This window comes from Bacillus cereus (assembly GCF_007678085.1).
Taxonomy (GTDB): Bacteria; Bacillota; Bacilli; order Bacillales; family Bacillaceae_G; genus Bacillus_A; species Bacillus_A cereus_BE.
Genome location: NZ_VEDW01000001.1, coordinates 1,253,508 through 1,311,178, shown reverse-complemented (window position 1 = coordinate 1,311,178; position 57,671 = coordinate 1,253,508). Strand labels below are relative to the sequence as shown.

Sequence of the window (57,671 nt, the reverse complement as noted above, 5' to 3'; positions counted from 1 at the left end):
AAGTTTATCTTTTCTATTATGGATAGTTATTACTATTACAATGATCGTAACGATGCCTAATATGGATAAATTAGTGAAAGAAAAAGGGCACATTACGATCCCTAATACTGAACAAAGTAGTATTGCTGACAAAATGATAAGAGAGATGGATAAAGACGGGATAGAAAAGTATGAAATTATAGCTGTTTTTAATAGTGGAAGTAAAGAAGCTTTAACATCTGAGCAAAAAGATGAAATAATAAAAACAATCAACGCTTTACAAAATGAAAAAGAGCAATTAGGAATTAAGGAAGTTGTTTCACATTTAGATAATAAAGATTTGGAAAAACAGTTGATATCTAAAGACAATACGACCATTTTAACGCAAATCTCAGTAAATAAAAAAAATGGTGAAATATCAAAAGTTGCAAATGATCTTCATAAAAAAGTGCAAACGAAGGGTGTTAAAACGTACTTAACAGGAAGTGATTTAATAGCGGGTGATTTCCTTACATCCTCTCAAGAGGGAGTGAAAAAGACAGAAGTTATTTCTATCATTTTCATTTTAGTAGTATTAATCATTGTATTTCGTTCACCAATTGTTCCAATTGTTTCTCTACTTACAGTTGGTGTATCCTATTTAGTTTCAATGGGGATTATTGCCCACCTTGTAGATCAATTTAATTTTCCGTTTTCCAACTTTACACAAGTGTTTGTAGTTGTTGTTCTATTTGGGGTTGGAACAGACTATAACATTTTATTATATACAAGGTTTAAGGAAGAATTAAGTAAACAAGAAAATGCATTTTTAGCTACAAAAGAAACGTTTAAATCGGCAGGGAAAACCGTTTTATATAGCGGGATAGCAGTACTGATTGGTTTTGCATCCCTTGCTTTAGCTAGTTTTAAATTGTATCAATCTACTTCAGCTGTAGCAATTGGTGTCGCAGTATTACTACTCGTATTAACTACATTAAATCCATTTTTTATGGTGCTTTTAGGAAAAGGAATGTTTTATCCAGTAAAAACATTTAAAGGTCATGAGGATAGTCGCTTATGGGGATTTCTTGCGAAAAACTCAGTAGCAAGACCATTTATCGCTTTAATCATTGTATTTGTGATATCGATTCCTTTCGTAATGAAATACTCTAACACACTAAATTACAATGATTTATTTGAAGTAGATAATAAATATGAATCAAAGATGGGGATTAACGTAATAGAAGATCATTTCCCACCTGGTTTTTCTTCGCCAAGTACGTTAGTTATTCAATCGGATAACAAATTAGATGAGTCGAGTACGCTGCAAACTTTAGATGAACTAACTGATAAGATTTTGAAAGTGAAAGGTGTTTCAGAAGTATATTCACCGACACGACCAACTGGTGAAAGGATAAAAGAACTATATATAAATAAACAAGCTGGAGAACTAAATACAGGTTTAGGAGATGCTAATGGTGGTATTAAGGAAATTAATGATGGATTAACTACTGCGAAAGATAAAATGGGTAGTAAAGACTCAAATAGTCTTGCAAACGTTCAAAAGTTAATTGATGGAACAAGCGAAGCGAAAAACGGTGTAACAGCATTAGGAACCGCTTTACATCAACTATCAAGTGGTATAAATGACGGAGCACAAGGTGCTCAGCAAATTGAGAGTGGATTAACTTCAGTAAATGAAAATATAAATGTTTTATCTAATGCAACGTCACAACTTCATGCTGGTTATTCGCAGTTAGAAAAAGGTTTAAGTTCTTACGATCAATACTTTGGAAGTATTTCTCAAGCGATTGATGGAGCGAAGAAAGGGTATGAACAAATTGAAATGTTAATGACCAATTTTATTCAAACGAAACCCGAATTGGCAAATGATCCGAACATACTACAAACGATAGGAATTGCTAAAGAGGCTCAAAAGCAATTAAGTGTGCTTACAAATGAATTAAATCAATTAGCAACGCAGCATAAAGCCGCGATGGGCTCATTTAAAGAAGCAAATCAATCGTTATTGAAAGTGGATAACGGCTTAAACGAAATGAACAATGGAGTTACTAAATTACAAAAAGGAGCAGCTGATCTTAAAAATGGATTAGATGAAGGTGCTTCAGGTTCAAAACAAATTGCAAACAAGTCATCTGAGTTACAAACCGGATTAACAAAAATAAATGATGGGCAAGGCCAGTTATTAACCGGGCTGAAAGACTTGCAAGAACAGATGGGGCAATTACAATCAGGATTATCTAAAAGCACAGAAGGGCTCGAAAAGGTAAGTAACGGACTAGGAGATGCACAGAAATATTTAGGAGAACTGAATGAATCAAAAAGTTCTGAGAAATTTTATATTCCAAAAGAAGTTTTAGAGGGAGAAGATTTCCAAAAAGCATTGAATACGTACATGTCACATGATAGAAAGACTGCTAAAATGACGATCATTTTAGACGTAAATCCGTATTCAAAAGAAGCGATGCCAATCATTGAAGAAATTAATAAAACGATAGACGGTACGTTAAGTGGTACAGAATTAAATTCGGCGAAAAAAGCAATCGGAGGTACGACTGCTAGAAACGTTGATTTAAAAGAAGTAACAGGTCAAGACTTCTTACGTACAGCTACGATTATGTTAATTGGAATTGCGATTGTATTACTCGTTATTACACGGTCATTTTTAAATACAATATTTATTATTGGATCATTAATATTAGCTTATTTTGCATCACTTGGTATAAGTGAACAAATTAGTACACACTTACTAAACGTAGAGTCATTAAGCTGGAATGTACCATTCTTTAGTTTTATTATGATTGTCGCTTTAGGTGTGGATTATAGCATTTTCGTAATGATGCGATACAATGAGCTAGAGGGAGACCCAGCAACGAAAATTGTAAATGCCTCTCGTCACATAGGAGGAGTCGTATTATCAGCTGCGCTTATTTTAGGTGGTACATTTGCTGCATTAATCCCTTCAGGTGTATTGACGCTTATACAAGTAGCCTCTGTTGTTGGTGTTGCACTGTTACTATTAGCTATCATTGTGATGCCAATATTGATACCGGCTTTAATAGGGTTAACGAATAAAATGAAGAATTATACGAAGAAATTAAGTAAAAGAAAATAAGAAGAATCCCCTTTTAAAAGGGGATTCTTCTTATTTGATAAATTTGTCCTTCACATCTTTATATTTTGCAAATTCTTCATCTTTCATATCGCCATTCATTTGTAAAAGAAAATTGCCTTTTGCGTATGTATGAGAGAATAACATAGGAGCCGAATTTCCTAATTCATCGTAATATTTTTTAACTTTTTCTAGGTCTTCTTTCTTTGTAATTTCGAATAAACGACCACCTTTATCTTCACCAAGAGCAGGTACGATAATACGTTTTCCTTCTTTTCGAAGATTGCCGAATTCTTTTTGAGGAAGATCGGTAGGATTTTCTGCTTGAAGACCAGCATTTTTAAATTCAGAGATAATTGAATCGACAGTTACTTTCGTTTCTTTTTTCTCTTATTTTGATTCAGAAGGTGTTTTTGCATTGTTATTACTACATGCGGTTAAGGAAGTAAGAGGTAAACATAATGCTCCAATGATAAATATTTTCTCTTTACATTATGAAATTTGCTTTTATATAATATTGTTTCGTTAAAAATATACATTTTATTTAAGGTAGGAAAGGGATGAATAGTAATCAACCGTTGCTATTCATCCCTTTTCTACTATATAATAGCTATAGTCTACAATAATTGAGTCGTAATATGCGATTTTTTAAGACAATCGGTGAGAAAACGCTGAAATAAGCGGTATTAGTAGGAGGACACAAATGATTACAGTAAGTAACGTTAGTTTGCGTTTCGCGGATCGCAAATTGTTTGAAGATGTTAACATAAAATTCACGCCAGGTAACTGCTACGGTTTAATCGGAGCAAACGGTGCTGGTAAATCGACATTTCTAAAGATTTTATCTGGAGAAATTGAACCATCAACAGGTGACATACATATTACGCCAGGTGAGCGTCTAGCAGTATTAAAACAGAACCACTTCGAATATGAAGAGTTCGCAGTATTAGAAACAGTAATTATGGGTCACACGCAACTTTACAAAGTAATGCAAGAGAAAAATGCCATTTACATGAAAGAAGACTTTAGTGATGAAGATGGTATGCGTGCTGCTGAACTTGAAGGTGAATTCGCTGAACTTAACGGTTGGGAAGCAGAATCAGAAGCTGCAATCCTTCTTAAAGGGTTAGGTATTGGTGAAGATCTTCATGATAAGAAATTATCAGAATTAACTGGGGCAGAGAAAGTAAAAGTATTACTTGCTCAAGCTTTATTCGGTAAACCAGACATTCTATTACTAGATGAGCCTACCAACCACTTGGATTTAAAAGCGATCCAATGGTTAGAAAACTTCTTAATGAACTTTGAAAATACAGTAATCGTTGTATCCCATGACCGTCACTTCTTAAATAAAGTTTGTACACACATGGCTGATCTTGATTTCGGTAAAATTCAACTTTATGTTGGTAACTATGACTTCTGGTATGAGTCAAGCCAATTAGCTTTAAAATTAACACAAGATGCTAATAAGAAAAAAGAAGAGAAAGTAAAAGAGTTACAAAACTTTATTGCACGCTTTAGCTCAAACGCATCTAAAGCGAAACAAGCAACTTCTCGTAAAAAATTATTAGATAAAATTACATTAGATGATATTAGACCATCATCACGTCGTTACCCATTCGTTGGCTTCACACCTGAGCGTGAAGTAGGAAATGACTTATTAACTGTTGAAGGTCTTTCTAAAACAATTGATGGTGAAAAAGTGTTAGATAATGTGTACTTCACTTTAAATAAAGGTGATAAAGTTGCATTTATCGGTCGTAACGATATTGCAATGACAACATTATTTAAAATTCTTATGGGTGAAATGGAGCCAGATAGCGGTTCATTCAAATGGGGCGTTACAACATCTCAATCTTACTTCCCAAGAGATAACTCTAAATACTTTGAGAACAGTGACTCTAACTTAGTTGATTGGTTACGTCAATTCTCTCCACAAGATGAGTCAGAAAGCTTCTTACGTGGTTTCTTAGGCCGTATGTTATTCTCAGGTGAAGAAGTTAAGAAGAACGTTTCTGTATTATCTGGAGGAGAAAAAGTTCGTTGTATGTTATCTAAAATGATGTTAAGTGGTGCAAACGTAATCACACTTGACGATCCAACGAACCACTTAGACCTTGAGTCTATCACTGCATTAAACAACGGTTTAATCGCATTCAAAGGTACAATGTTATTCACATCTCATGACCATCAGTTCGTACAAACAATTGCAAACCGCATTATCGAAGTAACGCCAAACGGTGTAATCGATAAAGAGGCTACTTACGATGAGTTCTTAGAAAATGAAGAACTTCAAAAACAAGTAGATGCAATGTACAAAGGTCAATAATAAATGATGAAAAACCTCGCTCTCGTAATGAGAGTGAGGTTTTTTATAATCATTGATTTTATGAGCTATGAATAATTATACAAAAATAACTTTAGAGGTTGAAAGGTGTTTTGATGTCGCATATAGAGAAATGGCTGCAGCATGAATAAACTTGAATTACATAAAAGGATGTAAGAGTCACCGAAAAAACTAATGCTATCTATTGTGAAATTCATTATATTACATTAATGTTCCAGAACTGGAGACATATTTATTTGCGAAGCAGTGAATAAAGGTTTATAGTATGTGGTGTCATAATTAGTGGATGAATCTTGGGAGAAAACCGAAAATGTTACAAAATTATTTTGTTAAATAGAAACCAAGGTCAAAATATTTAAAAAGAAATAGTTGAATAAATAAAAGCTTCAAATTATAATTACTAATATTCTTCATATAGTTAAACAGATAAAATCTATTTGAAGATGAAAAATTGAATAGATAGACAGACTTATATCAAAATAAGCCTTGGATGATTAAAAGAGGTGGAGAGATGAAACAGTTCTTATTAAAGAGCAAAAGTGTGTTAAGCAATCACTTTGGATTTTTCGTGTTTGCCGTTGTTTTATTCTGGTTAAAAACATATGCAGCTTATGTGACAGAATTTAACTTAGGGATATCTAACACAATCCAAAAGTTTTTACTGTTTTTCAACCCGTTAAGCTCAGCAGTTCTATTTTTAGGGCTTGCATTATTCGCAAAGGGGAAACGTGCTTACATTTGGTTAATTGTTATTAATTTGTTAATGTCTATACTTTTATACGCAAACGTAGTATATTATCGCTTTTTCAGCGACTTCATTACGTTCCCGACACTAACACAAACGAATAACTTTGGAGATTTAGGTGGTAGTATTTTTGCATTGCTACACGTATATGATCCACTATATTTCTTAGATACAATCATTTTAATTGTTTTAGTCGCAACAAAATTTGCAAGTCCAAAACCTATCCGTGTTGCGAAACATAAATTATCACTAATATTTGTAGCAGGTATTTTATTATTCAGCATTAACCTAGGTCTTGCAGAATCTGATCGTCCTGAATTATTAACAAGAACATTTGATCGTAATTATATTGTGAAATATTTAGGGGCATACAACTATACGATTTATGATGGTATTCAAAGTGCGAAAGCATCAACAGAACGAGCATTAGCCGATGGAGATAATATGACAGAAGTTAGAAATTATCTTGCATCAACATATGCAAGTCCAAATCCAGATTACTTTGGTAAAGGAAAAGGAATGAACGTAATTTATATTCATTTAGAATCATTCCAAAACTTTTTAATTGATTATAAATTAAATGGGCAAGAAGTTACACCGTTCTTAAATTCATTTACAAAAGATGCGAATACGTTATACTTTGATAACTTCTTCCATCAAACAGGACAAGGTAAAACATCTGATGCGGAGTTCATGCTAGAAAACTCAATGTATGGATTACCACAAGGATCTGTTTTTACGAATAAAGCTCATAACACGTATCAATCAGCACCAGCTATTTTAGGGCAACAAGGATACACATCAGCTGTATTCCATGGTAACTACAAAACGTTCTGGAACCGTGATGATATTTATAAATCGTTTGGTTTCAATAAATTTTTTGATGCGTCTTACTACGATATGAATGAAAAAGATGTAGTAAACTATGGATTAAAAGATAAACCGTTCTTTAATGAATCAATTCCGTTATTACAAACATTGAAACAACCGTTCTATACGAAGTTCATTACGCTTTCGAACCATTTCCCTTATCCGATTGATAAAGCGGAAGCGACGATTGAACCAGCTAAAACAGGTGACTCATCAGTAGATACGTATTTTCAAACAGCACGTTATTTAGATGAGTCTGTAAAAGGATTTATGGATTACTTGAAACAATCTGGTTTATACGATAACTCAATTATCGTTATGTACGGTGACCATTACGGTATTTCAGATAATCATGGCGCAGCAATGTCTCAAATAATGGGTAAAGAAATGAACTCATTCGAAAATGCACAGCTGCAACGAGTACCATTAATCATTCGTGTTCCAGGAATGAAGGGCGGCGTACAACATCAATATGGCGGAGAAATTGATGTTCTTCCGACGCTATTACACTTACTAGGTACAGATACGAAAAATTATGTCCAGTTCGGATCTGATTTACTATCACCAGAGCATAAACAAGTTGTTCCATTCCGTAACGGAAACTTCGTAAGTCCAACAATTACTGCATTGAATGGAAAATACTATGATACAGCTACTGGTAACTCTGTAGAATTAACAGACGAAATAAAACAAAATGAACAAATGGTTCAAAAATCATTAAAATACTCTGACCAAGTCGTAAATGGTGACTTATTACGATTCTACACACCGGAAGGATTTACACCGGTCGATCGTTCGAAGTACAACTATAACCATCGTGATAAAAATAAAACGAAGGTAAAGACGACTGAAGATGGGGAAACGAAATAAATAGTAAAAAGCGCTACTCATATGAGTAGCGCTTTTGTTTGTACAAATAACGTAGTCATTATAAAGAGTTATCCTTGGTTTTTTGTTTCATCTTTCCAAAGAATACTACACCAGCAATGATAATAATGATAAATGCCCATTTAATGAAAGGGTTACTTTCGAAAAATCCAGCGAACCATTTCTCGTCTACAATCATTTTCGCAGCGGTATAAGCTAAAACTGCTGCTCCAATCGTAATAATGATAGGGAACCGGTCAACCCATTTTAAAATTAATGTACTGCCCCATACTACTACTGGAATAGATACTAATAGTCCGATGATGACTAAAGAAAAATTGCCATGCGCAGCTCCTGCGACAGCGAGAACATTATCTATACCCATTAACGCATCAGCAATAATAATGGTTTTAATAGCAGACCAAAATCCTTCTTCGGCCTTAATATCATGATCTTTGCCTTCAGCAATTAATTTGTAAGCGATCCATATAAGGAGTACACCACCAATTAGAAGTAGCCCTGGTATTTTTAATAACCAAACGACAACTAAGGTAGCTAGAGCTCTAATGGCGATCGCCCCGATAGTTCCCCATATAATAACTTTCTTTTGCTGATCTTTCGGTAATCGCCTTGCTGCTAACCCAATTACAATGGCATTATCACCGGCTAATACTAAATCAATTACAATGATGGCAAGTAAGGCAGACAAATATTCGGCTGAAAGAAAATCCATATACACATCACTCCTTAAGAGTAATATGTGCTAAAGTGTTGATAATATAAAAATAGGATTAAATTTGTATATTCAATCCCTAAATTTTTTATGTATTTTGATATATGTTTTACTTTTGTACTAGTCGTTCTTGTAGTCTTTTTTGCTTATCGTTTCTCTTTCTTAATTTCCGATGCATCTTTTTAATACGATTTTCTTTTCTATTGTGCCAGTTATCACTTTTGTTTCTATTGATACAAAGGAAGGAGGGGGGATGGAAATTACGAGAAGTACTGCACAATACGATAAAAAAAGACTCAATAACCTACTAGAGGAAATCAAGTCTTTTTTATTACATACGATTATCGTGCCAGAAGTTTAATGGGAAGTGTTCGTTCTCACTATAAGCTTCTAATTCATATCCTTTTTCTTTCAGTCCTTTAATAATACCAGGTACTGCTTTAACGGATTGTGGATGAATATCGTGCATTAGAATTACTTCTGTTGGCTTGTTAGCTCCATTTAGTACGTTTTCTACAATTTTAGCTGATGCAGCATCAACTGGCATTTTGTTATATTTCCAGTCTAAAGAATCAATTGTCCAATCCCAAACTTTCAAGCCATTTTCGACAACTTTGTTGCGAAGAGCTTCGTTTAATCCTGGCATTGAACCGTAAGATGGACGAGTTAATACTGGTGATTTACCTAGAACACCAGCAATTAAGCCTTGATCTTCTTTCATTTCATCTACATAATGACCTTCTGTGTAAAGTTTCTTGTAGTTATGAGTCATACTGTGCATCCCAACGTAGTGGCCTTCAGCATCTTCACGTTTTACAAGATCAGGGAATGCTTTTACGTTTGAACCAATTAGGAAGAATGTTGCTTTTGCATTTTCTTTCTTTAACATATCTAAAAGCTCAGCTGTGTATTTTCCAGGACCGTCATCAAATGTTAAGTAAGCTACTTTTCTAACTTGCCCATTGTATTGTTTTGGAGCTTCTTTCGGTGCAAGAGACGATTGAATTTCACTTACAAGTTGAACAGATTTTGCTTCATCCTCTGTACTTGCTAGAGCAGTATGTGCTGATCCTAAAGCCGCTTCGTATGTAAATAATACCCCCGCGCAAATCAACATAGCCCTTTTCACTAAAGTTGTCATTCGAATTCCATTGTGCATAATTTTCCTTCTCTCTATAAAAGTTCTACTCTACTATATTAGCAATTATAAGTAGGTAATTGCAAAAAAACTTTTTTACAAGCGCAAAAAAGTTTGTCCAAAGGTATGCAAGATTTGAAAGGAATGACATTTTTAAAAGTATGGAATAAATAAAGGATAGTTTTAATCATTAATTGGAACACTACAACGGATATTAATTTTAGGAGGTGTTTTAATTGAATTATAAAAAAATGTTTTCAATATGTATGACAAGCATATTTACAGTAGGTTTATTAATTGGCTGTAATCCAGCTCCAAAAGACGAAAAAGAGCCAGATCCAACGGAGGAACCTTCTGAACAAAGACAGGAGGAAAAGAATGAAAAACAAGATCCTTCTATGGAAAAAAATAATGAATTAAACAAAAAAGATGAACAAGAGCCAGATCCAACCGAAGAGCCTTCTGAGGAACAAAAGAAGAAAAAAGAAAATGAGTAGTTGTAGTTTAATGAAATATGTAGCGTGATTTTGTAACGAAAATTTTCCGAAAATATACAAACCACTTTTCTTATATAGAAAAGTGGTTTGTATAAAATTGTGTATGAATTTAAGTATTTCATATATATAATTTTTGTTTTAAAGCAACTTTCTAATTAATGTCTTTTAACATATCTATTGATCTTAAAATGAAGATTGGCCACATATTAATCCTTCTTTACAAACTCTTCAAGTATTAAATTTAATTAAATTCTTCTATTAATAATACAGGCTCTTAATTGATTGAACCTATATTAAAGCGAGTCTGTAGGTCGTATTCTAGCATGAGATGAACTGCTTTGTTTTTTCATCTCTGAATACGAAAGAGTCATATCAATACCGACAGAGCCAACAGCTACTGTTATGATTTTGACATGACAAATAACTCCCTTTAAGGAAGAAATGGTTATCTTATCTCTATATTTTTATAATTAATTCTATATGAATTTAATACTAAAGTCCTACTATTTATAAACTAATAGGTCTTTCAACTTAGGCAGTTCTCACACTAATGAGGGATGTTAAAGGAAATATATGTAACCTATAATAATTACTATAAAGCTTTGGAAAATGAAAAGGAGGAGATTTGCATGAAGAATTGGGTTCAATTTAGAATTGCAAGACCAACAGATAAATTTGAAGAAGTTATAAGCTTTTATGAGACGGGGTTAGGGTTAAAGCGTATAGGGGAATTTCACAATCATGAAGGATATGATGGAGTTATGTTTGGATTACCGGATGCCGAGTATCATTTGGAGTTTACAACGCATGTTAATGGAAGTCCATGTCCGGCACCGACAAAAGATAATTTACTAGTTTTTTATATACCTAATAAAGATGAAATTGAAAAAACAGTGAATCGAATAAGTAATATGGGCTATCATGAGGTGGAACCAGAAAATCCGTATTGGATAGAGAAAGGGACCACAATAGAGGATCCAGATGGTTGGAGAATTGTGCTTATGAATGCATTTGAATAAAGAAGCTCTTTTCGTATGTAATGGAGTGTAACAAAATGATTTAGACATAAATCCCTACAGCATTGTAGGGATTTTTATATAAGAAGATTTAGTTAAGAGAGTAATGAAAATCTAAAAAGTATTTTGGCTAAAAAATATAATAAATATGATTTATGAAGGAGATATAGAAGTATGACATTAAAGCATTTTGATGAGTTTGCTAAAAATGTTGGGAATACACCTCTCATTAAATTAGAATGCGAAGAAACGAAGGATCTATCTATCTATGCTAAATGCGAATGGCACAACCCTACAGGATCGATTAAGGATAGAGCAGCACTTGGAATGATTCGAAAATATTTCCAAGAAGCGGACAAAAAACAATCTATTTTAGAATATAGTGGTGGAAGCTTAGCGAGATCAATTGGGCGTATTTGTTATTATTTAGGAATTCAATGTACGTTAGTTTTAAGTTCTGGAACTGGTAAATCACTACTAAATGAACTTGAGCATTATAGAGCTAACGTGATTTTAGTTGATAAATGTATGGGATTTTACGCAGTAATTGAAAAGGCAATTGAGATTAGCAAACAAAAACCCGAGTTATACTTTTTATTCCAACATTATAATAATGCAAATCTATCAAGTCATATAGAAGGTACAGGCAAAGAAATTATTGCGCAAATGAACGGAAAACCAATACACGCATGGGTAGCATCTGCTGGTACTGGTGGAACTCTAATGGGGGTCTATAAAGCAGTAAAGAATTATACAAAAAATGTTGAGCTACATTTAGTAATGCCTGCTGAATTGCCTTATGGTTCCGAACAACCACCAAATGATTTAAAGAAATATGCTGGATCAGGTGGGTTCGGCTTAAGGAGGAAACAACATTTCATAGAACAGGAAGAGAATTTGATAGAAAAACAATGGACTTATTCATATGAAGAAACCTTGTATGAAATGGCACGTTTTTATAATGAAACTGGTATGAAAATAGGAACGTCTGCGGCAGCGAATTTATTAGCCGCTAAAAAAATTGGAAAAGAAAAAGGTACGAATTTTAATGTAGTTACAGTTTTTCCGGACGCAGGGTCTATAGAAGAGTGGTCAGATGTAAAGAGCTCACAAAAAATAAAGAGAGAATTAAACAAATAAAAGTTCTTTCAAATTCTATTTCTTACACTATGGGAAATTGATGAAAGGAAAACCTGTATATGTAAAAAGTACAGGTTTTCCTTGTTTGTTCTAGTTGTTTGTCATAACTGTAAAATTTCACATACCGTATTTAAAAAATAAATATAGGAAAACCAAAAAGTAATGTAGAATATATCGTACATACATAAATGTAGTCAACATAAAAGATAAAGAGGTGGGCATATGTTACTTGAAGAAGTAATGCAGCAACTAAAGGAATATGGAACAGAACAAAATCGTAAAACGTATAAAAACCACGGAGCGAAAGAGCCACTATTCGGAGTTAGTTTTGCCAATTTAAAACTATTAAAAAAGAAAATTAAAAAAGATCATGATTTAGCAACTTTATTATGGGAAACAAAAAATATGGATGCAATGACTTTAGCGACGATGATTGTAGATCCGAAAAAAGTTACGACAGAACAGCTAAATAAATGGGTACAGGAAGTTGATTATTATTGTTTAATGGACGTTTTGATGACGGCTATTTGTACGTCGCCAATCGCGATAGAAAGAATGGAAGAATGGACAAAGTCTGATGATGAATGGATTGGAAGAGCAGGCTGGTCTTTATTAGCAAATATAGCGATTAAAAATAAAACGTTACATGATGATTTCTTCTCTCCTTATCTAGAAGAGATTAAAGCAAATATACATAATGAAAAAAATAGAAAAAAAGAAGCAATGAATAGTGCTTTAATTGCGATAGGAATTCGTAATGAAGAATTAGAGAGAAAAGCGATTGAAATGGCACGTGAAATTGGAAAAGTGCAGGTTGATCACGGGGCAACATCGTGCAAAACACCAGACGCAGAGCCGTATATAAAAAAAGCGAGAGAAAGAGCTGAAAAAAAGAAAGTGAAATAAGAAAAGGGGAACGGCTATGAAACCAATGGAAGCGGCACAAAGAATCATTACATCACGATTTCCGAATTGTGATGTAGCTTTACTGGGAGGAAGCGTTGCGCGAGGAGAGGCGACAAAAACATCTGACCTAGATATTGTAATAATAGCTCGTAGTTTGTCATCTTGTTATAGAGAATCTTTCTTTAGTAATGGATGGCCCGTTGAGGTGTTTGTACATAATTTTGAAACGTATAAAACCTTTTTTAAAATGGATTGTGATCGCGGAAGACCTTCGTTACCACAATTAGTTTCAGAGGGAATTGTATTAAAAGGGGAAAATGAAAGTGTTGAGAAATTAAAAAGAGAAGCAAATGATTTACTCAATAAAGGACCAGCTAAATGGACTGAAGAAATGATGAAGCAGAAGCGGTATTTTATCACGGATACTTTGGATGATTTTATTGGTGCATCAAAAAGAGAAGAGGAATTGTTTATCGCGAATTTATTAGCTGATTTATTACATGAATATGTATTAAGAGTAAATGAGAAATGGCTTGGAAATTCAAAATGGTTTATAAGGGTACTTAGAAGATATGATGAACGATACGCAGATCAATTTGTAGCAGCGTTCGATCATTTTTATAAAACGGGAGAGAAAAGAAACTTAATTGCTTTTGTAGAAAGAACGTTAGAACAGTATGGAGGGAGAATGTTAGAAGGGTTTTCTATAGGAAAATAAAAAGGGGATAACGCAATGAATGTACCATTTGTTCAATTAAGAGAATTGACATTAGATGATGCAGAAGATCGATATCAATGGTCATTAGATACAAAAGTAACAAAACACTTAGTTGTACCAGATCAATATCCACCGTTCACTCGTGAAGATACGAAAAAGTGGATTGAAGCATGTATAAATCGAAAAAATGGTTATGAACAAAGAGCTATCACTGCAGAGAACGGCATACACATTGGATGGGTAGATCTTAAAAACTTTGATAAAACAAATAAAAATGCAGAACTGGGAATCGCGATTGGTAATAAAGTGTATTGGGGTAAAGGGTATGGAATCGCGGCCCTATATAGTATGTTACATGTAGGATTCTTTGAATTTGAATTAGAGAAAGTTTGGCTACGTGTAGATGAAGATAATTTTCAAGCTAGAAAGAGTTATGAAAAGGCTGGTTTTGTTTGTGAAGGACTAATGAGAAATGATCGATTACGTCAAGGAAAGTTCATTCATCGTTATCGTTATAGTATATTAAGAGAAGAATATGAATCTTTAAATGGTAGTTTATAAAAATATTATGTTAACTTAAAGGGGCTGAAGAAATATGATCCGATTACTTATGAAAGAAGATGCGGAAAAATATTGGGACTTACGTTTACAAGCATTACAAGTAAATCCAGAGGCATTTATAACAACCTATGAAGAGGCAATTCGTCAGGAAAATCCTATTAAGCGAGTGGAAAGTAATTTAACAGCTACTACTAGTTGTACTTTTGGTGCTTTTAATGAGGATCATCAATTAGTTGGAGTTGTTACGTTACTAACAGAAGAAAAAGAGGCGTATAAACATAAAGGTCATATCGTTGCGATGTATGTAGATGCAAGTAATCGAAGAAGTGGCCTTGCACGTGAGTTAATACGTAAAGCAATTGAAAGAGCAAGAGAAATGAATTTGGAACAATTAACATTAGGTGTTGTATCCACAAACGAGCCGGCAAAAAAATTGTATGAATCAATGGGCTTTAAAACGTATGGAATTGAAAAAAGAGCTATAAAAATAAACGGTGTATATAGTGACGATGAATATATGGTGTTGTTCTTTTAAGAAAGGGAGTTTAGTATGAAAGATCTCCATTTAGAAAAAAATATGAACCCGCAAGTGGCGATTTTGTATGCGATGGTTACGGATACATTTAAACGATTGCAAAAGTTAGTAGAAGGTACTGATGAGAAAGAACTGTCTTTTAAAGGGTCAGAAAATAAAGAAAATAGCATCGGACAACTACTTCAACATTTAGCAGTTGTGGATTTATACTGGGTGTACCGTTTAAAAGGAGAGGCAGTTCCCCGGACACTTAATAATATATATGGACCAATGTTAAATGAAGCAGGAGAACTACCGAGTTTAAGAAAACAGGCGTTGCAACAATTAATGCAAGATTATGAAGCTGTGCAACATATGTTTTATGAGGAATGTATGAAACTAACAGAAGCTGATTTAACACGAGAGGTTTTTTATGAAAAGGGAGAAAATGCGACTATAAGGTGGGGGATATGGCATATAGCTGATCATAATCGGTACCATCAAGCTCATATTAGCCAGTTGAGAAAACTATATAGAGCTAGAATACATGCGAGATAAAGATTTCAAATTTTAATTATATTTAATTTGTTGTATAGTATAAGAACAAACTAAATAAGGGGTTTTATAATGAAAGCTATTGCAATAGGGATATTGGCATCATTTTTCTTTGCCTTTACCTTCGTTTTAAACCGGGCGATGGACTTAGAGGGTGGAAGCTGGATTTGGAGTGCATCATTACGGTACTACTTTATGGTTCCAATGCTTTTACTCATTGTCATGTATAGAGGTAACTTAAAACAACTCTTTCAATATATGAAAAATAATCCGAAAGAATGGTTAGTGTGGAGTATCGTTGGATTTGGTCTCTTTTATGCACCACTTAGTTTTGCTGGAGCTTTTGGACCTGGTTGGCTTGTTGCATCAACATGGCAAATTACGATTGTCGCAGGAATTTTGTTAACACCATTTTTTGCAGTAGATCCATTACATAAAAAACTTCCAATGAAGGAATTAGTTATGTCTGGGGTTATTTTATGCGGTGTTGTACTCATGCAAGTAGAACATGCTTCTTCATTAGGAATTCGAGAAACCGTTTTATGTGTAGTTCCTGTACTTATTGCAGCGTTTGCATATCCTCTTGGAAATCGAAAAATGATGCAAGTTTGTAAAGGCGAATTAGATGTATTTCAGCGAGTTCTTGGTATGACATTAGCAAGTTTACCATTTTGGTTTTTATTATCTGGTTATGAAGTATCAACAGGCGGGCTACCGTCAAGTAGCCAAGTTTTCCAATGTTTTATTGTAGCAGTTAGTTCTGGTTTAATCGCGACAGTACTATTCTTCTTTGCGACAGATCTTGTAAAAGATGATCCACAAAAACTAGCAACAGTGGAAGCAACACAGTCCGGTGAAGTTTTATTTGCGCTAGTAGGAGAGCTCATCTTGCTATCTGCGCCAATTCCATCATCTTTATCTTGGATTGGTATGAGCCTCGTTATTATCGGAATGATACTACATAGTTATGTAGCGGTCGTTGTGAAAAAAGAAGAAAAAATAACGGCGTAATGGGATTAGCTCTTTGAATGAAGAGCTAATCTTTTTTCATAGAAAGGGATGGAAGTATGAATTTACAACACGTTGAACAAATTGAGAACGATCCTATCTTAAAAGTACTACAGTATGCAATTGGTCCAAGTGAAGCTAGCTTAAAGAAAGCAGTTTTATTTTATGAAAGGAATAAAGGGACTTTTTACAAATATGAAGAAAAAGCTTGTATTGGTATTGAAATAATCGGAGCATATAAAGCGAGAATTTGCCATATAGCAGTTGCTCCACAATATCGTCATACAGGAATTGCGTTGCAAATGATAAAGGAAGTATTAAGAATACATCAGTTGACTTATGTAGAAGCAGAGACAGACAAAGAGGCAGTAGAATTTTATAAGAAAATTGGTTTTCAGGTTAAAAGTTTAGGAGAAAAATATCCAGGGATAGAAAGGTTTCATTGTTACTTGGAAAGCTAGTATAAAAATATACAAATGTACATATAGGGTTTAGTTTGAAAAAATTAACATATACATTATATAATAAAGTTATCTGGAAAAATATAGATAAAAGAAATTAGGTGTATAACACATGAGAATGGATAAAAGTAAATTTATAAAAGTCGCTACTTCAATAGGAGTATCATCATTTTTATTAACAGGCTGTGGTGATTATGAAGAAGAAACTGTACAGAAAGAAAGTACCGCTGTTAAAACAGATGGTGCAAAGCAAGGGAATGAACAAGAAGCTTTAAATTGTGATGATAAAACTCCTACTAATGAAAATGTAGAAAATGATGAGTTATGCAAGGAAATGAATCCATCGTTTTCATCGTATAATGAAAACTCACATTTACCGATACTGCCATTCGTCGCAGGATATTTATTAGCAAGCAGAACTTCAAATATGAATTATACAACAAAACCAAATATAATGAAGAAACCGTATGCAAATAATATTATTCCATATCGTGAAAAAGACCAAAGTAGAACTGGTGGCAGCGGTGGAGGCTACTACGGCGGTACTAATAGTAACAATAATTCTTCCAATAAAGTAGATTTAAATAAACAACCACCGAGTACATCAAATAAAGTGACGCCAGATACAAATACGCCGAAATCATCTACGACTCAAACCCCGAAAGTGAATTCTGGTTCCAGTGGAATTGGGAATGCAAAAGCGCCGGCCGGATCATAACACGAAAGGATAATAGGATTATGTATACAGAACAAGAGCAGAAAGAGTATATGAGTGTATGGTTTTCACTTGCAGAAGAGGCTGGTAGGAATGGGTTTACATGGCCGAGTCTTTTAGAAAACGAAGAATGGAATCAATATATGGCAACAGGTATGTATCGTATGCCAGTAAAAACTTATACTGCTATTTCAAAAGCGACTGAGGAAATTATGTATGTGTTATATAAAACGTATCAATATATTGTCAATACGACAGAAAATTTTCAAACACTAGGATTTCCAGCTGAAACGTGGGAAATTGCTAGAATGAAACATATTGGTTTGTTTTCATATTTTACAAGGTTTGATTTTATCGTAAATGGTGAAGATATTAAATTAATAGAAGTAAATTGTGATACACCAACAGGTTATTTAGAGCCGTCTGTCGCAAATGAAGTGTTGTGCCGTTATCACGATGTGAACCATCCGAATCATATAGAAGAGCATATTGTGCAGGCGTGGGAACAAATTAAACATGACTATAATATAGGTCCTGAAGAGAAGATATATTTTACTAGTTATGATTGGCACGATGAAGATCATCAAACAGTTCAATTTTTAAGAAGCTATTGCTTAGATCAATCAACGGACTATATAGGTATACAAGATATCGTCGTTGCAGATGATGGTATATATACGCCAAATGGTGAACGAATCTATTATTTATATAGATTATATCCAATTGAATATTTGGTTTCAGATACCGATAAAAACGGGAAAAGAATTGGACTTCAGTTTTTAGACCATATAGCGCAAGGAAGAGTGAAAATCATAAATCCACCGGCTGCCTTTCTTATGCAAAATAAAAGTGTACTCGCATTAATTTGGCAACTTTACGAAGAGGGAATCTACTTTGAGGAAGAAGAGCGAGGAATCATCCAGAAATACTTCCTACCAACCTATTTTACAAATAAACCGTTTATAGAAAAAAATGAATCATATGTTTCTAAACCTTTATACGGTCGTGAAGGTGGAGGGATATCTATATACGAAAATGATGAGCTATTAGCAGAAGATAAAACAGCCTATTACTTTGAACAGCGGAAAATATATCAGCAATACATAGAAATGCCTGATTATACAATTGATACATGGGATGGTCCATATACTGGTAAACTATTAATTGGTTCACACTGCATTAGCGGGAGAGCCGCAGGGTTATTTTTACGAGTAGGTGAGAAAATAACGGGCAACTTATCGATGTTTACAGGGGTTACAATTGAAGGATAAACGAAAGAGCCCATCATTTCCGATGGGTTTTTTCGTTTATATTATTGTTTTTATTGTTTGATGTAACGCCTTTATCTTTCTTCTGTTGTTATATAAAATTAATATAATACCATTTTTGTGCAGGTAAAAATGATTAAGTTAAAAATTAAGAAAAATATGATAATATATGTATGTAGTAGTTTAAAACAAATGGGGGAACAATCGTGAAAATGAATGACATAGTGGCAAGTACACCATTGCCAAATACAATTAAAACAATTTCAAATGATTTAAGAAAATTAGGGTTAGAAAAAGGAATGACGGTTATTGTACATTCTTCGCTAAGTTCTATTGGCTGGGTATCTGGCGGAGCAGTTGCGGTAGTAGAGGCGTTAATGAAAGTTATTACGGAAGAGGGAACAATTATTATGCCAACACAATCTTCTGATTTATCTGATCCGAAACATTGGTCAAGACCACCTGTACCTGAAGAATGGTGGCAAATTATTCGAGATAACGTACCAGCATTTGAGCCACATATTACACCAACAAGAGCAATGGGGAAGGTAGTTGAATGTTTTCGTACATATCCGAATGTGGTACGTAGTAACCATCCATTAGGAAGTTTTGCTGCATGGGGAAAACATGCCGAAGAAATAACGATGAATCAGTCCCTATCAATGAGTTTAGGAGAGGAATCTCCATTAAGAAAAATATACGATTTAGACGGATACATATTATTAATTGGAGTTGGGTATGATTCCAATACGTCTGTACATTTATCTGAAGTACGTACTGGTGCATGTGAGTTAATAAAAGTAGGGGCACCAATTATAGAGAATGGTGAAAGAGTATGGAAAGAGTTTGTTGATATGGATTACGATTCTGATAAGTTTGTAGAAATCGGTGTAGAGTTTGAGCGAAAAGGAACTGTAACAAATGGAAAAATAGGAAATGCAACGTGCCGTCTTATGAAGCAACGAGATATCGTTGACTTTGGAACGGAATGGTTTCGTAAGAAAAATCAGTAAGGGATGGTTACAATGAAGGGGAAAAAGGTATTAATTACGAGTGGTGGTTGTTTAGAAAAATGGGACCAAGTACGTGGGCATACGAATATGGCGAAAGGCACAATTGGGAGAATAATCGCCGAAGAGCTTATTAATAAAGGGGCAGATGTTATATATTTACACGGTTATTTCGCTGAAAAACCGAACGATATAAATAATCAATTGGAATTACATCCATTTGAAGGAATTGTTGATTTACAAGATAAAATGAAAAGTATAATTACGCATGAAAAAGTAGATGCGGTTATTATGGCAGCCGCTGGATCAGATTGGATTGTAGACAAAATTTGTGATCAAGATGGTAAGGTACTTGATATGAATGGGAAAATTTCAAGTGATATAGCACCAATTATTCATTTTCAAAAGGCTCCAAAAGTATTAAAACAAATAAAAGAGTGGGATCCAGAAACGGTACTCGTTGGCTTTAAACTTGAAAGCGATATAAATGAAGAAGAACTGTTTGAAAGAGCGCTGAAAAGAATGGAAGAAGCGAAGGCAAGTGTAATGATTGCGAATTCACCACATTCTTTATATTCGCGCGGAGCAGTACACCACGTAATTGGACAAGACGGTAAAGGGAAGTTATGTAACGGAAAAGATGAAACAGCGAAAGAAATTGTCAAAAGGTTAGAAGTACTATGTAATCGCATTACTGTTTTATAATTTTAAGTATTTGGATAAGAATCAATCCGCATAATATATATAGGTAAGCGAAACTTTAATTAATGGGAATTTTACTTTTACACGCACATTAACCATTCAAGATGGGTACATAGAATAATTGGTGAGGGGTGGATTCTATGGAACATTTATTAAAGCAAGCTATAAAACTAAGAAATGAGAAGAAATATGCGCAGTCCAAAGAGATACTTATTGGGTTAACAAACTTTACGCGGGATGCTGAAGTGCTTTTTCAATGCGCCTGGATACATGATGTAATGGGACTTGAAATAGAGGCTGTGCCGTATTATGAACAAGCAATTGCAAATGGTCTTGATGGTGAGTCACTTTGCGGTGCATATATCGGTCTTGGCAGTACATATCGTTGTATAGGTGAATATGACAAAGCAATTACAGTTTTAGAAACAGGTTTGCAGCAGTTTCCGGATAATGATGTGATAAAAGTATTTTTGTCATTAGCAAAATATAACGTAAACGATCATGAATCCGCGATGAAATTATTACTTGAAACGGTTATAAAAGTAGACGAAGTTAAAGAATTTGAACGTGCCATTATATTTTATAAAGACCATTTAAACGAGGTTTTTAAATAGAGGGGTGAACATATGAATGTCTCACTATCGCGAAGGCGAAAAGGTATTTGGATTGGACTCGTATCTTTCATCTTGTTATCAAACTATTTATTGTATGCTCTTCCGATTGTGCCAGCTGCTCCGAATGAAGTAGTTTTTGGTTCTTTGTTAGATTGTATGTTTGTAATTCCGGTCATCACGTATTTCTTTATTATTCGAAAAAGATACTCGTTAACGTATGTATTTCCGGTTGTAATAGCTGGTTATATTTTTGCGAGATTTATTATTCCAAATAACTATTTACAAGCTTTTTCAAACGTTTCTTATATAATAGTTGTGGGAGAAATTGCTTTTGTAGGTCTAGAATTATTCCTTCTTTATAAAATAGTTAAAGTGCTTCCTGAAACATTCAAACGATTTAAAGAATATAGAAGAGAATATTCTTCATTTTCTTATGCCATTGATGCAGCGTTTGATGCTACTATGAAAAGAAATAAATTAGTAGATATCATTGTAACAGAATGTAAGTTAATCTATTATGCATTTTTATCGTGGCGTACAACAGTACCAGAAGGTGAATCCGTGTACTCATATCACAAAAAGACTGGAGCAATAGGTGTATATATCATGATTATCCATGCGACCTTAATAGAAAGTATCGGTTTTCATTATTTGCTTCATCAATGGAATCCAGTAATAGCATGGATTTTACTTATTTTAAACGTATATGCAATGTTTTATTTTATAGCTGAAATACAAGCGATGCGAAAAAATCCAATTATTGTTGCGGATGAAAAAATAATCATTCAAATTGGATTAGGTAAGAAAATTGTTATACCATTTAAACAAATTGATGAAATTTCGTTTTATAAAGGAGTACTTTTAAAGAAAGAGAAAGAAGTTCTTGATGCAACAGTGATGGAATTTATAAAGGAACCTCCAACATTTGAAATAACACTAAAAGAGCCAGTGAAGGCGCGATTGTTATATGGATTTTCTAAAACTGTAAGTCGTGTTCACTTAAATGTTGATGAGGAACGGAAATTTTATGATATGGTTACGGAGAAATTGAAACATGAATAATGCTACTAATTTTCATCGTGCGTTTGGTGTGTACGGAATTTGTATCGAAAACAAGAATTTATTAGTAATTGATAAAATTAAAGGTCCATATAGAAATCGGTATGATTTACCTGGTGGTAGTTTAGAAGATGGGGAATCATTATTAGGTGGACTTCATAGAGAGATTAAAGAAGAGACGGGGCTAAATGTAACGGTAGTAAAACAAGTAGGTACAATTGATTTTCAATTTCCATCAAAATTCAAGGAGTACACACATGTACATCATATCGCAGTTTTTTACTTTGTAGAAAGGTGCGAAGGTGAATTCAAAGTACCGGAACAATTTGAAGAGCAAGATTCATTAGGAGCTAGGTGGATTCCAATAGAAAGTATTACTGAAGGTAATTCATCTCCTCTTGTATGTAGTGCTGTGGAGTGGTTAAAAGAATTTAAGTTTCGTTTAGAAGTGAAGGCTTACAAATCATGGGTTATAAAATAATAATACAAATAGAGTTCCTTCTAACTTAGAAGGGGCTTTTTTGTGAAGTAGAAAATGCGATCATATAAATTTTAACTTAAAAACAATGAATGAATTGACTAAACGCTTTCTTAGTGGAAATATAAAGGGATATAATGAAAGAACTAAGATTAAAGGGGAAATTTTAAAAATGAGTTGCTTACGTCCGTCAGGGATTGAAATTATTGAAAGAAAAATCCGATATGATGCTACAACTGTAGATCATGCTTGTTTATTAATAGAAACGCAGCCAGATAAGATTGTTTTATACCATGAAGTACAGTACTCTTTTACAATGGAAGCGAACGATAAGAAGTTAACGATCCCGAAAGGAAGTTGTACAATTGCATATTACTGGAGGAATCGTCCATATAATTTATACGTTTGGAGAGATCATGATGGAGGTTATCTAGGTTCTTATTTTAATATCGTAAAGAATACTTGTATAACGGATGAAGTGATATCTTTTGAAGATTTAATCCTTGATATTATGGTACTTCCAAGTGGAGAGTTTTATATATTGGATGAGGATGAATTACCTGAGCAGTTAGAACAATTTGAAGACGGATATGTAGAAAAAGCTCTTCATACAGTCAAAAATGCAATTCAAGAATCGCTTCCAAACATCATTTCAGAAACTGCTAGTATTTTTAAAAATAAATAACGTTCATTAAAACCTAGTTGACTTATCGGAAATATTTGTATAATATGTAGTTAATTCTATAACGTATAGCTGATTGGAGAAACCAAAGGCATTTCATTACAAAATGAAATGCCTTTGGTTTTTTTATTATATAAATACTGAATCTGTTCATTTAGATGATGCATTTCAAGGAGGGGAAGAAGTGACTGTTTCAATTGATGGGGTATCAAAATATTTTTCGAAACTAACTGGTACGGTTCAAGTATTAGAAGATATTAATTTTCAATTAGAGAAAGGGGATTTTGTCACTATAATTGGACCGAGTGGTTGTGGGAAAAGTACGCTTTTGAAAATTGTTGCGGGATTAGATAACGAATTTGAAGGTGAAGTTATCATCGATAGGGAGAAAATCGTAAAACCGAGTAAGAAACAAGGTTTTATTTTTCAAGAACATCGCTTATTTCCGTGGTTAACAGTTGAAGAAAATATTGCTGCAGATCTGTCGTTAAAAGATAAGTATGTAAAAAATAAGGTAAAGGAATGGGTTGAAATCGTTCGATTAGACGGTTTTGAAACATCTTATCCGAAAGAAATTTCAGGCGGGATGTCGCAACGTGTTGCGATTGCGAGAGCTTTATTAAGAGATCCAAATGTATTATTACTTGATGAGCCATTCGGGGCACTTGATGCTTTTACTAGAAGTCATTTGCAAGAAGTACTGCTAAATATTTGGGAGCAGAAGAAAACGACAATGATATTTGTTACACATGATATAGACGAAGCGATATATCTTTCAAACCGAATTATCATCATGAGTGCAAAGCCTGGAAAAATACATAAAGTGATTGAAAATAATTTACCTTATCCACGTAGTAAAACTTCGGAATTATTCCAAGAAATTCGTACGAAAGTATTGCAGCAGTTTGAACACGGGGGACTGATTCAAACGAGTATATAGGAAAGGGTGGATTATATATGAATAAAAAAGGCAAAGTTCTTTCTTTTGCATTAGCTATATCTTTCTTTTTATTAGGATGTGAAAAAAACACAGCGAGTAGCAAGAAAGAAGATGTAACAATACAAATTGGTATACAGCAAGGGTTAAGTCCGCTCTTACTGGCACAGAAAAAAGGATGGTTTGAAGAGGAGTTTAAAAAAGAAGGAGTTAAAGTGAAATGGACAGAGTTTCAAAGTGGACCTCCCTATTTTGAAGCGATTGCATCAAATCGATTAGACTTTGGTGAAGTGGGAAATTCCCCAGTTATTTCCGCGCAAGCAGCAGGTATTGAATTTACCGAAATTGCTAATACAAGTTATGCGAGGAAAGGAACAGGAATTCTTGTACAAAAAGATAGCAAGATTACGAGTGTAAAAGATTTAAAAGGTAAAAAAATCGCAGTAGCAAAAGGAAGTAGCGCATTTAATTTATTGTATCGAGCCTTAGAAAAAGAAGGTATCCATGCGAAAGATGTAAATGTCATTCAACTGCAACCAGATGAAGCGCAGCCCGCATTTGAATCAGAATCAGTAGATGCATGGGCCATTTGGGATCCGTTCATTTCACTACATACGCTTAATAAAGGGGCAAAGGTTATTGCAGATGGTGAACGATTAAATGTTCCTTCACCAGAATTTTTAATTGCGAGAACAAAATTTGCGAAGGAGCATCCCGAATTAGTTGAGAAATTCCTTAAAGTTTATGAAAAATCACGTGTATGGCAAGAGTCCAACTTAGATGAAGCAATAAAAATATATACTTCTGCCAAGAAAATTGATGCTGACATTGTAAAAGAAGTGTTTAATCACGACAAACCAATTTTAGTTCCAGTAACGAAAGAAATAATAGCGGAACAGCAAAAGACAGCGAATTTTCAATATAAACTCGGTTCTATAAAGAAAGAAATCAAGACAGATAAAGTTGTAGATAATTCTTTCGTAGTAAAAGCATTAAAGGCGAAATGAAAAGAGGTTTTGTAAATTGGAGAATACGAAAGCTGTTATGAAACCAGCGGGTATACCGATTGGCAAAAAGAATGTAAAGAAAGTGCGAAAGACGAATGTAAAAGTGCTAGTAAGAGCGATTACTATACCGATTATCGTATTAATTATTTGGCAGTTAGCCGGCGTATTCAATTTAGTTTCTAAAACAGTTTTACCGACACCATTAGATATATTTCTAGCTTTTCAAGAACTTATAAAAACAGGAGAGTTATTCGGTCATTTAAGTATTAGTGTATTCAGAGCTGCGGCTGGTTTCTTTATCGGCGGGAGTTTAGGAATTATTTTAGGAACGATTGTTGGATTTTCAACGAGAAGCGAGCAATATTTAGATCCGTCTGTACAAATGCTAAGAACTGTACCTCATTTAGCTGTTGCACCGCTTTTCGTATTATGGTTCGGTTTTGGAGAAACATCGAAAGTGTTATTAATTGCGGACGGTGCATTTTTTCCTTTATACGTAAATGCGTTTTTAGGAATACGAGGTGTGGATTCAAAGCTATTTGATGTTGCGAGAGTATTAGAGTTTAGTAAAAGAAAATTAATTACGAAACTCATTTTACCTGCTGCATTGCCGAATCTATTACTTGGAGCAAGATTGTCTTTAGGAGTTGCATGGGTGAGTTTAGTAGTAGCAGAACTTATGGGATCTACTGAAGGTATTGGCTATATGATTATGGATGCAAGGCAATTTTCAAATACAGATATCGTATTTGTCGGTATTATTATTTTTGCATTCGTTGGGAAGTTTTCAGATTCACTTGTTCGATTACTAGAAGTGAAGTTTTTAAGATGGCGAGATAATTTTAAAGGTGAGACAGGTAATTAACATATAAATTATTAGGGGTAATTTATATAGAGTATATTAGTATACGTTTCAAAATAAATAAGGGGTGGTAAAGATATGGAATTATTATGGTTTATTCCTGCTTATGGAGATGGTCGATATTTAGGAACGACAAAACGAGGAAGAGCAGCTGAGTATGGTTATTATAAACAAGTTGCACAGGCAGCTGATTATTTAGGATATACGGGTGTGTTACTTCCAACTGGTCAAGGGTGTGAAGACCCATGGGTGTTGGCATCAGCTCTTGCGGCTGAAACAGAGAAGTTGAAATTTTTAGTAGCAGTTAGACCGGGACTTATGTCACCAACAGTTGCAGCAAGGATGGCATCGACATTTGATAGAATCTCAGACGGAAGATTACTTATTAATGTAGTAGCTGGAGGAGATCCTGTTGAGTTGCAAGGTGATGGATTGTATCTTGAACATGATGAAAGATATGAAGCAGCGGATGAATTTTTAAAAGTTTGGAAATCAACTTTGAAAGGTGAAACAATCTCTTTAGAAGGAAAACATATTAAAGTTACGGATAGTAAAGTTGTATTTCCTCCAGTTCAAACACCGCATCCACCAATTTATTTTGGCGGATCTTCCGCTGCAGGTAAAGAAGTTGCTGCGGAACATAGTAATGTATATTTAACGTGGGGGGAGCCACCAGAGCAAGTGAAAGAGAAAATAGATGAAGTAAGAAAACTTGCAGAAGAGAAGGGGCGTGCAGTACGATTTGGCATCAGATTACATGTAATTGTAAGAGAAACAGAGGAAGAAGCATGGGAAGAGGCTGAAAAGTTAATTCAATATGTAGATAATGAAACGATTGAGCTTGCTCAAAAAACATTTGCCAGATATGATTCAGTCGGACAAAAACGAATGACACATTTAAATAAAGGTACAAGAGAGTCGTTAGAGATAAGTCCTAATTTATGGGCGGGCATCGGACTTGTACGAGGAGGTGCAGGTACTGCGCTTGTAGGGGATCCACATACAGTAGCAAATAGAATAAAAGAATATGAAGCTTTAGGAATTGATACGTTCGTTTTATCGGGATATCCGCATTTAGAAGAAGCGTATGAAGTAGCAGAATTATTATTTCCATTATTGAAAGACGAGAAGAAACAAGAAAATAAAATTGTTGGTGAAATGATTGCGGATGCATATGCATTAAAAAAATAGTGAGGATTAAAGTTTCACCTATGTTTTGCTTCATTTTGTTTACTGCCTGTCAATACAGGATAAAAAACCCGCAAGTATTTCACTTGCGGGTTTTCATCGTAAACTATTAGAAAATATGGTAAAATTAAATAGTAACTTAAGGTACGGTTGGTTGTTCAATTATCACTTCTCCAAAGTAGGAGGGGGGTGATAATACATGAGTGAAATAGCGTTGCTACTGCAAGGTGGACTGTTTCTCGTTGCATTGTTAACGTTCGTCGTCGTTTTAATAGACAAGCTCAAAAAATAACAACCCACCTATGCCAATAGAATGTGGGTTGTTTTGTTTGTAAGAAACAAATAGGATAAATGAACAATCCAATCTGCTAAGTTACGTGGACTAGTGTGTAGCCGCACACTAGTCTTTTTTATTTATATACAATTAATAATTGGTTTATGTGATTGTATTGTTCTTTTCATACTTATTATAACACAGTGTCTTTTCATCAAGAAAGGAGACCGTATGTTCTGATTTCGATTAAATAGAAGGAGTTTTTTCTTTAAATAGCCCATCCATATACTGTTTTAAAGTTTGGACATAAAATTCCTGCTTACTTACATTATTTACGCCGACAATGGGTGATGGAAGTTCATATCTCTTTTCTGATAAATGAACGACAACGTCAAAAATATCAAATAAACGAATGAAACAGAACAGACCATCTTTATCACTTAATAAAATAAAGTAGTGGTTTTCACTATTTGTATTCAATGTATTCCATAAAGAACTTTTACTTAAATCGCGGACAATGCTCTTATCTTTTAATTCCATGAAATCCGCATTTGATAGAATGTTAGAAATATCCATCGCATCTGGATCTTCAAAATAGCCATTAACAGCCTGTACAGCGAAAGTATAAGCCATTTTTAATACACTCATTTTGTATTTACGGTTATCTAAAAGTAATTCACGTTGAATCGAGCTAGCTACTTTCGTTACACGTTCTTCTTTCCAAATTTCATTATGTAGTGAAATATCGTGCTTTTTACATAGTTTCATAATTAATGCATTGGAATAAAGTATTTCATCACTTACTTCAACAACATCTGTCTCAGCAGCCGCAAGTTCCTCACCATGCTCATTCGTATAGAGAGGGGAATCAATTTGTTTTTTCATTTGCTCAATCTTAAATTGGCTTAATTTATGCCGAATTAAGGGACGATCAATATTTGTTGTCAGTTGATCATAACAAGTATCACAAATTGAGTTTGTGAAATAATATCCACATAATATTTCGGGGATGACATATTGTTCACTAAATTCTTTCGTATCTTTTCTGCAAATGATGCATTGTGTCATTTTTATCACCTTTACCTGCAAATTTGTATGTAATCTCATTGTAGTGTATTTATTGGTATTTTGGAATATTGTAAAAGAAAATATTATGTGAAATTCGTGCTTATTTTGGTACAATGAAGAGAAGTGCTAGTTAAAAGGAGGACGTTTTTTTGAAATCGAAAGTGCACTTTTGGACATTAGAAGTGCTAATGGTTGTAGCGATCATATTTATTTGCACAAAAATATCGTTTCTATTTCAACCGATTGGTATCTTCATATCAACGTTGTTTTTCCCAATCTTAATCGCGTTATTTTTATACTTCATATTTAACCCATTGTTAGTCTTTTTGGAGAATAAAAAAGTCCCTAGAAATTTAGCGATTTTACTGTTATATCTTTTTATTATAACATTAACTGCAGTTGGAGTTGGAGTAGTGGTCCCAACAATCTCACAACAGCTAATGGATTTAGTAAAAAATATGCCAGGTTATATTAAAGAGGGAAAACTATACATACAAGATTTATCTCATCATAGATTGTTTGAATGGTTATCAACACAAAACTATGTTTCCATTGAAACAATTGAAAAAAATGCAATTGAGTACTTAAAAGATATACCAAACACGATTACGTCGAGTGCAACGGCTTTATTTGGTATTATAACGAACGTCGCATTAGTGATCTTCACAGTACCGTTCATTTTATTTTATATGTTTAAAGATGGCCATGCGTTTCCAGGAAAGGCGGTAAGTTTATTACCAGAGTCTTACCGCGAAGAAGGGCTTCGTATCATTAAAGAAACGAACGAAACATTATCTGCATATATTCAAGGGCAAGCGCTCGTTTGTATATTTGTAGGTGCTTTTACTTTTATCGGTTACTTAATTATCGATTTACCGTATGCTTTTGTTTTAGGAATTATAGCAGCATTTACAAATATCATTCCTAACTTAGGTCCATTTATCGGTGCAGCACCAGCTGTTATCGTAGGTCTGTTCGTATCTCCGATGCAAGCGTTGTACGTAATTATTATCGTAACAATTGTACAACAGTTTGAAAGTAATATCATTTCACCGCGTATTATGAGTTCAAAATTAAATATCCACCCGCTAACAATTATTATTTTAATTTTAGGGGTAGGTAACTTTGCAGGAATTATCGGAATGATTTTAGCAGTGCCAGTTTATGCGGTAACGAAAACAGTTGTATCGAACTTAGTGAGACTGTTTAAGACGAAACGAAGTAATCGAAAATAGTATATGTTGAGAAAGATACACCGCTTTTTAAGTGGTGTATCTTTTGTTTGTTAATCAATGTTAAAAAGGGTATGAATAAAATTTTATTATATATTTATTACATATCAAATGTAATGGAAAACTTGTATAATATAGCCTCGATAAAACTATGTGGAATCCCTCTGAACTATCCAAATCATTTCCTTAGAGCGTGCTATCAACATCATAATCGACTCCTTTCAATTTTTGTATTTTTAAAGGATTATAAGTGAGAGTAGTATTTACTTCTACGATCTCGAATTTCGTCCATAATCTGTTTATATTGTTGTTCTTGTTGTAATTCAGCGTCAGAAAGGTTCTTTTTCTGAATTGTTATTGTTAAAAAGAAAAGGTGAAAATTCATAATACATTCCTCCTTTGGAAAGGAATTATAGATGGCTACAGTAGTGACTTTGACGCTCTTTTACATCTTCCATAGCTTTATTAATTTGATGGTCATGCAATATCTCATTGTTGGAGAACTTAGTTTTTTGAATAGTGATAGTTAAAAAGAATACTTTAAATTTCATTACATATTCCCCCTTTATAAGTTATTTAGAAAAGACGGCTGTAATAAGGAGCTTGACGCTCTTTTACTTCATCCATAATAGTTTGAATATGTTGCTCATGTAAAATTTCTTTCTGTGAAAGCTTACGTTTTTGAATCGTAATTGTTAAAAAGAATGCTTTAAATTTCATGAAGGTATTTCTCCTTAAAAATATATTTTTAATACATTTGCATATAGTATGAACTTTTAATGTCAGTCATTTTATCAGTCAGTTGTTTTAATTGTTGTTTACGAATGATTTCATCTTCAGATAAAGTGTCTTTCTGAAGTACAGTCGTAAAAAAGAAAATATGAAAAGTCATAAATGAATTCCTCCTTTCGAAAAGGAATTACAGGTGATCACAATAAAGCGCTTGGCGCTCCTTAACATCATTCATAGCTTTTTCAATTTGCTTATTATGAAAAATTTCATCTTTGGAAATTGTATTTCTTTGAATCGTAATACTTAAAAACAATACGCTAATAGTCATTGAATGTTGCTCCTTTCTTAAAAAAATGATGTAGGAGACTAAAAAATCGCACAAAAAAGCCACAGGAAGATATAGTTCTCCTATGGCTAGGCGTGAAAAAGCCACAGGAAAGTATACGACCTCCTGTGGCGAATTTATGAATTAATCGAAATAATGTACGATTTTCAATTCTCCATTAGGGTGGTCGAATTCATATTTAATTGTCCAGAAAACACAGGTGCAGTTAACGCTAAAGTTAAAGCATGTAATTGTAATTTCATCATTTCCTTCGACCTCCTTTTAGAATATTTTTCTTACGTTAGTAAGTATATACAATTAATGGATAATTGTAAACATAAAAAATGAAAATTTTTAATTTTGATTAAAATGCGTATATTTTAAAGGGTTTTGAGAAGATGTATTGTAATTAACGAAATATCGATAAAAATGGGGGATGCTAATTGAAATATATGCATCGTAATATAATTGTTATGCTAACAATTTTTTTATTTATTGCTGCTTGTTCTAACGGAGAAAGAATAAAAGAAATATCTGATGTGAAACCCGGTGATTTTAAGAAATATGCTGGGACATACGTTGGTAATAACTCAGATGTAGTTGCAATTGTTAATCATTTACCCGGTGGTGATACATTTCAAAGTATTAGTTTGGAGAATGAAAGTATAACGGTGAACTATGGTGCGAAAGGGAATGACCCCCTTACAGAAGACATTATTGAGACGTATTGGTTTGATAGTAAGGATACGATGAAGAAGAATTTTCTCTTTAACGTTATTTATCTAGCGATTTTAGTACCAAATGCGAAAAGTTACGAGTTTCAAGTAGAAAATAAAAATTTCACGATAAAAAGAGAAGAAATACTATCAATCTTGTATGAAAAATTTGATGATTTTCCAAAAGAAGATGATATATGGGATAAAAAGAAAGTAGTAAAGTTCCTTAGCGATAATAACGAAAAAATTACAATGCTTATAAATGATAAAGATTTTCGGAAATCTTTATTTGCTAAATATCCAGTGCAGCAGTTGAAATGATGGGAGGAGAAAAGGTGGAGTTAGTATACAAAATTATTTATCATCGAATGCAAAATCATTATTTACCTAAGCTAGTACAGGCAATAAGGCTCATTAATGAAGAAGATTTTTGGAAACAAAGGGACTCTATTAATTCAATTGGTGGAATTGTACTGCATATTTGTGAGCATTTACAGAGAAATACAAAGCGTTATAAGAATCCAAATATAGTCTTTGAAAATGGAATTGAAGAGTATTTTCCAGTAAAACAAATAAGTTCCGAAATTTTGCTAATAACGGTTGAAGAAATATTTGATGAATGGGGAAAAACATATATACAGGTATGGGAACAAAATAGACATATGGATCTTCATAGTTTATTACATTTAGTGGAGCATACAAGCTATCATTTAGGACAAGTAGTAGATCGTACAAAGTCTATAATGGGACAACAATTTAGCTTTTGTCAAAATGGTATAAATGAAAAAAATTTGAGAACAAGAGTTGAAACTTCGAAATTTTAGAAAGAGAGTCATTCTTAAACGAATGACTCTCTTTTTTTGTAAAAGAAATTTATGGAAATAAATAATTTAATGTGATATGGTTAATTACATAAGTAATGAACATATGAACCTAAGGTGGTGAAGTTGTGAAACCTACTCTGGAGCAAAATAAATTAATATACTTACAAATTGCAGAAACGATTGAATCTGATATTTTAAAAGACATATTACTGGAAGAAGAACAAGTTCCATCAACAAATCAATTTGCGAAGATGTTACAAATAAATCCAGCTACTGCAGCTAAAGGGGTAAATGTATTAGTGGATGAAGGGATTCTATATAAAAAGAGAGGGATCGGGATGTTTGTTGCAAAGGGAGCGAAAGAAGTCGTACTTAAAAAAAGACAAAATACTTTTATGACCGAATATTTACCTAAAGTGTGGGAAGAAGCAAAAGTATTAGAAATATCAAAAAACGAATTAATGGATATGATTCAAAAAATTACAAAGGAGGGGAAATAGGTATGATTGCACTTGAAACGAAAGATATAACGAAAAAATATAAAAAGAAAGTAGCAGTAAACGAAGTAACGATTTCATTGGAAGAGCATAAAATATATGGTTTGCTCGGTAGAAACGGAGCAGGGAAAACGACACTATTAAATTTACTTGCAGGCCAAATTACATCAAGTAGTGGTAGCGTATCAATATTTGGTGAACATGTTTTTGAAAATAGTAAAGCAATGCAAAAAATTTGTTTTATTAGAGTGAAAGAAGAAGCTCATTTAAGTTTTAAAGTAAAAGAAATTTTTAAGATGTGCAGCATGTTTTATAAAAACTGGGATGGAAAGTACGCTGAAGAACTCGCTGATAAATTTCAGCTTAATATGTCAGTGAAATATCATAAATTATCACACGGCATGCAAACAGTCGTCGGAATTATTCAAGGGTTAGCAAGTAGGGCACCAATAACAATTTTTGATGAACCGACTACAGGTTTGGACGCAGCACACCGAGAGTTGTTTTATAGTTCACTACTAGAAGATTACGGTGAGTATCCACGAACAATTATATTATCAACACATTTAGTAGAAGAAGTAACCCATGTGATTGAAGATGTGATCATCATAAAAGAAGGAAAACTAGTTGTTCAATCATCGGTAGAAGATTTATTGCAACAAGCTCATATTATTTCAGGGAAAAAAGATAAAGTAGATGAATTTTCGATAAATAAAAAAATTATAAATCGAGAAGTCTATGGAAATAAAGGCATTACTGTTATATGGGAAGAACTTTCTAATGAAGATTATTATTCTCTTGAAAAAAAAGGTTTAGTAATTGATAGAATTACATTACAAAAACTATTTATTCACATAACTGGTGGTGAAGTGAAATGATGATGTTAATGAAGCAGTTGAAGTTACATATAAATTTTCATTATAAAGCAATTATAATATTTTGGATTGTAGCTTTATTAATAAAAGGGGCTTTAAATGCTGCTCATTTAAATGGAGCGAACATGGGTTATTTACCCGAAATTATAAATAACCCTTCAATAGCAATTATGTTATTTATAGTAGGGAGTGTTTTCCTCATACAAGATGAGCTATTCCGTTTAGCAGTTTCATTCGGTGTAACGAGAGTACAATATTGCAATTTTTATTTTATGTTACAACAGCATGTTTCTTCCAAGTAGTAGTAGTTTTTAAACATCGATTTCAGTGGACTGGTCTTATGATTGGTGGGACACTTTTCTTATCAACAAATAGTGTGCTTTATGGAGAGGCAGGGGTAACTGGTTTATTATTTACGAGTGATGTATCCTTAGTAGATATTCCATATTTTACTGTTATTTCAATTGGATTAACTGTTCTTTATATCATAACTACTAGTATATTTATTCGTAAAGTATCATTCGAACAAACGATTTAAAATATTGTTAGATTACTATAGAGAGAAGGACAGAAAATGGGAGACTCATCTTCACTCATTACCGTATTTTTATGCATTGCACTATTAATATTTTGGCGTCGTTATCGTTCTATGCATAAACCAATTAAGGGGACGGGAAAACGGATTTTGTGGCCATTGTTATTTTTAACACCAGGTGTTTTATGGTGTTTTGGTCCTGTGCATCCAGCTATTTTACAAGCTACTATAGCAGCATTCATTGGAGTTCTTTTCGCCGTACCACTTATAGTTTTAACAAATTATGAACGAAGAGATGATGGGAATATTTATACGAAAAAAAGTGCAGCTTTTTTAATTACTTTTATTCTACTGGTTATTTTAAGGTATGGTTCAAGGAAATATATTGTAGATTTAGAACAACAAACGATTGGTTTATTATTTTATGTTGTTGCAGTATCGTATATTATCCCTTGGAGAATTGCTTGTTATATAAAGTTTAGGAAAGTTTGGTAGGAAAATAGTTATCATGCTTTATAAGAAAAAACTTTTCTTTTGAGAAGTTTTTTCTTTTTATATGTAATTGAAATCATTTGTTGAAGTGCACGCTGCCATACAATATTATGAATATAAAAAAGAGAAAGTAGGGGGATATAAAAATGCGTACAATATTACTTTTTCTAAACGACATGTCTATTAATGAAATAGAGGAGATTAGGAAAAAACATGATCCTTTATTTGGTTTAATCCCACCGCATATTACAATTGTATTCCCATTTGAGAGCTCAACTTCAAATGATGAGCTGAAATTACATATTTTAAAATTATCAAAAGGGATACAAGAGATAGAAATTGAATTTGTGAATAAAATTACGAGTGAAAGGGAATATTTATTTTTACGAATTGAAAAGGGGAAAAAACAAATAGAAGAACTTCACGATATGCTGTATACAGGCGTTTTATTACAATTTTTGAAAGAAGATATTCCGTACATACCGCATGTAACAGTCGGGAGAAAAGAAAGTGCTGAGTTAGCTGCTGAAGTAGCTAAGGAAATTCATAGTTTCCCTGAAAAGATAAAATGTGTAATTGATAGAATTAGTGTAGAGCGAATTGGAGAGAACGGGGAATCAATTATTGAATTTGAAGTACCGTTGCAAAAAAGCTGACCAAAGTCAGCTTTTTTTATTCGTAGCATGAAGTAAAGCACCAACCGCACCGCTATTACCACCATCTTGTAAAAAAATAGGTATTTTATTTTGATATTTTGTGTAGCTACTAATAATATTTTGAAGGTGTATGTTATTACATAGAGTCGAACCAATATAAATAATATGGTCAATGTTTTTTGTTTCGGCGAATTGAAGGCTTAATGCAGTAACGACTTCACCGACGAGTCCTTGTACAGTAGCAAGTATATCTGAGCTATTATAATTTGATTCTGTAATAGCGGTTTTACCAAAATTACTTGCAGTTAAGCTATTATCAATAGGTGAGAGAATGCCACCATAAATATCTCCAACCGTAATATCTAGTTCTTTTCTAGAACCTACTTTTGTTAAAGGAATCACATCTTCAAACTGATCTATATTTGTTAATAATTTTGAAAGCCCCATAATAGTACCACCGCCAACGCCGGTTCCACCAGCACGAATATATTGGTCATTATAAACGTAATGAATGGAAGTACCTGTACCGATATTTGTTAAAATAAAGTTGTTTATATCATATTTCTCTTCTTTTAATATGTATCGGACACCTATAAGAGTAGCTTCAAATTCGTTTAGTTCTACTATTTTATATGAGTCTGAAAGTAGTTGATGTAATCGTTTTGCTTTACCACCGGTAATACATATTTGTTTTATACGAGTATTTTTCTTAAGCCAATTTATTATTTTAACTTGTTCATTTGAATAAAATTTTTCAAAAGCTAATTGCTTTTGTTCGTTTAAATAAGCAATTTTCGTTAAAGTTCCTCCAGCATCGATACCGATAGTACTTTCCATTTTCCTGCTCCTAACCAAGTAATTTATTTACTCTGTTCATGTTGGTGAAACGAATTTGTAGGAGTTAGATACCCCGGCGAATTACATGCCTCTATTCTGCTTGATATATTAATAGCTTTTCTATAGTTACAATTGGCTGATCGTTTACAGTTGCAGTACCTTTACCGAGAGCAAAACCTCGGCGATTGCGAGTTAGCTCATAATGTAAATTAAGTTTATCACCAGGATATGCTTTTCCGTGGAATTCAACCCCATCTAATGAGGAGAGAAAGCCTAAACCTTCAGAGTTACTTGTATGTACAAATGCACTAAGCTGAGCAAGTGCTTCTACAATTAACATATGAGGCATATGCTTTTGATTATCATTTATAAACCACTCGTTATTTGAAATGAGTTTATATCCGGTAACTGATTCACCATGTTTTACATTTGTTATTTTATCAATCATTAAAAATGGATAACGATGAGGAAGAGTGTCTTTAATATGCATATAAGTACCTCCAATAAATAATACCCCTGCTACAGTTAAGCAGGGGAGTTATCATTAATTTTTAACTAATTCATTTACTTTTTCAAGAGAAAAAATACCACTATTTCTAATATTTTCAACGACTTGTTGTAATACTTCTTTATCTTGAACGAGTGCAATACGTACAAAGCCTTCTCCGTGAGGTCCAAATGCATGACCTGGTGTAACAACGACATTCGCACCATCCATTAACGCATAAGCAAAATCTATAGAAGTCCAGCCTGTCGGAATTTCGGCCCAGACGAACATACTACCTGCTGGCTTATCGACATTCCAACCAAATGTTCGGAATCCATCAACTAAGGTATCTCTACGTTCTTGATAAATAACTCGGTTTTTCTCACAGAACGTAGCACCATTTCTAAGTGCCGCTGATGCCGCTTTTTGAATTGGCAAAAACACACCATAATCTGTATTAGATTTAAATTGAGTAAGTGCACGAACGATTTCTTCGTTTCCAATCATATATCCAATACGGCTACCTGCTAAACTATAACTTTTTGACAAAGAGTTGATTTCTACGCCAACTTCTTTAGCACCAGGTACAGAGAGGAAGCTAATTGGTTTATTACCATCAAAATAAAATTCAGCATAAGCAAAATCATGGACAACAATAATATTATGCTTTTTCGCGAATGCGATTACCTCTTTAAAGAAATCTTCATGAGCCATTGCTGGAACTGGATTTCCTGGAAAGTTTAAAATCATCATCTTCGCTTGATCAGCAATATCTTTGGGGATAGCTGCTAAGTTAGGTAAGAAATCATTTTCTTTCTTTAAAGGCATGTAATAGGATGTTGCACCAGCCATTTGAATTCCAGTTTCATAAGCTGTATATCCTGGATCAGGAACTAATATAATATCTCCCGGATTCGCATAGACCATAGGTAAATGAACGAGTCCATCTTGTGAACCCATTAATAATAAAACTTCTTTATCGGCATTTAATTTAACGTTATGAGTGTTGTTGTAATATTCAGTTACAGCTTCGTGAAATTCTTGAATACCACTTAATGTGTATCCATAACTTTCTTTTTCACTTGCTGTATGTACCATTGCTTCTCTTACGAAGTCAGCAGGCGGCATATCAGGATTCCCAATACTTAAATCAATCATTTTGTGACCTGCTGCAATTTTTTCTTTTTTATAAGCCCCTAATTCACTAAATATAGAAGATTGGAATGCTTTCATTCTAGTTGCTAACGTGTAAGTCATCAAAACCCCTCCTAAAAACAGTGTTTTCTTTCTGCGTTTTTAATTATTCTGAAAACACATGATTACATTTTATCATTTTTTTATGAAAATTAAAACGATTGACAAATTTAGAGGGAGGATTAGTTTATTTGAAAAGGGAGCTGTAAATAAGTACCGGTTAACTGAACTGTCAATTATATCTTTTTAGATGGTTTAGGATGTTTTGTAGTTTTTGTTAAGTATATCCCGCATATTTTGGATGAAAAAGAACACGAAAACGAGGCCTAATATACCACTAAGCCAATAGTATGAATTTCCTGTCGTGAATTTTTCATAAAATGAGAGCCCATTCCATAGGATTAGGATAATGGAGCAGATTGTTGATAAAATTAATGAACTTAAACTTCTCAAAAAAACACCTCACATTATAAACATTGTTATTATATAATATTACATTTAAATTTCAAGATTTAAAAGAGGGAAATGCTTTTGAGTAAGCTTTGTAAAATAGAAATAACGCAGAAAATATTTTCTGCGTTTTATATAAAGTGTAATCATATCTTTTTATATGTACACAATTTTTCCACTGCATAAAAGTATACGTTTAATTTGCCATCGACAACTTGTAAAGTTTGATCCGATGTAAATGAGTTACCATAATCAATGTGATACAAATTAGAATCCTTTACAAATGAACCTTTGTATAAATCTTCTTTTTGCTGCGTTGTTTGCATTTCCACTAAGTTTTGCACAATTTTTTCTTTCTTTTCTTCTTTTACAACTGTTTCAAATTTATAAGATGCAGGACAAAGACCATTTTTGTTATCAACAACTTCCCAAGAACCGTATATATCATTATTGCTGCATCCACTAAGTAGAACGATGAATATTGGAATAAGTAATAAAACCTTTTTCATTTTGTACTCCTTTCTTTTTATTTTCATTAAACATGCGAATACGATAGGAATATTGTAATAAATAAAGTTTAAATTTTTATAAAGAATTATTTAATTTCATATAAAAATTAGGAAAGGTAAAGTTTTTAAAATAAAAAGGCATGAATCTTATGTAATACAGATTCATGCCTAGTGTGCTATCTTATATTTTGTTTTTTGAGGATAAATGAAGCGGAAAGAAGAATGATAATACCGTTTAAAATATACATATTTACAATAGAAGAGGTTAGGTTAATTGCTCCAAAACCAACGTTATCGAATATAGAAGTGAGTGCCGTAGTTGTCAAAAAAATTATAGGCATTAGCAGTAAAAATATGACGCCTGCCACGATTCTTCTTTTAAAGCTATGTTGAGATAGGGAAATTGCTAAAAAGTTTATGATGCTAAACATAACGAATACAACAAAAAGGATAATAAATAACTGGATGCCATCAGACATTTTGCGCCTCCTATATACCTTATTTATATATTATATTCGAAAGCAAAATGGGGTACTCCTTTAAATCATTTCAGTAAACGTAATTAATAAGATTGTATATAACAAAGGAGCATTGATCATTAGATTAATCCATGCTCCTTTGCTATGTTATAAATTCGCAGATTGCGAAGGTTGTTTTTCATACTGTTTCTGTTTTGATAGTGATATGAAAATAATTAGTAATGAAATAACTCCGAAGATTAGAACCATATATTGCAATCCAATCGTATCTAAGAAGAAGCCTGTGCCGAGTAAAACGATTTGGAACATAACTCTCTCAAACATATTACGGAATGAGAAAAGACGGCCGTGATAGCTTTTTTCCACTTTCGTTTGGAAGATTGTTGACATAATAGGGAAGAAGCATCCGACACTAAAACCAAACAAACCAAATGATGTAAGGGACATCCATTTTATATCGCTAAAGAACAATGATAGGTGTGCAAAAGCGGTACAAACTGCGAAGAAATATAATAATTTTTCAGGTTTGAAATGGTCAGATAAACGTTTAATAACGAAGGCCCCTAACATAAATGCGACACCTTCAATGGTATATATAAATCCTTTAATCGTTGGATCATGTTGCATTTCACTTATGTTAATTACCATTAAATTAAATCCAGCTATAAATAATAGAGGGATAATACTTAATATAAGTGCTGTAAAAGCAATAGGAATTCCTTTTAATATACGAAATACTTCCATAAAGCTATTATCTTTTGCAGCTTGTTTACTTGGTGTTGTTGATTTCTTATCTTCGAATTGTAGGAAGAAAGTTGAGAGGAATAATAAAGCGTACGCTGCCATTGAGAAGGCATACATATACTGTAAACTCATTACAACTAAAAGAATTCCACCTAGTGAAGTACCCGCAATACGAGCGATTGTACCTACATTCATATGTACACCGTTCATCTGTAATAACTCATGCTCACGTACGATAAGTGGAATTACAGATTGTAATGCAGGGAAGTAAAATGCTGCTGAAATTTGAAGAGCAACCATAAAAGCAATCATAAAGGCGATACTTTCAAATTGGATAGCGAAAAACATAAAAATAACACTAATAACGCGACCGAACCCAGCGTAAAGAAGAACTTTTTTCTTTTCATACTGATCAATGACGCGTCCAGCCATAGGACCGACTAAAACACCTGCTAATAATCCGATAAATAATATTACGGATTTCATGAAATCAGAAGGGACATATTTTTGCATAAATTCAAGGTTACCAAGAATACCAAGCCATAACCCGAGACCAGCAATAAACTCCCCAATTAAAACAATCCAAACATTTTTATTGCGCCACATAATATAAAACCTCTCCGTCTTTTAAAATGAAAAACTCGTATATAAAACCTCCTTATTTTATGTATTATTAGTAACGAACTTTTTTAGAGTCAGAGTCTATATTACGTGTTTCATGAGTGGATTTCAATCTTTTTGATTTGTCAAAAATTTGATGTGTTAATAGATAAAACAAGTAAGTCAAAATGTAAAAAACTTATGCTTAAATATTCTTTGAAAGTAAGGATAAATAAAATAAAAACATCAAGAAATTATCACAAGTAGATAATTTCTTGATGTTTTTTTATGCTTTAAGCAGAATATTCTTCCTTACGTACTTCAAAAAATTCATTACGACTTAAGTAGTTATAAACTTTCTCGGAAACCTCTTCTTCTTCAGACATAAAGAAACGATGATCAAAAGCATAGAAAGATTGACCTTTAATTAATTTTACGTAGTATATTTTACACGCCTCCTTTAGCATAATTGAATTTACATACTATTATGATGACCTATATGCTTGTTACTCATACTTCGAGTTACAAAGGATAGAAGCTAAACAAATTGAAAAAGCTTACAAAACTGTAATGTTGTTGTCACGTTTTCCGATAGTTCCAAATAAGCAAACTTTTCTATAATACAAATAAGTTACATAAAATAAGGGGGTAAAAAGATGGATGAAGTGATTGGAGAAGTGGTCGCAGGTATTTGTGAATTTGTGGTGGAAGTAACGGCGGATGCTATTGGTAGTCTAACTTCAGGAAATGAAGAAAGGAAAAAAGAAACTATATAGAAAGCTAAAAAACTGTGAGATATATTCTTACGGTTTTTTTATTTTTTCAAAGCAACATATAATCTGTCGAAAAGAGGAATTGAAAATATGAAATAGAATTTATTAGGTATCTGAATCGTGAAAATAACAATAGAAAGAAGATGATAAAATGAGTAAAGAAGAGCTTGTGCAACAACAGTTTGGTAATAATGCGGAAAAGTATGTGAAAAGTAAAATTCATGCTAAAGGACCGGATTTACAATATGTAGTTCAACAAGTTGAGTCTCGTCATAATAATCGTCTTCTTGATATTGCTACAGGCGGTGGGCATGTTGCGAATGTATTAGCCCCATTGTTTCAAGAAATAGTTGCCTTAGACTTAACAGAAAAAATGTTAGAGAATGCGAAAAATTTCATTATAAGCAATGGACATGAAAATGTATCTTTTGTCGCTGGAAACGCAGAAAGTTTACCGTTTGCAGATCGTTCTTTTGATACGATAACATGCCGAATTGCAGCGCATCATTTTACGAATCCAGCTCAGTTTATTTATGAAGTAAATCGTACGTTAGAAGATAATGGATTGTTTATTTTAATAGATAATGTTTCACCGGAAAATAATGAATACGATACATTTTATAATTTTATAGAAAAAAAGCGGGACCCGAGTCATGAACGTGCGTTGAAAAAAACAGAATGGATTGCCTTGTTAGAAAAGAACGGTTTGCAAATGCAGTCATGTCTAACTTTTGACAAGAAATTTGAATTTGACTGGTGGTGCGATATGATGAATGTACCGTTGCAGAAACGTATGAAGTTAACAGAATGTATGATGAAAACACCAGTTGAAATGCAAGAATTCTTTCATATTCAATTTGAAAATAATAAAATAGATTCATTTTATACTGAAATGGCACTGTTTGTATGTAAAAAAAGCGCGACATTAAAAAGATAAATTTCTTGCAGTCTTTTCAAAGTACGTTATACTTAGTACAGAGAAAATGAGAATTGAGGAAAAGTAATAATGATTCGCGTACGTATTGAAGGAACTGAAGAAGAAATGCTTGAATTTATGGAGAAAATGCCGGACATTCCTGGATTTGAAAAGACTCATATGAGAGAACCGAGAAAAGGAAATAATCCGAAATACGATTCAAGTAAAAATGTACTAGCATATTTATCTTATAAAAAGATTGAAGTCGCCAATAAATAGGCGGCTTTTTTAGTTTGCACTGTTTCACAGCCTTGTCTTTTTCACATAATAATAGTAGTAGATTATGCTGAAGAGGGGTGAGGATAGTAAATAAGAAAATCATCTTTTTTGGAGACTTTGGTATTGACGATGCTGTGGCGTTAATTTATGCAAATAAAACATGTAAATTAGATATTATAGGTATTGTTGCTGAATATGGGAATGTATCGCGAGAGATTGTAACAGAAAATGTGTATTTTTTAGAAAGATACTATGCTACAGAAGTAAAAATCATTGAGGGTGCAGCAAGACCGATGACAGCAGAAGAACCTTTATTCTTTCCTGAAATCCATGGAGATCACGGTTTAGGTCCAATTATTCCACCTGATATGAGAATTTGTAAACGGGAAAATTTTTGTGAATTAATTAAATTAATTGAGCCTTGTCCAGAAGATATCATTATTGTAGCGACAGGACGATTAACAACATTGGCAACGTTATTTTTATTATATCCAAATGTCATGGATAAGGTATGTTCGTATTATATTATGGGCGGTGCGTTTTTATTTCCTGGTAACGTTACTCCTGTATCAGAAGCAAATTTTTATGGTGATCCAATCGCAGCGAATATTGTGATGAAGTACGCGAAGAATGCGACTATTTATCCGTTAAATGTAACGCAAGAAGCACTCATTACTCCTGAAATGGTGGATATTATTAATAAAGAAGGAACAGGGCAGGCGAAGCTAATTAAACCAATGATTGATTTTTATTATGAAAACTTTTATAAAAAAGAATACCCGGGTATTGCTGGAAGTCCGATTCACGATTTACTTCCGTTCATTTCTTTTATTAATGATGATATTTTTGAATATAAAAAATCTGCAGTTTGGATTAGTACGACAAACGATGTAACAAGAGGACAAAGTGTGGCAGACTTTAGAAAAATTGCTGAGCCGACAACTTTTGATAATAGACCTATTCAAAAAATTGCAGTTGGTTTTAACTATCCCGCTTTTAAAGAAGAGTTTATGCAGACAATATTAAAGCCTGACTGTCCTTAATATGTGAAATAGGAAAGGCATTAACCATAAGTCGGAAAAATTGGTCGTTCATTATTTTGAAATAATCTAATAGTTACTCTGTATGAATAACTAATGAAAAATGTAACATAACTAATGGTAAGCAATTGTTTCTAATTATTATTTGATCTGTGAAATATAAAGGAGGTTATTATATGATTTGGTCTTTAATCGTCGGTGGTATATTAGGATGGTTTGCAAGCTTAATTACTGGAAAAGACGTACCTGGTGGCGTAATTGGTAATATTATTGCTGGTATTATCGGTTCTTGGATTGGTACGAAATTACTTGGTAGTTTTGGCCCTGTAATCGGCGGGTTTGCAATTATTCCAGCTTTAATCGGTGCGATTATTTTAATTTTCATCGTAAGCTTTTTATTACGAGCAATGCGGAAATGAATGTATGGACTGTTTACATTTGTAAGCAGTCCTTTTTATATGTTATGCTAGTATTATACAATCAGGAGGTGTCAGCATTGAAAACATTTACAGTAAATTTCCATCAAGAAGATAATGCTAAAGCGACAACAGTACATAAATTAAGTGAAGAGGACTTCAATAAAGCAACAGAAAAAGGTACTCGTCATCTATTTGATTTAGATACAAACGTTGGATTTTTCGTATTCTTTGATGCAGAAGATGCAGAAGGAAATGATCAATACTTAATGTTACAATACGAAGGGGATCATGAAGAGCCAACTGCGTGCTACGGATTTGATTTAAAACTATACTATCAATTTTTAGCACTATACTTAAATGATCTTGAATTCCACGGTGAAACAGATGAAGAAGAGGAAGAGTATGGCCCAATTCATCATTTAGCTCACTTACTTTATCATATTGTTGAAGATGGTAAGTCAATCGAAGTGTAAAAATACATATGTAAAGCTGTCCTTTTTGGACAGCTTTTTTCATTATTATGATGAATGTTATGATTTGCATAATGGTAAATGGAGTTCTGATGGTGATAAATGGTTTGATTAAACAAAAAAGCAACAAAGAAGGTTCATCTTTCTTTGTTGCTTTTTCTGTTTAAGGAAGGATTGCAGTGTAAATGACGAGAAGGGATATATAAGGAGATGGGGAAAATGATAAATAATACAATTCCAAGTTTTTTAAAAGTATGGGAAAGTAACGATGTAGAATTGACAGTCCTCAATCAATACTTTACTTCGCATCCAGAGATATTTGAAGAATACTTTAAGTATCATTGTCCTAAAACGAGAGAACGTCTTTCTAATGCTATTAAACAATATCCCGCAAAAATAGTAGATATTCGTATCATAGCAGAAGTATTACCGATTATTATTCAAGAGATAACGAATGAATATCATAATAAATATAACTTTAATGTAAATATGAAATTTCATTTATTTGTTGGAGGGTTTAGCTCTAACGCATTTGTAGAAAGGGAGATTATTGGAGATGTGTTTTTTGCAGCAGAAAAATTATCTCCAGATTTAAATCATCTTCGTGTTATTGTCGCTCACGAAATAGGACATATATGTCATAATGTTATGTTACAAAAAGATGGAATGGATTGGGATAAAGCCGAGTGGACTGACGCGGCAGTTAATTTGTATCGCGAGGGTGTTGCAACATATTTATCAAAACAAATTATAAAAGGCGTAAATGAATCAGTGTACTACTCATATAACAATGATGGAGAACGTTGGTTACAATGTTATATAGAAAATGAAGAATATATAAAGAAACGTTTTTTGGAAGATTATATAGAAGGATGGACGTTAGAAAAAGAGAAAGAGTGGTTCCGGTTATCTGGTGGACAATATTTTGGATACAACCGACTTGGATATTTTTTAGGAACAGCTTATGTAGAATATGTTGTGCAAGCATTAGGAGAGAGTGAAGCATTTACTTTTTGGAAAAACCACGATTTAAAAAGTAGTGTAATGGATTGGTTATCGAAATGAATAAGATTATAATAGGGAGCTGAAATGTATGAAAGTGTATGTAAAGATAGCTATGTTATTTCTTGCTTTTACATGCATATTTGCATTAGTAGCATGTAAAGGGACAGACGAAAAAAAGGAAACAAACCTAACTTCGGAAAATAGTAAAAACGAACAGAATAATTCTTCAGAAGAAAAGAAAGAGCCTGAAGTAAAATCAATTAATGAAGAATCAACAAAATCACCAACAGATGCAAATCAAAAAAATTCAGTGATAAATCAAAAATCAATTAACCACGTTAAAGAATTATTTGAATTAGCGAAAGAAGGAAAAGTACCTAACGTTCCGTTCGCAGCGCATACAGGAGATATTGAAGAAATAGAAAAAGCTTGGGGGAAAGCAGATAAAACGGAACAAGCAGGTAACGGCATGTACGCTACCTTTACAAATAAAAATGTCTCCTTCGGTTTTAATAAAGGATCACAAGTTTTTGATGTACGCTCCTATCATGCTGAACTAAAATCAATTACATTACAAGATATAGAGAAAGCATTAGGAAAAGCAGCTTCAGTTAAGGTAAATGGGGAAGATAAAATATATGTATATAAAGTAAACAATCAGTTTGAGCTGAAATTCATTATTCCAAAATCGACTGGTAAGGTAAATCATATTTCGGTATTTTCACCAGAGGATAGTATAAATAAAATGGCAGGATAAAAAAGAAAGGATGTCACAAAAGTCCCGAGATTTTTGTGACATCCTTCTTTTTTATTTTTACTGATAAATGGATAAGGAAAGCAGCCTATAAAATATGATGGGTATGATCCGAAATATCTTTTTTTATTTTATTACGTTCTACATTTTGAACAAACAGCGCTTGCATAATGCCTCCAGTTATTAAGAAACAAGCGCAAATATAAAATAGCATACTACCGTTTAGTTGACTTAATAAAACCGCACCAAGTACAGGACCACACGTTCGAGAAATATCCCAATGCAACCCGTAAATTGAAAAATACAATCCACGTTTATTTGTTGGAGCGATTTCTGAAACGAATCGAAGTAAATGGTTTAAAGCAATACTTTCTCCAATGACTAAAAAGAGTAACGTGAAAAATAGTGACACGATTGTTGTTGAAAATCCATAGCCAATTGCAGCTATTGTAAAGCAAATGTAAGAAATAAGTATAATTTTCGTCATGGAAAATCGTTCAGACCATTTCACGAGAAAAATTTGCAGAATGATTTCCATAATAGCTTTGCATGTTGAAATAAAAGCGAGTATGAATATGAAATCCGGAAATATATGTTTGGCGAAAATGCGATAATTTGTTTCAGTTTGTGCATAAAAAAAGCTAATAGGAAGCGTAGTAATCATAAGTCCTAAAACTGCGTAATGTTTACGTACAAATTGTTTTGGAGATGATAATTCAAGTTTTTGCTTTGGTATTGTAAGTGCTGGAGCAGTTTCTGGAAGCTGTGTCCATACAACTACTGCATATACCATAAGTGTAATGCTTTGCATTATAAATAAATATTCAGGGTGAGTACGATAAAAGATAGCACCAATTATTGGACCAATTACGGAACCAATTGCAGCCATCGTATGCAGAAGAGCAAAAATTTCTGCTTGCTGTTTTTGTTTTGTTAAATCAGCAATTTGTGCACGTTGAGCCGGAATATATAAGGAACGGCCCACCCCATTTATGACGTATAACAATGCAAATATAAAAACAGATTGAGCAAAGACGAAGCTGCCGATTGCAACGCCTTGCAGCAATAAGCCGAGTAACATAATTTTCTTTCGCCCATATTTATCAGTAACTCCCCCAGCAATAAGTGTAAATACGATATCTGAAAGAGGTTGTAGTCCGAAAATGAGCATGGTTATTATTAGATTACCATTTAACATTTTATTAACGTAAATAATCATAATGAGAGCTAACATAGATTCAGTTGTTCGGGTTAATAATTCACCGCACAGTCTTATAATAATTGGTTTGTTATAACGCAGTAAGAGATTGTTCAATATTAATTCCTCCTTTCTATATTGAAATGATAAGATGAAAGGAGCGATGTAAAAAGGGTAGAAACAAAAGGGGTTATTTTTCACCTTTTAGGGGGATTATGATGTTTATTTTAGATCAATATATTGAACTATGGTGTGTTTATGGTAAAGGGAGACAAGAAGGAGAACAATTAGAAGTAACGGTACAAATGATAGCAGAAACATTATTTTGTACGGAGCGTAATAGTAAATTAATTATAAAAAAATTAGAAGAGTTACATTGGATCACTTGGTTTCCAGGGCGCGGGAGAGGGAATCGTTCTAAATTAATATTTCAAATGCAACCGATGACATTAATTTTAGAGAGAGGAAAAGAACTAACGAAAAAAGGAGATGTGAAAAGTGGAATCTCATTTGTGGAACGCTACAGCTCACAATTTCCTTTAGTAAAGAAAGAGTATGAAGTTTGGGTAGATTCCATATTTGGTCATAAAATAGAAAGGACACCTAAAGGAAGAAAAGATGTACTTCGTTTGCAAGTACAAATGAATCTAGACATTGCTTTAGATCCGGTATACGCTACGATGAGATCAGAATGTCATATGGTTAAACATATTTTTGATACACTCGTATATGTAAATGAGGAAACAAACTCTATAGAACCAGGACTTGCTTTTCACTGGCAATATAATGATGCTGAAAAGGTATGGACTTTTTATTTAAGAAAAGGCATTCACCTTCATAATGGAAAACGACTTACTGCACATCATGTTATACATTCATTGAATCGATTTATGAAAGCTGAAAACAACCCACACGCATGGATGTTACAACATGTTGAAAGTGTCCGTGCAGTGGATGAATATGTTGTTGAAATTCGATTACATACTGAAAATAGGATGTTTTTACATATGCTTAGCGCAGAACAGTGTTCTATCGTAATTGAAGATGAAGCAGGAAACTTCATTGGTACAGGCCCATTTATATTGCGAGAGAAGAATGCACATTTATTTGTATTAGAAGTACACGATTTATATTATCGTGAAAGACCTTTTCTTGACCGAATTGAACTAATGAATGTGGAGAAAAGTGTAAATACATATGACGTGTTAGTAAAGGCACAGTATAAAGATAAAGAAAAATATAATAAAGAAATTTCTCGGCTTGAATTGAACGTGACATATGTAACGTTCAATCTTGTAAAAGAAGGACCAATGCAAGATGAGCTATTTCGAAAGGCGCTACATAAAATTATTCATGGCGATAAAATTGTTCAAGAACTCGGTGGAGAACGTGGAGAAGTGGCAAAGAAACTAATATTAGCAAATGAAAGCATAGTAGAAATTGAGGAAGATATAGAAAGTTTAATTAAGAGAAGTACGTATCATAATGAAGTGCTACAACTCTATACATTTACAGGAAGAGATCACGTTGAAGATGCACAATGGATAAAAAAAGAGTGTGCGAAGTACGGGATTCGTGTAGAAACTAATTTTCTTGAAATAGAAGAGTTATTGGAAATGAGTACGATACAAGAGGCGGATATGATGCATGATAGTGCAACTATTAGCGAGCGAATTGAAGATAGTCTACTATATATGTTTCTTACAAAAAACAGTTTTATTCATGGTCAAAGCAGTATGGATTTTCATAAAACGTTGTCCCCTTATTTTAAACAAGAACAATTAGAGAATAGAGTTACATTGTTACGCGATATTGAGGACACTTTGTTACGTCACATTCATATTATTCCTTTATATCGTAACAATCAACAAGTAACTTCTCACGAAAAAGTACAAAATATAATGATTAATTCACAAGGGTGGATTGATTTTTATGAAATATGGTTTACATGTTGATATATAAGGGTTTTTACGCATTTCATAGGATGCGTGAAAACCCTATTTTTGTTTGTAAAATAGGGTTGTTTTACACATTGTTACGCTACTTATGATAAAAGTCCATTTACAACGTAACAGTGTTATGTTACATTATTATCAGGAAGGAGTGTTATACAGTTGAGTACAGATTTAATTTCAAAAAAAGATTTATTAGAACTAACTGGTATTTCATACGGACAGTTATATAGGTGGAAAAGAAAAAATTTAATACCGGAAGATTGGTTTGTACGAAAGTCAACATTCACGGGTCAAGAGACATTTTTTCCGAAAGAAAAGATATTAGAGCGTATTGATAAAATCCAAACGATGAAAGAGGATTTATCACTTGATGAACTAGCAAATATGTTTTCACCGAGTGTGAGGGAAATCCTTTTAACAAAGGAAGACGTATTACGCAAAGAAATTGCATCAGAACCAGTTTTACAATTCTTCATAGAACGAACGAATAAAACAACAGAGTTTCAATTTGTGGATATTCTTTATGTGTATATGTTAGAAGAATTACTACAATCAGGTGAGATTAGTTTAGAAGAAGGAAAAATGGTCTTGCAAGTTTTACGTGAAAATTATGAAGCGATTAAGCATAAAACTTGTGATTTAATCATCGTCCGAAAGTTAGGGATTTCTACTTGTTTCTTAGTTTCAAACGTGGACGATTTAATTTTTGAAAAAGGTACTAAAATTGTTTTACACGAAGCGATTATGAAATATACCGAAGCATTAAAAACTAAACTGTTGTAGTGGAGGAAAAAGAATGCGTACAGATAATTTGATTATAAATGGTTACGGTTCATCGAATGGCGGCGAGTTTCATAAAGTACAATTAAATGGAAAAGGGACTGTTACGGGAAATATTGAATGTGATCAATTTGAATGTAACGGTTACGGTGCTGTTACTGGAAATTTGAAAAGCAGCAATGCAAGAATTAGTGGATCGGGTAAAGTCGATGGCACAGTTCATGCAGAAACGATGCGTATTGATGGAAAAGCAACAATTACGCAAGATGTGAAGGCGAACAGTTTAAAAATTGCAGGAAAAGGTACGATAGGTGGTAATGTAACTGGTGAAGAATTTAAAGTCAATGGTCAAGCGACGATTGATGGTAATTGTGAAGTGGATACTTTTTCTTCAGAAGGACAATTTACAATTGGCGGATTATTAAGCGCGGATGAAATAAATATTAATATTCACGGTACATGTCGAGCGAAAGAAATTGGTGGTCAAACGATTAAAGTAAAACATAGACTAAGTACTTTTAGTAGACTGTTTAAATCAGTATTTGGTATGCAATTAGAGGCTGAACTATTAGAAGGTGACAATATTGATATTGATTATGCTCACATAAGAACGGTAAGAGGAAACAATGTGACAGTAAGAGCGAACTGTGAGATTGAACTCATTGAATATACAGGTGTTCTGACTGTCGATAAAAGCGCAAATGTAAAAGAAATGAAGCAGGTCTAATGGGAGGGAGAAAGTAATATGGAACATCAACATAGTCTTACTGTTAATGGTTCTGGTAGTTCAGCAGGCGGGGATTATAACAAAGTGAAGATTCGCGGTGAAGGAACGATTTCTAATGATATGAGCTGTAATGAATTTAAAACGTACGGCACGAGTGAAGTGCGCGGTAATATGAAAGTGAAAAATTATGTCGTGTATGGAGATAGTGAAGTACAAGGAAATGTAACTGCGGAATATGTAAAAGTATACGGAAATACACAAATGCATAGTGATGCACATATTGAAAAAACAAAAGTAAGAGGTATGATAGAAGTTAAGGGGAAGTTAACTGGTGATTTCGTAGATGTGAAAGGCGCTTTAAATGTAAAAGGAGATATTGAAGTTGAAGAACTATCACTAACTGGTGGCCTTGAAAGTGATGGATTACTTAATGCTGAAAATATTGAAATTTCACTTCGTTATGAAGGGAGTAAAATGAGAGAAATTGGTGGTAAGAAGATTTCCGTTCGTAAAAAAGCGAGGTTTATTCCATTTACAAGTCACGCAGGAAGCCTCCAAACGTCTATCATTGAAGGAGATGAAATTTATTTAGAGCATACTATCGCTGAAGTAGTAAGAGGAAACAACGTTACCATTGGTCCAGGGTGTGAAATTAGTGTTGTAGAATATCATACTAGTTTCAACCAAAAAGGTAATGCAGTCGTAAAAGAACATAAACAAATATAAGTAGTACGAGGGAGAGCAAGGTTATGGTTGAGAAAAATAATAAGCTCGGCTTTGTTGTGGCGGGCTTATTGCTAGGTATTTTAATGGCATCAATGGATAATACCATTGTCGTAACAGCAATGGGAACAATCGTTGGTGACTTAGGAGGCCTTGAAAACTTTGTATGGGTCGTTTCTGCCTATATGGTTGCAGAAATGGCAGGTATGCCAATATTCGGAAAACTATCAGATATGTATGGTAGAAAGAGATTCTTTATTTTCGGTTTAATCGTCTTTATGATTGGTTCGGCACTTTGTGGTACTGCTGAAAATATTACACAGTTAGGTATTTATCGTGCCATTCAAGGTATTGGCGGTGGGGCATTAGTGCCGATCGCATTTACTATCGTTTTTGATATTTTCCCTCCAGAAAAGCGCGGGAAAATGGGTGGATTATTTGGAGCAGTATTTGGTTTATCAAGTATTTTTGGTCCATTGCTTGGTGCGTATATTACAGATTACATTAGCTGGCACTGGGTATTTTATATTAACTTACCGCTTGGCATTTTAGCACTTATTTTTATTACATTCTTTTATAAAGAATCACGAGTTCATAGAAAGCAAAAAATTGATTGGTTTGGTGCAATTACTTTAGTTGGTGCAGTAGTTTGCTTAATGTTTGCTTTAGAGCTTGGTGGACAAAAGTATGATTGGGATTCTAATTTTATTTTAAGTTTATTTGGTGGATTCGCTATTTTAATTATTGCATTTATTTTTATTGAACGAAAAGTAGAAGAGCCAATCATATCATTTGAAATGTTTAAACAGCGATTATTCGGCATGAGCACTATTATTGCATTATGTTACGGTGCTGCGTTTATGTCAGCAACTGTTTACATACCGTTATTCATTCAAGGTGTTTACGGTGGCACTGCAACAAACTCAGGACTATTACTTTTACCGATGATGTTAGGATCAGTCGTAACTGCGCAATTAGGCGGATTTTTAACGACAAAGCTTAGCTACCGAAACATTATGATTATTTCTGCTGTTATTATGCTAATTGGACTATTCTTATTAAGCACATTAACGCCAGAAACAAGTCGTGCATTATTAACAGTGTATATGATTATTATCGGATTTGGAGTAGGTTTCTCATTCTCTGTACTAAGTATGGCAGCTATTCACAACTTCGGTATGGAACAGCGCGGATCTGCGACTTCAACGAGTAATTTCATTCGTTCATTAGGTATGACACTTGGCATTACAATCTTCGGAATGATCCAAAGAACAGGTTTCCAAGATCAATTAGAAGAAGCGTTTAAAGGAATGAGCGGGGGAATGAATACAAACGCTTTAGGAGATTCAAGAGCTATTCTATCGGAATCGGCAAGATCTCAAATCCCGCCGCAAATATTAGATAAAATTATTGACGCTCTTTCTAGTTCAATTGTTCAAACATTTATGTGGGCATTGATACCAGCTGGTTTAGCATTCGTATTTATTTTCTTTATGGGAAATGAGCGCATGGTAATCAAGGAACAACAAAAGAATAAAAAGAGTGAAACATCAAAAGCGTAATGAAAAAACTCCTTTCCAATTGGAAGGGAGCTTTTTCGTATGTACGAATTTAGATTAGCCTTCGATAATTTCGTATTCTTCGTCTGCTAATAATAAAATTTGTGTTTTCTTACCTTTGTTTTGAACTTCGATTACATCGTAAGCACCTAAGTTTCTTACTTTGCTTTGAGAAGCGTTAACCATAACTTCAATAGAATCAATTAAGATATCTTCTTCAATGTATGATTCAGGCAATGCCATATCTTCAGTATCTAATACACATGCGTATAGATTTTGTAAGTTTTCAGCAGTTGGATTTTGTTCCTCAACATCAATGATGTTTTTTACTGCTTCCATATTTTCTTCTTTTGCTTGGTATACTTTAATTTTAGCCATTGTTTTAATCTCCTTTATAACGTAATCGTAGAGGCTACACTTCATTATAACGTTTTTTTCATGAAAGATGAAATTGTTATATGTATTTATAGCGAAAAATATGTATGATTCCTTGGTGTTAGTGTAAATTCCTTCCGTTAAAGTTATATTGTCCAAGCTTTTCTCATACTCCGCTCATATTATACGTATTAGATAAAACATATAGGGAAGGGATGGAGTGTAAGTGGGTTGTGAGCCGAAACGAAATTATCGATGTCGCCAAAATAGCATTTGTGAATTTTTACGTAGTCTAGAGCCTTTTACAAAAGTTGAGAGTATTGTAATTGCCGGAAACGGAATTGTTGTATCTTATTTTCTTTCATTTAATAAGAGGAATGGTATCGTATCCTTCGTACAAGAGGACAATGAGGTTATCTTTGTAGATTGCTCTAGGATTGATGCAATTCAAATAGGAAAAGTTTGTAGTTGTAAAACGAAAGTTAAATTTATTGAAGAGGATTTTAGTCTTCTTGGAAATGTGTGTCCGCAATGTTTAACGGAGGGAAGTACGCTCTTTTTCGACTTTCACAATCCAGAATTAAATGTATCGCTACAAGCAAAAACGATTGATGCACCTAGTTGTACTGAGTTTATAGATGAGATGGGGAATGTAGTAAAACAAATTACTATAATGGGTGAAGCGATTGTTTCTAAAGATTTTGTTCAAGTGCCTGAACTATTAAACTTTCGGTTAGTTTTATCGGATACGGCTGCGAATCCTTTAAAGTTTGGAATACTGTTTATTAATTTCCCTGACCTTACGATTATTATTCTTTTCGCATCGAGTGGGTATCTCAACATATCGAACTGTTTAAAAATCGAGAGTGGAGCAGGTAATACTGAGATAGAAGAGATGAAAAAGATGATATCGAATGACGATAATACGTACACATCTGTTGTTAAAGTGATTAAAATATAGAAAAACGGAGGAACAGAATCATTTGTTAATAAGAATGATTTATAACATATATATTTAAATGAACCCTTAAACTAATGTTGAGGGTTTATACATAATAAAAGATTATAGATTGCGAATTATTATGAAGTATATTATATGTAAACCTTTTTACTGGACAGTCATTTACTTATTATTAGATGTTATAATAATTTTATATTTATGAATAGTTTATAAATATATGGAGTGTAGTAGACGTTTGCTTATATGTAGAATAAAAGGACTTATAAAAAAGTAGAAGTGCATTGATTCTAAAGAAAGCAGGAATGTAAATGATATATGAAGCGAATATACATACAAGAGAAAAATTAATTACTATATTCGAGGATTTCAATAACGTTGTTTTACTTTCTTATTTACAAGGACATATGGGTACCGCATGGGTAAATGATCTTGAAAATCCAACAGTAGCGCAAGTTACGATAGGGATTTTCACATTTTACGCTGGGGATTCGAATGCGAAAGAAACAGAAGAATTAGTACGTAACATTCCTGATAGAATGTTAGTAATCGTAAACAGTCAAGAGTGGAAAAAGCGTTTAGAAACATGTTACGAAAGAAAAATAGATAAGTTTTTACGCTATAAATTCAAACGTAATGCGGAAGTTTTTGATCGTTCAAAATTACAATCTTTTATATCAGTGCTACCAAAAGGATACGAATTACGAAGAATAGATGAGCATATCGTAAATATCCCTACACTACATAAGGTCTCTGAAGATTTTATAAGTCAATTTCAATCAGTAGAAGATTATTTAAACCGGGGTATAGGGTATAGTATTTTGTACAACGGAGAAGTTGTATGTGGTGCATCATCATATAGTATTTATAATAATGGGATTGAAATTGAAGTGGCGACTGATCACAATCATAGAAGAAAAGGATTGGCAACTATAGTTAGCGCGGCGTTAATCTTGGACTGTCTAGACGAAGGGATATACCCAAACTGGGATGCAGCAAATACTACATCTGCTAAACTAGCTGAAAAGCTAGGATATGTTTTTGATAAGGCGTATGATACTTATTTTGTGGATAATAGATAAATGAATGAATTTGTACAATTGTACAACAGAAAAAGTCTAGAAAATCCTATAAAATTCATATTGATTAATCTTTTTTTAAATTACAAATTGGTATAAAAATCGACTTGAAAAAGTCGTTTTTTATTTTTTAACAATAAGGTGCATCCAATATTAATTTGCTGTTGCATAGATATTTTGGAATGAAGAAATTAACACAATTAATTTTATTTGTCTTAATAAATTTAAGAATAGATTTTTGAAAGTTTCTTCGAAAATATGGTTATCCTTTTTACTATTGAACTTAATCAACATATTATGGTGTTTTTCCGCGATAATAGTTAAGAATTTTTAAATAGGTAAATATTCATAAAAACTAATTATATTAAACTGTGTGTATTTGACTATTAAAGATAGAATACTATCTTTAATTGCAAATGATAAAAGTGACTATGATACAAACCCACGCAATAATAGAAAAAGTACATATACAGTAAAGAGAGTAAAAAACTCGAAATTTGTTATAAAGGAGATTATAAAATATGAGCGAACAATGCCCGATTAATGTACCATGTCAGGTAGATGGACAAACTCAAACACCATTAAGTGATGCAGCTGCAGCACCAATTCTTACTCCAGGAGCACCGATTGTAAAAATACCAGTTGTATTAGCAGAAAGAACGATTCAAATTGTTGTAGAATCTGATATTTCATTAAATCCTCCAGCAGTTGAAATTAAACGTATCTTAAAAAATGCATTTCTAACACAATGTAAATTAGTTCCTGTAGCATTCGAACCAGTACCAGGTACACCTTACCGACGAGTTACAAGAGCAAAATTATTTGTACAAGGATATATTCGAAAAAATATTGAGTATGCAAGTGATGATTGTAATGGAGTGCTATATGACCGTATTGCAAATGTTCCATTTTCTGGTTTTGCAGATTTAACAGAAGATGATTTTCTATCATTAGCTATAGTAGCTGCTTCCTCAGATACTACTTCTCACTTTATTAATCCTAAAAATGGTGATCTACCACGTTTAGACAAATACTTCTTCGAAAATACAGTTTTTTATAATGAACAACCGTATTGTGAATTAGTCAGCGCTCAATTTTTCGAATTAGACTTTTCACCTTGTCCAACAGACCTAAATGAACCATTTGAGACTCTTCGTGAAAAAATTGTACTAGATCTTACTTTAAAAGTTTTACAAGTACAACAAGTACAAGTATAAAACTAAAAAAGCATTGTCTTTGATAAAAAGACAATGTCTTTTTTATTATTATAAAACATATATAATGATGAAAATGAATATGTGTAAAATAACGTATTTTCCTGAATTTTATTAGATGGGGGGATGGTGATGAATAAGCCATGGATTGGTAAGGCGCTATGGGATGAAATTCACAAGTATAAAGATCTGAATAAACAAGATAATTCACGAGAAAGAATAGTAAAGGAAG

General features: G+C 33.2%; 65 protein-coding genes and 3 pseudogenes (1 of these 68 only partly in view). 49 read left to right on the top strand and 19 right to left on the bottom strand.

What is annotated here, in order from left to right:
- Positions 1-3,094, top strand: partial view of an MMPL family transporter gene (locus FS742_RS06775; RefSeq protein WP_144611711.1) — the 3' portion only. The gene continues 23 nt to the left of window position 1, outside the view; only the last 3,094 of its 3,117 coding nucleotides appear in the window; its start codon lies beyond the left edge, outside the window; it ends in the stop codon at positions 3,092-3,094.
- Positions 3,095-3,124: 30 nt separating this feature from the next.
- On the opposite strand, the pseudogene FS742_RS27925 reads toward FS742_RS06775, so the two are convergent.
- Positions 3,125-3,571: pseudogene (locus tag FS742_RS27925) on the bottom strand (stress protein).
- Between the two features lie 223 nt (positions 3,572-3,794).
- Here FS742_RS27925 and FS742_RS06770 point away from each other — a divergent pair.
- Positions 3,795-5,420 (top strand): ABC-F family ATP-binding cassette domain-containing protein, encoded by a 1,626-nt coding sequence (locus tag FS742_RS06770; RefSeq protein WP_144611710.1) that lies wholly within the window; start codon positions 3,795-3,797, stop codon positions 5,418-5,420.
- Between the two features lie 529 nt (positions 5,421-5,949).
- Positions 5,950-7,923 (top strand): lipoteichoic acid synthase, encoded by a 1,974-nt coding sequence (ltaS, locus tag FS742_RS06765; RefSeq protein WP_144611709.1) that lies wholly within the window; start codon positions 5,950-5,952, stop codon positions 7,921-7,923.
- 58 nt (positions 7,924-7,981) lie between these two features.
- On the opposite strand, the gene FS742_RS06760 is transcribed toward ltaS, so the two are convergent.
- From FS742_RS06760 to FS742_RS06755, 3 genes and pseudogenes are all read right to left on the bottom strand, one after another.
- Positions 7,982-8,653 carry a TerC family protein gene (locus tag FS742_RS06760; protein ID WP_144611708.1) on the bottom strand — a complete coding sequence of 224 codons (672 nt, stop codon included), beginning with the start codon at positions 8,651-8,653 and terminating at the stop codon, positions 7,982-7,984.
- Between the two features lie 109 nt (positions 8,654-8,762).
- Positions 8,763-8,879, bottom strand: a pseudogene (locus FS742_RS28350) (DUF3841 domain-containing protein); the annotation flags it as partial.
- Between the two features lie 105 nt (positions 8,880-8,984).
- Entirely contained in the window at positions 8,985-9,812 is an 828-nt protein-coding gene (locus tag FS742_RS06755; RefSeq protein WP_144611707.1) for a peptidoglycan-N-acetylglucosamine deacetylase, read from the bottom strand.
- Between the two features lie 215 nt (positions 9,813-10,027).
- Between FS742_RS06755 and FS742_RS06750 the strand changes: the two genes are divergently transcribed.
- The 23 genes from FS742_RS06750 to FS742_RS27790 all read left to right on the top strand — a co-directional run bounded on the left by FS742_RS06750 (position 10,028) and on the right by FS742_RS27790 (position 27,981).
- Positions 10,028-10,288, top strand: a complete 261-nt coding sequence (locus FS742_RS06750) for a hypothetical protein (RefSeq protein WP_144611706.1) — start codon at positions 10,028-10,030, stop codon at positions 10,286-10,288.
- A 629-nt stretch (positions 10,289-10,917) separates the two neighbouring features.
- A complete protein-coding gene (locus tag FS742_RS06745) occupies positions 10,918-11,307 on the top strand; it encodes a VOC family protein (protein ID WP_144611705.1) in 390 nt (129 codons plus the stop codon).
- 171 nt (positions 11,308-11,478) lie between these two features.
- A complete protein-coding gene (locus FS742_RS06740) occupies positions 11,479-12,444 on the top strand; it encodes a pyridoxal-phosphate dependent enzyme (protein WP_144611704.1) in 966 nt (321 codons plus the stop codon).
- Positions 12,445-12,666: 222 nt separating this feature from the next.
- A complete protein-coding gene (locus tag FS742_RS06735; protein WP_144611703.1) occupies positions 12,667-13,350 on the top strand; it encodes a DNA alkylation repair protein in 684 nt (227 codons plus the stop codon).
- 16 nt (positions 13,351-13,366) lie between these two features.
- The gene (locus FS742_RS06730) at positions 13,367-14,068 is read left to right on the top strand and encodes a nucleotidyltransferase domain-containing protein (RefSeq protein ID WP_144611702.1); all 702 of its coding nucleotides are present in this window, start codon (positions 13,367-13,369) and stop codon (positions 14,066-14,068) included.
- A 15-nt stretch (positions 14,069-14,083) separates the two neighbouring features.
- A complete protein-coding gene (locus FS742_RS06725; RefSeq protein ID WP_144611701.1) occupies positions 14,084-14,629 on the top strand; it encodes a GNAT family N-acetyltransferase in 546 nt (181 codons plus the stop codon).
- Between the two features lie 34 nt (positions 14,630-14,663).
- Positions 14,664-15,164: a GNAT family N-acetyltransferase gene (locus tag FS742_RS06720; protein ID WP_144611700.1), complete on the top strand. Its 501-nt coding sequence runs from the start codon at positions 14,664-14,666 to the stop codon at positions 15,162-15,164.
- A 15-nt stretch (positions 15,165-15,179) separates the two neighbouring features.
- The gene (locus tag FS742_RS06715; RefSeq protein ID WP_144611699.1) at positions 15,180-15,701 is read left to right on the top strand and encodes a DinB family protein; all 522 of its coding nucleotides are present in this window, start codon (positions 15,180-15,182) and stop codon (positions 15,699-15,701) included.
- A 69-nt stretch (positions 15,702-15,770) separates the two neighbouring features.
- A complete protein-coding gene (locus FS742_RS06710; protein ID WP_144611698.1) occupies positions 15,771-16,709 on the top strand; it encodes a DMT family transporter in 939 nt (312 codons plus the stop codon).
- 56 nt (positions 16,710-16,765) lie between these two features.
- Complete coding sequence (locus FS742_RS06705) at positions 16,766-17,167, top strand: GNAT family N-acetyltransferase (RefSeq protein WP_144611697.1); 402 nt, start codon at positions 16,766-16,768, stop codon at positions 17,165-17,167.
- Positions 17,168-17,279: 112 nt separating this feature from the next.
- Positions 17,280-17,885 carry a hypothetical protein gene (locus tag FS742_RS06700; protein ID WP_144611696.1) on the top strand — a complete coding sequence of 202 codons (606 nt, stop codon included), beginning with the start codon at positions 17,280-17,282 and terminating at the stop codon, positions 17,883-17,885.
- 20 nt (positions 17,886-17,905) lie between these two features.
- Complete coding sequence (locus FS742_RS06695; RefSeq protein ID WP_144611695.1) at positions 17,906-19,153, top strand: glutathionylspermidine synthase family protein; 1,248 nt, start codon at positions 17,906-17,908, stop codon at positions 19,151-19,153.
- A 209-nt stretch (positions 19,154-19,362) separates the two neighbouring features.
- The gene (aacC, locus tag FS742_RS06690) at positions 19,363-20,163 is read left to right on the top strand and encodes a BA2930 family N-acetyltransferase (protein WP_144612071.1); all 801 of its coding nucleotides are present in this window, start codon (positions 19,363-19,365) and stop codon (positions 20,161-20,163) included.
- Positions 20,164-20,175: 12 nt separating this feature from the next.
- On the top strand, positions 20,176-20,865 hold the full coding sequence (locus FS742_RS06685) for a phosphopantothenoylcysteine decarboxylase domain-containing protein (RefSeq protein ID WP_144611694.1): 690 nt from the start codon (positions 20,176-20,178) through the stop codon (positions 20,863-20,865).
- A 137-nt stretch (positions 20,866-21,002) separates the two neighbouring features.
- The gene (locus FS742_RS06680; protein WP_144611693.1) at positions 21,003-21,476 is read left to right on the top strand and encodes a tetratricopeptide repeat protein; all 474 of its coding nucleotides are present in this window, start codon (positions 21,003-21,005) and stop codon (positions 21,474-21,476) included.
- A 12-nt stretch (positions 21,477-21,488) separates the two neighbouring features.
- Positions 21,489-22,538, top strand: coding sequence for a hypothetical protein (locus tag FS742_RS06675; protein ID WP_144611692.1), 1,050 nt, complete (start codon positions 21,489-21,491; stop codon positions 22,536-22,538).
- Positions 22,531-23,016, top strand: coding sequence for an NUDIX hydrolase (locus FS742_RS06670; RefSeq protein ID WP_144611691.1), 486 nt, complete (start codon positions 22,531-22,533; stop codon positions 23,014-23,016). The genes FS742_RS06675 and FS742_RS06670 overlap by 8 nt, the downstream gene beginning before the upstream one ends.
- A gap of 169 nt (positions 23,017-23,185) precedes the next feature.
- On the top strand, positions 23,186-23,698 hold the full coding sequence (locus FS742_RS06665; RefSeq protein ID WP_144611690.1) for a ribonuclease FAU-1 family protein: 513 nt from the start codon (positions 23,186-23,188) through the stop codon (positions 23,696-23,698).
- A 181-nt stretch (positions 23,699-23,879) separates the two neighbouring features.
- On the top strand, positions 23,880-24,635 hold the full coding sequence (locus FS742_RS06660; protein ID WP_144611689.1) for an ABC transporter ATP-binding protein: 756 nt from the start codon (positions 23,880-23,882) through the stop codon (positions 24,633-24,635).
- Positions 24,636-24,652: 17 nt separating this feature from the next.
- Positions 24,653-25,639 carry an aliphatic sulfonate ABC transporter substrate-binding protein gene (locus FS742_RS06655; RefSeq protein ID WP_144611688.1) on the top strand — a complete coding sequence of 329 codons (987 nt, stop codon included), beginning with the start codon at positions 24,653-24,655 and terminating at the stop codon, positions 25,637-25,639.
- 16 nt (positions 25,640-25,655) lie between these two features.
- Positions 25,656-26,504, top strand: coding sequence for an ABC transporter permease (locus FS742_RS06650; protein ID WP_144611687.1), 849 nt, complete (start codon positions 25,656-25,658; stop codon positions 26,502-26,504).
- A 75-nt stretch (positions 26,505-26,579) separates the two neighbouring features.
- Entirely contained in the window at positions 26,580-27,692 is a 1,113-nt protein-coding gene (gene ssuD / locus FS742_RS06645) for an FMNH2-dependent alkanesulfonate monooxygenase (protein ID WP_144611686.1), read from the top strand.
- Positions 27,693-27,888: 196 nt separating this feature from the next.
- On the top strand, positions 27,889-27,981 hold the full coding sequence (locus FS742_RS27790; protein ID WP_001289320.1) for a putative holin-like toxin: 93 nt from the start codon (positions 27,889-27,891) through the stop codon (positions 27,979-27,981).
- Between the two features lie 228 nt (positions 27,982-28,209).
- On the opposite strand, the gene FS742_RS06640 is transcribed toward FS742_RS27790, so the two are convergent.
- Positions 28,210-29,031 carry an HNH endonuclease gene (locus tag FS742_RS06640; RefSeq protein ID WP_144611685.1) on the bottom strand — a complete coding sequence of 274 codons (822 nt, stop codon included), beginning with the start codon at positions 29,029-29,031 and terminating at the stop codon, positions 28,210-28,212.
- Between the two features lie 149 nt (positions 29,032-29,180).
- Between FS742_RS06640 and FS742_RS06635 the strand changes: the two genes are divergently transcribed.
- A complete protein-coding gene (locus tag FS742_RS06635; RefSeq protein WP_000837880.1) occupies positions 29,181-30,266 on the top strand; it encodes an AI-2E family transporter in 1,086 nt (361 codons plus the stop codon).
- A gap of 241 nt (positions 30,267-30,507) precedes the next feature.
- Here FS742_RS06635 and FS742_RS06630 read toward each other — a convergent pair whose 3' ends face one another.
- From FS742_RS06630 to FS742_RS06610, 5 genes are read right to left on the bottom strand one after another with little or no spacing between them, the layout of a single operon-like run.
- On the bottom strand, positions 30,508-30,648 hold the full coding sequence (locus FS742_RS06630) for a YrzI family small protein (protein WP_144611684.1): 141 nt from the start codon (positions 30,646-30,648) through the stop codon (positions 30,508-30,510).
- Positions 30,649-30,673: 25 nt separating this feature from the next.
- Complete coding sequence (locus FS742_RS06625; RefSeq protein ID WP_071728873.1) at positions 30,674-30,814, bottom strand: YrzI family small protein; 141 nt, start codon at positions 30,812-30,814, stop codon at positions 30,674-30,676.
- Between the two features lie 25 nt (positions 30,815-30,839).
- Positions 30,840-30,983, bottom strand: coding sequence for a YrzI family small protein (locus FS742_RS06620; RefSeq protein WP_144611683.1), 144 nt, complete (start codon positions 30,981-30,983; stop codon positions 30,840-30,842).
- A 28-nt stretch (positions 30,984-31,011) separates the two neighbouring features.
- Positions 31,012-31,155: a YrzI family small protein gene (locus tag FS742_RS06615; protein WP_144611682.1), complete on the bottom strand. Its 144-nt coding sequence runs from the start codon at positions 31,153-31,155 to the stop codon at positions 31,012-31,014.
- Between the two features lie 27 nt (positions 31,156-31,182).
- On the bottom strand, positions 31,183-31,323 hold the full coding sequence (locus tag FS742_RS06610; protein ID WP_144612070.1) for a YrzI family small protein: 141 nt from the start codon (positions 31,321-31,323) through the stop codon (positions 31,183-31,185).
- 440 nt (positions 31,324-31,763) lie between these two features.
- Here FS742_RS06610 and FS742_RS06605 point away from each other — a divergent pair, with 440 nt between their 5' ends.
- The 7 genes and pseudogenes from FS742_RS06605 to FS742_RS06575 all read left to right on the top strand — a co-directional run bounded on the left by FS742_RS06605 (position 31,764) and on the right by FS742_RS06575 (position 35,915).
- Positions 31,764-32,357, top strand: coding sequence for a DUF4825 domain-containing protein (locus FS742_RS06605; RefSeq protein ID WP_144611681.1), 594 nt, complete (start codon positions 31,764-31,766; stop codon positions 32,355-32,357).
- Positions 32,358-32,371: 14 nt separating this feature from the next.
- Positions 32,372-32,860, top strand: coding sequence for a hypothetical protein (locus tag FS742_RS06600; RefSeq protein ID WP_144611680.1), 489 nt, complete (start codon positions 32,372-32,374; stop codon positions 32,858-32,860).
- Positions 32,861-32,985: 125 nt separating this feature from the next.
- The gene (locus FS742_RS06595; protein WP_048547526.1) at positions 32,986-33,360 is read left to right on the top strand and encodes a GntR family transcriptional regulator; all 375 of its coding nucleotides are present in this window, start codon (positions 32,986-32,988) and stop codon (positions 33,358-33,360) included.
- Positions 33,361-33,362: 2 nt separating this feature from the next.
- Positions 33,363-34,235 carry an ABC transporter ATP-binding protein gene (locus FS742_RS06590; RefSeq protein WP_144611679.1) on the top strand — a complete coding sequence of 291 codons (873 nt, stop codon included), beginning with the start codon at positions 33,363-33,365 and terminating at the stop codon, positions 34,233-34,235.
- Positions 34,232-34,770: pseudogene (locus tag FS742_RS06585) on the top strand (DUF4052 family protein). The gene FS742_RS06590 and the pseudogene FS742_RS06585 overlap by 4 nt, the downstream one beginning before the upstream one ends.
- A 36-nt stretch (positions 34,771-34,806) precedes the next feature.
- A complete protein-coding gene (locus tag FS742_RS06580; RefSeq protein ID WP_144611678.1) occupies positions 34,807-35,262 on the top strand; it encodes a CcdC family protein in 456 nt (151 codons plus the stop codon).
- 143 nt (positions 35,263-35,405) lie between these two features.
- Positions 35,406-35,915 carry a 2'-5' RNA ligase family protein gene (locus FS742_RS06575; RefSeq protein ID WP_144611677.1) on the top strand — a complete coding sequence of 170 codons (510 nt, stop codon included), beginning with the start codon at positions 35,406-35,408 and terminating at the stop codon, positions 35,913-35,915.
- A 6-nt stretch (positions 35,916-35,921) separates the two neighbouring features.
- Here FS742_RS06575 and coaW read toward each other — a convergent pair whose 3' ends face one another.
- The 7 genes from coaW to FS742_RS06535 form a co-directional block, all read right to left on the bottom strand.
- A complete protein-coding gene (coaW, locus tag FS742_RS06570) occupies positions 35,922-36,752 on the bottom strand; it encodes a type II pantothenate kinase (protein ID WP_144611676.1) in 831 nt (276 codons plus the stop codon).
- Positions 36,753-36,843: 91 nt separating this feature from the next.
- Entirely contained in the window at positions 36,844-37,242 is a 399-nt protein-coding gene (locus FS742_RS06565) for a 3-hydroxyacyl-ACP dehydratase FabZ family protein (protein ID WP_144611675.1), read from the bottom strand.
- 54 nt (positions 37,243-37,296) lie between these two features.
- On the bottom strand, positions 37,297-38,496 hold the full coding sequence (locus FS742_RS06560) for an LL-diaminopimelate aminotransferase (protein ID WP_144611674.1): 1,200 nt from the start codon (positions 38,494-38,496) through the stop codon (positions 37,297-37,299).
- A gap of 533 nt (positions 38,497-39,029) precedes the next feature.
- Positions 39,030-39,392 carry a hypothetical protein gene (locus FS742_RS27785; RefSeq protein WP_144611672.1) on the bottom strand — a complete coding sequence of 121 codons (363 nt, stop codon included), beginning with the start codon at positions 39,390-39,392 and terminating at the stop codon, positions 39,030-39,032.
- A 176-nt stretch (positions 39,393-39,568) separates the two neighbouring features.
- Entirely contained in the window at positions 39,569-39,871 is a 303-nt protein-coding gene (locus FS742_RS06545) for a hypothetical protein (RefSeq protein WP_144611671.1), read from the bottom strand.
- 147 nt (positions 39,872-40,018) lie between these two features.
- Positions 40,019-41,221 carry an MFS transporter gene (locus FS742_RS06540; RefSeq protein WP_061679667.1) on the bottom strand — a complete coding sequence of 401 codons (1,203 nt, stop codon included), beginning with the start codon at positions 41,219-41,221 and terminating at the stop codon, positions 40,019-40,021.
- Between the two features lie 287 nt (positions 41,222-41,508).
- Entirely contained in the window at positions 41,509-41,661 is a 153-nt protein-coding gene (locus FS742_RS06535; protein WP_087956261.1) for a YqbF domain-containing protein, read from the bottom strand.
- Positions 41,662-42,139: 478 nt separating this feature from the next.
- Between FS742_RS06535 and FS742_RS06530 the strand changes: the two genes are divergently transcribed.
- The 7 genes from FS742_RS06530 (at position 42,140) to FS742_RS06500 (ending at position 46,874) form a co-directional block, all read left to right on the top strand.
- Positions 42,140-42,925 carry a class I SAM-dependent methyltransferase gene (locus FS742_RS06530; RefSeq protein ID WP_144611670.1) on the top strand — a complete coding sequence of 262 codons (786 nt, stop codon included), beginning with the start codon at positions 42,140-42,142 and terminating at the stop codon, positions 42,923-42,925.
- 69 nt (positions 42,926-42,994) lie between these two features.
- Positions 42,995-43,183 carry a DUF3970 family protein gene (locus FS742_RS06525; protein WP_000621879.1) on the top strand — a complete coding sequence of 63 codons (189 nt, stop codon included), beginning with the start codon at positions 42,995-42,997 and terminating at the stop codon, positions 43,181-43,183.
- A 77-nt stretch (positions 43,184-43,260) separates the two neighbouring features.
- Complete coding sequence (locus FS742_RS06520; RefSeq protein ID WP_144611669.1) at positions 43,261-44,226, top strand: nucleoside hydrolase; 966 nt, start codon at positions 43,261-43,263, stop codon at positions 44,224-44,226.
- A 173-nt stretch (positions 44,227-44,399) separates the two neighbouring features.
- On the top strand, positions 44,400-44,642 hold the full coding sequence (locus FS742_RS06515; protein WP_088096705.1) for a GlsB/YeaQ/YmgE family stress response membrane protein: 243 nt from the start codon (positions 44,400-44,402) through the stop codon (positions 44,640-44,642).
- 77 nt (positions 44,643-44,719) lie between these two features.
- Entirely contained in the window at positions 44,720-45,115 is a 396-nt protein-coding gene (locus tag FS742_RS06510) for a hypothetical protein (RefSeq protein WP_000847586.1), read from the top strand.
- Positions 45,116-45,331: 216 nt separating this feature from the next.
- The gene (locus FS742_RS06505) at positions 45,332-46,177 is read left to right on the top strand and encodes an aminopeptidase (RefSeq protein WP_144611668.1); all 846 of its coding nucleotides are present in this window, start codon (positions 45,332-45,334) and stop codon (positions 46,175-46,177) included.
- A 28-nt stretch (positions 46,178-46,205) separates the two neighbouring features.
- Positions 46,206-46,874: a YjgB family protein gene (locus tag FS742_RS06500; RefSeq protein ID WP_144611667.1), complete on the top strand. Its 669-nt coding sequence runs from the start codon at positions 46,206-46,208 to the stop codon at positions 46,872-46,874.
- An 85-nt stretch (positions 46,875-46,959) separates the two neighbouring features.
- Here the strand turns inward: FS742_RS06500 and FS742_RS06495 are convergent, their stop codons facing one another.
- Positions 46,960-48,186, bottom strand: a complete 1,227-nt coding sequence (locus tag FS742_RS06495) for an MDR family MFS transporter (RefSeq protein WP_144611666.1) — start codon at positions 48,184-48,186, stop codon at positions 46,960-46,962.
- Between the two features lie 101 nt (positions 48,187-48,287).
- On the opposite strand from FS742_RS06495, the gene FS742_RS06490 reads away from it, so the two are divergent.
- The 5 genes from FS742_RS06490 to FS742_RS06470 all read left to right on the top strand — a co-directional run bounded on the left by FS742_RS06490 (position 48,288) and on the right by FS742_RS06470 (position 53,816).
- Positions 48,288-50,024, top strand: a complete 1,737-nt coding sequence (locus FS742_RS06490) for an ABC transporter substrate-binding protein (protein ID WP_144611665.1) — start codon at positions 48,288-48,290, stop codon at positions 50,022-50,024.
- Between the two features lie 159 nt (positions 50,025-50,183).
- A complete protein-coding gene (locus FS742_RS06485) occupies positions 50,184-50,807 on the top strand; it encodes a YhbD family protein (protein WP_144611664.1) in 624 nt (207 codons plus the stop codon).
- A gap of 13 nt (positions 50,808-50,820) precedes the next feature.
- Positions 50,821-51,531, top strand: coding sequence for a bactofilin family protein (locus FS742_RS06480; RefSeq protein ID WP_144611663.1), 711 nt, complete (start codon positions 50,821-50,823; stop codon positions 51,529-51,531).
- Positions 51,532-51,549: 18 nt separating this feature from the next.
- Positions 51,550-52,257, top strand: coding sequence for a cytoplasmic protein (locus tag FS742_RS06475; protein ID WP_144611662.1), 708 nt, complete (start codon positions 51,550-51,552; stop codon positions 52,255-52,257).
- A 23-nt stretch (positions 52,258-52,280) separates the two neighbouring features.
- Positions 52,281-53,816 (top strand): MDR family MFS transporter, encoded by a 1,536-nt coding sequence (locus tag FS742_RS06470; protein ID WP_144611661.1) that lies wholly within the window; start codon positions 52,281-52,283, stop codon positions 53,814-53,816.
- Between the two features lie 54 nt (positions 53,817-53,870).
- Here the strand turns inward: FS742_RS06470 and FS742_RS06465 are convergent, their stop codons facing one another.
- Positions 53,871-54,191, bottom strand: a complete 321-nt coding sequence (locus FS742_RS06465) for a hypothetical protein (protein ID WP_144611660.1) — start codon at positions 54,189-54,191, stop codon at positions 53,871-53,873.
- A 223-nt stretch (positions 54,192-54,414) separates the two neighbouring features.
- Here FS742_RS06465 and FS742_RS06460 point away from each other — a divergent pair, with 223 nt between their 5' ends.
- The 3 genes from FS742_RS06460 (at position 54,415) to FS742_RS06450 (ending at position 57,442) form a co-directional block, all read left to right on the top strand.
- On the top strand, positions 54,415-55,149 hold the full coding sequence (locus FS742_RS06460; RefSeq protein WP_144611659.1) for a BC_2878 family exosporium-associated protein: 735 nt from the start codon (positions 54,415-54,417) through the stop codon (positions 55,147-55,149).
- Between the two features lie 308 nt (positions 55,150-55,457).
- Positions 55,458-56,228, top strand: a complete 771-nt coding sequence (locus FS742_RS06455) for a GNAT family N-acetyltransferase (protein ID WP_144611658.1) — start codon at positions 55,458-55,460, stop codon at positions 56,226-56,228.
- 518 nt (positions 56,229-56,746) lie between these two features.
- Positions 56,747-57,442 carry a CsxC family protein gene (locus FS742_RS06450; protein WP_048525966.1) on the top strand — a complete coding sequence of 232 codons (696 nt, stop codon included), beginning with the start codon at positions 56,747-56,749 and terminating at the stop codon, positions 57,440-57,442.
- The last annotated feature ends 229 nt before the right edge of the window (positions 57,443-57,671 follow it).

Bases quoted from the DNA above. Each gene is read 5' to 3' on its own strand.
- FS742_RS27790 (WP_001289320.1), top strand. From the start codon at position 27,889: ATGAGTGAAATAGCGTTGCTACTGCAAGGTGGACTGTTTCTCGTTGCA.
- FS742_RS06590 (WP_144611679.1), top strand. From the start codon at position 33,363: ATGATTGCACTTGAAACGAAAGATATAACGAAAAAATATAAAAAGAAA.
- coaW (WP_144611676.1), bottom strand. From the start codon at position 36,752: ATGGAAAGTACTATCGGTATCGATGCTGGAGGAACTTTAACGAAAATT.
- FS742_RS06725 (WP_144611701.1), top strand. From the start codon at position 14,084: ATGAATGTACCATTTGTTCAATTAAGAGAATTGACATTAGATGATGCA.
- FS742_RS06480 (WP_144611663.1), top strand. From the start codon at position 50,821: ATGCGTACAGATAATTTGATTATAAATGGTTACGGTTCATCGAATGGC.
- FS742_RS06670 (WP_144611691.1), top strand. From the start codon at position 22,531: ATGAATAATGCTACTAATTTTCATCGTGCGTTTGGTGTGTACGGAATT.
- FS742_RS06470 (WP_144611661.1), top strand. From the start codon at position 52,281: ATGGTTGAGAAAAATAATAAGCTCGGCTTTGTTGTGGCGGGCTTATTG.
- FS742_RS06655 (WP_144611688.1), top strand. From the start codon at position 24,653: ATGAATAAAAAAGGCAAAGTTCTTTCTTTTGCATTAGCTATATCTTTC.
- FS742_RS06680 (WP_144611693.1), top strand. From the start codon at position 21,003: ATGGAACATTTATTAAAGCAAGCTATAAAACTAAGAAATGAGAAGAAA.
- FS742_RS06770 (WP_144611710.1), top strand. From the start codon at position 3,795: ATGATTACAGTAAGTAACGTTAGTTTGCGTTTCGCGGATCGCAAATTG.
- ltaS (WP_144611709.1), top strand. From the start codon at position 5,950: ATGAAACAGTTCTTATTAAAGAGCAAAAGTGTGTTAAGCAATCACTTT.
- FS742_RS06755 (WP_144611707.1), bottom strand. From the start codon at position 9,812: ATGCACAATGGAATTCGAATGACAACTTTAGTGAAAAGGGCTATGTTG.
- FS742_RS06615 (WP_144611682.1), bottom strand. From the start codon at position 31,155: ATGACTTTTCATATTTTCTTTTTTACGACTGTACTTCAGAAAGACACT.
- FS742_RS06490 (WP_144611665.1), top strand. From the start codon at position 48,288: ATGTTTATTTTAGATCAATATATTGAACTATGGTGTGTTTATGGTAAA.
- FS742_RS06640 (WP_144611685.1), bottom strand. From the start codon at position 29,031: ATGACACAATGCATCATTTGCAGAAAAGATACGAAAGAATTTAGTGAA.
- FS742_RS06465 (WP_144611660.1), bottom strand. From the start codon at position 54,191: ATGGCTAAAATTAAAGTATACCAAGCAAAAGAAGAAAATATGGAAGCA.
- FS742_RS06610 (WP_144612070.1), bottom strand. From the start codon at position 31,323: ATGACTATTAGCGTATTGTTTTTAAGTATTACGATTCAAAGAAATACA.
- FS742_RS06620 (WP_144611683.1), bottom strand. From the start codon at position 30,983: ATGAAATTTAAAGCATTCTTTTTAACAATTACGATTCAAAAACGTAAG.
- FS742_RS06685 (WP_144611694.1), top strand. From the start codon at position 20,176: ATGAAGGGGAAAAAGGTATTAATTACGAGTGGTGGTTGTTTAGAAAAA.
- FS742_RS06675 (WP_144611692.1), top strand. From the start codon at position 21,489: ATGAATGTCTCACTATCGCGAAGGCGAAAAGGTATTTGGATTGGACTC.
- FS742_RS06705 (WP_144611697.1), top strand. From the start codon at position 16,766: ATGAATTTACAACACGTTGAACAAATTGAGAACGATCCTATCTTAAAA.
- FS742_RS06530 (WP_144611670.1), top strand. From the start codon at position 42,140: ATGAGTAAAGAAGAGCTTGTGCAACAACAGTTTGGTAATAATGCGGAA.
- FS742_RS06740 (WP_144611704.1), top strand. From the start codon at position 11,479: ATGACATTAAAGCATTTTGATGAGTTTGCTAAAAATGTTGGGAATACA.
- FS742_RS06475 (WP_144611662.1), top strand. From the start codon at position 51,550: ATGGAACATCAACATAGTCTTACTGTTAATGGTTCTGGTAGTTCAGCA.
- FS742_RS06695 (WP_144611695.1), top strand. From the start codon at position 17,906: ATGTATACAGAACAAGAGCAGAAAGAGTATATGAGTGTATGGTTTTCA.
- FS742_RS06455 (WP_144611658.1), top strand. From the start codon at position 55,458: ATGATATATGAAGCGAATATACATACAAGAGAAAAATTAATTACTATA.
- FS742_RS06525 (WP_000621879.1), top strand. From the start codon at position 42,995: ATGATTCGCGTACGTATTGAAGGAACTGAAGAAGAAATGCTTGAATTT.
- FS742_RS06745 (WP_144611705.1), top strand. From the start codon at position 10,918: ATGAAGAATTGGGTTCAATTTAGAATTGCAAGACCAACAGATAAATTT.
- FS742_RS06575 (WP_144611677.1), top strand. From the start codon at position 35,406: ATGCGTACAATATTACTTTTTCTAAACGACATGTCTATTAATGAAATA.
- FS742_RS27785 (WP_144611672.1), bottom strand. From the start codon at position 39,392: ATGAAAAAGGTTTTATTACTTATTCCAATATTCATCGTTCTACTTAGT.
- FS742_RS06720 (WP_144611700.1), top strand. From the start codon at position 14,664: ATGATCCGATTACTTATGAAAGAAGATGCGGAAAAATATTGGGACTTA.
- FS742_RS06540 (WP_061679667.1), bottom strand. From the start codon at position 41,221: ATGTGGCGCAATAAAAATGTTTGGATTGTTTTAATTGGGGAGTTTATT.
- FS742_RS06565 (WP_144611675.1), bottom strand. From the start codon at position 37,242: ATGCATATTAAAGACACTCTTCCTCATCGTTATCCATTTTTAATGATT.
- FS742_RS06630 (WP_144611684.1), bottom strand. From the start codon at position 30,648: ATGAATTTTCACCTTTTCTTTTTAACAATAACAATTCAGAAAAAGAAC.
- FS742_RS06580 (WP_144611678.1), top strand. From the start codon at position 34,807: ATGGGAGACTCATCTTCACTCATTACCGTATTTTTATGCATTGCACTA.
- FS742_RS06450 (WP_048525966.1), top strand. From the start codon at position 56,747: ATGAGCGAACAATGCCCGATTAATGTACCATGTCAGGTAGATGGACAA.
- FS742_RS06760 (WP_144611708.1), bottom strand. From the start codon at position 8,653: ATGGATTTTCTTTCAGCCGAATATTTGTCTGCCTTACTTGCCATCATT.
- FS742_RS06730 (WP_144611702.1), top strand. From the start codon at position 13,367: ATGAAACCAATGGAAGCGGCACAAAGAATCATTACATCACGATTTCCG.
- FS742_RS06715 (WP_144611699.1), top strand. From the start codon at position 15,180: ATGAAAGATCTCCATTTAGAAAAAAATATGAACCCGCAAGTGGCGATT.
- FS742_RS06545 (WP_144611671.1), bottom strand. From the start codon at position 39,871: ATGTCTGATGGCATCCAGTTATTTATTATCCTTTTTGTTGTATTCGTT.
- FS742_RS06700 (WP_144611696.1), top strand. From the start codon at position 17,280: ATGAGAATGGATAAAAGTAAATTTATAAAAGTCGCTACTTCAATAGGA.
- FS742_RS06515 (WP_088096705.1), top strand. From the start codon at position 44,400: ATGATTTGGTCTTTAATCGTCGGTGGTATATTAGGATGGTTTGCAAGC.
- FS742_RS06500 (WP_144611667.1), top strand. From the start codon at position 46,206: ATGAAAGTGTATGTAAAGATAGCTATGTTATTTCTTGCTTTTACATGC.
- FS742_RS06710 (WP_144611698.1), top strand. From the start codon at position 15,771: ATGAAAGCTATTGCAATAGGGATATTGGCATCATTTTTCTTTGCCTTT.
- FS742_RS06665 (WP_144611690.1), top strand. From the start codon at position 23,186: ATGAGTTGCTTACGTCCGTCAGGGATTGAAATTATTGAAAGAAAAATC.
- FS742_RS06560 (WP_144611674.1), bottom strand. From the start codon at position 38,496: ATGACTTACACGTTAGCAACTAGAATGAAAGCATTCCAATCTTCTATA.
- FS742_RS06735 (WP_144611703.1), top strand. From the start codon at position 12,667: ATGTTACTTGAAGAAGTAATGCAGCAACTAAAGGAATATGGAACAGAA.
- aacC (WP_144612071.1), top strand. From the start codon at position 19,363: ATGAATGACATAGTGGCAAGTACACCATTGCCAAATACAATTAAAACA.
- FS742_RS06625 (WP_071728873.1), bottom strand. From the start codon at position 30,814: ATGAAATTTAAAGTATTCTTTTTAACTATCACTATTCAAAAAACTAAG.
- ssuD (WP_144611686.1), top strand. From the start codon at position 26,580: ATGGAATTATTATGGTTTATTCCTGCTTATGGAGATGGTCGATATTTA.
- FS742_RS06505 (WP_144611668.1), top strand. From the start codon at position 45,332: ATGATAAATAATACAATTCCAAGTTTTTTAAAAGTATGGGAAAGTAAC.